At 69.0% G+C, this 53839-nt stretch carries 69 protein-coding genes (2 of these 69 cut by a window edge); 11 read left to right on the top strand and 58 right to left on the bottom strand.

The window, feature by feature from the left end:
• The 5 genes from ACYUED_RS27320 to ACYUED_RS27300 form a co-directional block, all read right to left on the bottom strand.
• Nucleotides 1–409, bottom strand: partial view of an RNA polymerase sigma factor gene (locus ACYUED_RS27320; protein ID WP_491285971.1) — the 5' end (the start) only. It extends 878 nt beyond the left edge of the window; only the first 409 of its 1287 coding nucleotides appear in the window; its start codon is at nt 407–409; the stop codon falls past the left edge of the window.
• A 45-nt stretch (nt 410–454) separates the two neighbouring features.
• Nucleotides 455–811: a YciI family protein gene (locus ACYUED_RS27315; protein WP_491285969.1), complete on the bottom strand. Its 357-nt coding sequence runs from the start codon at nt 809–811 to the stop codon at nt 455–457.
• A gap of 134 nt (nt 812–945) precedes the next feature.
• Entirely contained in the window at nt 946–2337 is a 1392-nt protein-coding gene (locus tag ACYUED_RS27310) for an FG-GAP-like repeat-containing protein (RefSeq protein ID WP_491285967.1), read from the bottom strand.
• A gap of 76 nt (nt 2338–2413) precedes the next feature.
• A complete protein-coding gene (locus ACYUED_RS27305) occupies nt 2414–3475 on the bottom strand; it encodes an LCP family protein (protein WP_491285965.1) in 1062 nt (353 codons plus the stop codon).
• Nucleotides 3476–3748: 273 nt separating this feature from the next.
• Nucleotides 3749–4810 (bottom strand): LacI family DNA-binding transcriptional regulator, encoded by a 1062-nt coding sequence (locus tag ACYUED_RS27300; RefSeq protein ID WP_491285963.1) that lies wholly within the window; start codon nt 4808–4810, stop codon nt 3749–3751.
• Nucleotides 4811–4953: 143 nt separating this feature from the next.
• Between ACYUED_RS27300 and ACYUED_RS27295 the strand changes: the two genes are divergently transcribed.
• Together ACYUED_RS27295 and ACYUED_RS27290 are read left to right on the top strand one after the other, a co-directional pair.
• Entirely contained in the window at nt 4954–7257 is a 2304-nt protein-coding gene (locus ACYUED_RS27295) for a beta-xylosidase/alpha-l-arabinosidase (protein WP_491285961.1), read from the top strand.
• 30 nt (nt 7258–7287) lie between these two features.
• Nucleotides 7288–7803, top strand: coding sequence for a hypothetical protein (locus ACYUED_RS27290; protein WP_491285959.1), 516 nt, complete (start codon nt 7288–7290; stop codon nt 7801–7803).
• Here the strand turns inward: ACYUED_RS27290 and ACYUED_RS27285 are convergent.
• From ACYUED_RS27285 to tsaB, 4 genes are read right to left on the bottom strand one after another with little or no spacing between them, the layout of a single operon-like run.
• Nucleotides 7754–8011, bottom strand: a complete 258-nt coding sequence (locus ACYUED_RS27285) for a hypothetical protein (RefSeq protein WP_491285957.1) — start codon at nt 8009–8011, stop codon at nt 7754–7756. The genes ACYUED_RS27290 and ACYUED_RS27285 overlap by 50 nt on opposite strands.
• Nucleotides 8008–9105: a tRNA (adenosine(37)-N6)-threonylcarbamoyltransferase complex transferase subunit TsaD gene (gene tsaD / locus ACYUED_RS27280; protein ID WP_491285955.1), complete on the bottom strand. Its 1098-nt coding sequence runs from the start codon at nt 9103–9105 to the stop codon at nt 8008–8010. Before tsaD ends, ACYUED_RS27285 begins: the two co-directional genes overlap by 4 nt.
• Nucleotides 9098–9643: a ribosomal protein S18-alanine N-acetyltransferase gene (gene rimI / locus ACYUED_RS27275; protein ID WP_491285953.1), complete on the bottom strand. Its 546-nt coding sequence runs from the start codon at nt 9641–9643 to the stop codon at nt 9098–9100. Before rimI ends, tsaD begins: the two co-directional genes overlap by 8 nt.
• Nucleotides 9640–10296 (bottom strand): tRNA (adenosine(37)-N6)-threonylcarbamoyltransferase complex dimerization subunit type 1 TsaB, encoded by a 657-nt coding sequence (tsaB, locus tag ACYUED_RS27270; RefSeq protein WP_491285952.1) that lies wholly within the window; start codon nt 10294–10296, stop codon nt 9640–9642. Before tsaB ends, rimI begins: the two co-directional genes overlap by 4 nt.
• Before the next feature lie 113 nt (nt 10297–10409).
• On the opposite strand from tsaB, the gene ACYUED_RS27265 reads away from it, so the two are divergent.
• Entirely contained in the window at nt 10410–10964 is a 555-nt protein-coding gene (locus ACYUED_RS27265) for a hypothetical protein (RefSeq protein ID WP_491285951.1), read from the top strand.
• A gap of 38 nt (nt 10965–11002) precedes the next feature.
• Here the strand turns inward: ACYUED_RS27265 and ACYUED_RS27260 are convergent, their stop codons facing one another.
• From ACYUED_RS27260 to ACYUED_RS27240, 5 genes are all read right to left on the bottom strand, one after another.
• Nucleotides 11003–11170 (bottom strand): hypothetical protein, encoded by a 168-nt coding sequence (locus ACYUED_RS27260; RefSeq protein WP_491285949.1) that lies wholly within the window; start codon nt 11168–11170, stop codon nt 11003–11005.
• Nucleotides 11171–11319: 149 nt separating this feature from the next.
• Nucleotides 11320–11832 (bottom strand): tRNA (adenosine(37)-N6)-threonylcarbamoyltransferase complex ATPase subunit type 1 TsaE, encoded by a 513-nt coding sequence (tsaE, locus tag ACYUED_RS27255; protein WP_491285947.1) that lies wholly within the window; start codon nt 11830–11832, stop codon nt 11320–11322.
• Nucleotides 11798–13039 carry an alpha/beta fold hydrolase gene (locus ACYUED_RS27250; protein WP_491285945.1) on the bottom strand — a complete coding sequence of 414 codons (1242 nt, stop codon included), beginning with the start codon at nt 13037–13039 and terminating at the stop codon, nt 11798–11800. Before ACYUED_RS27250 ends, tsaE begins: the two co-directional genes overlap by 35 nt.
• A 184-nt stretch (nt 13040–13223) precedes the next feature.
• Nucleotides 13224–14393 (bottom strand): alanine racemase, encoded by a 1170-nt coding sequence (alr, locus tag ACYUED_RS27245; protein WP_491285943.1) that lies wholly within the window; start codon nt 14391–14393, stop codon nt 13224–13226.
• A 45-nt stretch (nt 14394–14438) separates the two neighbouring features.
• Nucleotides 14439–15332, bottom strand: a complete 894-nt coding sequence (locus ACYUED_RS27240) for a L,D-transpeptidase family protein (RefSeq protein ID WP_491285940.1) — start codon at nt 15330–15332, stop codon at nt 14439–14441.
• A 141-nt stretch (nt 15333–15473) separates the two neighbouring features.
• Between ACYUED_RS27240 and ACYUED_RS27235 the strand changes: the two genes are divergently transcribed.
• Nucleotides 15474–15851 (top strand): VOC family protein, encoded by a 378-nt coding sequence (locus ACYUED_RS27235; protein WP_491285938.1) that lies wholly within the window; start codon nt 15474–15476, stop codon nt 15849–15851.
• 47 nt (nt 15852–15898) lie between these two features.
• On the opposite strand, the gene ACYUED_RS27230 is transcribed toward ACYUED_RS27235, so the two are convergent.
• Nucleotides 15899–17377, bottom strand: a complete 1479-nt coding sequence (locus ACYUED_RS27230; protein ID WP_491285936.1) for an NAD(P)H-hydrate dehydratase — start codon at nt 17375–17377, stop codon at nt 15899–15901.
• A 46-nt stretch (nt 17378–17423) separates the two neighbouring features.
• The gene (locus ACYUED_RS27225) at nt 17424–17795 is read right to left on the bottom strand and encodes a holo-ACP synthase (protein ID WP_491285934.1); all 372 of its coding nucleotides are present in this window, start codon (nt 17793–17795) and stop codon (nt 17424–17426) included.
• A 166-nt stretch (nt 17796–17961) separates the two neighbouring features.
• Here ACYUED_RS27225 and ACYUED_RS27220 point away from each other — a divergent pair, with 166 nt between their 5' ends.
• Complete coding sequence (locus tag ACYUED_RS27220) at nt 17962–18321, top strand: hypothetical protein (protein WP_491285932.1); 360 nt, start codon at nt 17962–17964, stop codon at nt 18319–18321.
• 72 nt (nt 18322–18393) lie between these two features.
• Here the strand turns inward: ACYUED_RS27220 and glmS are convergent, their stop codons facing one another.
• A complete protein-coding gene (glmS, locus tag ACYUED_RS27215) occupies nt 18394–20241 on the bottom strand; it encodes a glutamine--fructose-6-phosphate transaminase (isomerizing) (protein ID WP_491285930.1) in 1848 nt (615 codons plus the stop codon).
• A 142-nt stretch (nt 20242–20383) separates the two neighbouring features.
• Between glmS and coaA the strand changes: the two genes are divergently transcribed.
• Together coaA and ACYUED_RS27205 are read left to right on the top strand one after the other, a co-directional pair.
• The gene (gene coaA, locus ACYUED_RS27210) at nt 20384–21373 is read left to right on the top strand and encodes a type I pantothenate kinase (protein ID WP_266519720.1); all 990 of its coding nucleotides are present in this window, start codon (nt 20384–20386) and stop codon (nt 21371–21373) included.
• A 16-nt stretch (nt 21374–21389) separates the two neighbouring features.
• The gene (locus ACYUED_RS27205) at nt 21390–22337 is read left to right on the top strand and encodes a DUF389 domain-containing protein (RefSeq protein WP_491285928.1); all 948 of its coding nucleotides are present in this window, start codon (nt 21390–21392) and stop codon (nt 22335–22337) included.
• Here ACYUED_RS27205 and ACYUED_RS27200 read toward each other — a convergent pair.
• From ACYUED_RS27200 to rplM, 4 genes are all read right to left on the bottom strand, one after another.
• Nucleotides 22334–22849: a hypothetical protein gene (locus ACYUED_RS27200; protein WP_491285926.1), complete on the bottom strand. Its 516-nt coding sequence runs from the start codon at nt 22847–22849 to the stop codon at nt 22334–22336. The genes ACYUED_RS27205 and ACYUED_RS27200 overlap by 4 nt on opposite strands.
• 132 nt (nt 22850–22981) lie before the next feature.
• Nucleotides 22982–24340, bottom strand: a complete 1359-nt coding sequence (glmM, locus tag ACYUED_RS27195; RefSeq protein WP_491285924.1) for a phosphoglucosamine mutase — start codon at nt 24338–24340, stop codon at nt 22982–22984.
• A gap of 214 nt (nt 24341–24554) precedes the next feature.
• A complete protein-coding gene (gene rpsI / locus ACYUED_RS27190) occupies nt 24555–25082 on the bottom strand; it encodes a 30S ribosomal protein S9 (protein ID WP_491285922.1) in 528 nt (175 codons plus the stop codon).
• Between the two features lie 42 nt (nt 25083–25124).
• On the bottom strand, nt 25125–25568 hold the full coding sequence (rplM, locus tag ACYUED_RS27185) for a 50S ribosomal protein L13 (RefSeq protein ID WP_266683878.1): 444 nt from the start codon (nt 25566–25568) through the stop codon (nt 25125–25127).
• Between the two features lie 321 nt (nt 25569–25889).
• On the opposite strand from rplM, the gene ACYUED_RS27180 reads away from it, so the two are divergent.
• Nucleotides 25890–26774 carry a hypothetical protein gene (locus tag ACYUED_RS27180; protein ID WP_491285920.1) on the top strand — a complete coding sequence of 295 codons (885 nt, stop codon included), beginning with the start codon at nt 25890–25892 and terminating at the stop codon, nt 26772–26774.
• Between the two features lie 104 nt (nt 26775–26878).
• Here ACYUED_RS27180 and truA read toward each other — a convergent pair whose 3' ends face one another.
• The 37 genes from truA to ACYUED_RS26995 all read right to left on the bottom strand — a co-directional run bounded on the left by truA (nt 26879) and on the right by ACYUED_RS26995 (nt 51852).
• On the bottom strand, nt 26879–27742 hold the full coding sequence (truA, locus tag ACYUED_RS27175) for a tRNA pseudouridine(38-40) synthase TruA (protein ID WP_491285918.1): 864 nt from the start codon (nt 27740–27742) through the stop codon (nt 26879–26881).
• 168 nt (nt 27743–27910) lie between these two features.
• The gene (gene rplQ, locus ACYUED_RS27170; protein ID WP_491285916.1) at nt 27911–28420 is read right to left on the bottom strand and encodes a 50S ribosomal protein L17; all 510 of its coding nucleotides are present in this window, start codon (nt 28418–28420) and stop codon (nt 27911–27913) included.
• An 85-nt stretch (nt 28421–28505) separates the two neighbouring features.
• Nucleotides 28506–29528: a DNA-directed RNA polymerase subunit alpha gene (locus tag ACYUED_RS27165; RefSeq protein WP_003966937.1), complete on the bottom strand. Its 1023-nt coding sequence runs from the start codon at nt 29526–29528 to the stop codon at nt 28506–28508.
• A 206-nt stretch (nt 29529–29734) separates the two neighbouring features.
• A complete protein-coding gene (rpsK, locus tag ACYUED_RS27160) occupies nt 29735–30139 on the bottom strand; it encodes a 30S ribosomal protein S11 (RefSeq protein ID WP_003956432.1) in 405 nt (134 codons plus the stop codon).
• Nucleotides 30140–30209: 70 nt separating this feature from the next.
• Nucleotides 30210–30590, bottom strand: a complete 381-nt coding sequence (rpsM, locus tag ACYUED_RS27155; RefSeq protein WP_266519695.1) for a 30S ribosomal protein S13 — start codon at nt 30588–30590, stop codon at nt 30210–30212.
• 197 nt (nt 30591–30787) lie between these two features.
• A complete protein-coding gene (gene rpmJ / locus ACYUED_RS27150) occupies nt 30788–30901 on the bottom strand; it encodes a 50S ribosomal protein L36 (RefSeq protein WP_003974245.1) in 114 nt (37 codons plus the stop codon).
• A gap of 59 nt (nt 30902–30960) precedes the next feature.
• Nucleotides 30961–31182, bottom strand: coding sequence for a translation initiation factor IF-1 (gene infA / locus ACYUED_RS27145; protein ID WP_003948620.1), 222 nt, complete (start codon nt 31180–31182; stop codon nt 30961–30963).
• A 253-nt stretch (nt 31183–31435) separates the two neighbouring features.
• Nucleotides 31436–32272, bottom strand: coding sequence for a type I methionyl aminopeptidase (map, locus tag ACYUED_RS27140; protein WP_491294452.1), 837 nt, complete (start codon nt 32270–32272; stop codon nt 31436–31438).
• Nucleotides 32273–32370: 98 nt separating this feature from the next.
• Nucleotides 32371–33033: an adenylate kinase gene (locus tag ACYUED_RS27135; RefSeq protein ID WP_491285906.1), complete on the bottom strand. Its 663-nt coding sequence runs from the start codon at nt 33031–33033 to the stop codon at nt 32371–32373.
• Complete coding sequence (gene secY / locus ACYUED_RS27130) at nt 33033–34346, bottom strand: preprotein translocase subunit SecY (RefSeq protein WP_491285904.1); 1314 nt, start codon at nt 34344–34346, stop codon at nt 33033–33035. Before secY ends, ACYUED_RS27135 begins: the two co-directional genes overlap by 1 nt.
• Before the next feature lie 187 nt (nt 34347–34533).
• Complete coding sequence (gene rplO / locus ACYUED_RS27125; RefSeq protein WP_266519687.1) at nt 34534–34989, bottom strand: 50S ribosomal protein L15; 456 nt, start codon at nt 34987–34989, stop codon at nt 34534–34536.
• A 2-nt stretch (nt 34990–34991) separates the two neighbouring features.
• Nucleotides 34992–35174: a 50S ribosomal protein L30 gene (rpmD, locus tag ACYUED_RS27120; RefSeq protein ID WP_005481207.1), complete on the bottom strand. Its 183-nt coding sequence runs from the start codon at nt 35172–35174 to the stop codon at nt 34992–34994.
• Nucleotides 35174–35782 carry a 30S ribosomal protein S5 gene (gene rpsE / locus ACYUED_RS27115; RefSeq protein ID WP_010354225.1) on the bottom strand — a complete coding sequence of 203 codons (609 nt, stop codon included), beginning with the start codon at nt 35780–35782 and terminating at the stop codon, nt 35174–35176. Before rpsE ends, rpmD begins: the two co-directional genes overlap by 1 nt.
• 38 nt (nt 35783–35820) lie before the next feature.
• Nucleotides 35821–36204, bottom strand: coding sequence for a 50S ribosomal protein L18 (gene rplR / locus ACYUED_RS27110; RefSeq protein ID WP_266519684.1), 384 nt, complete (start codon nt 36202–36204; stop codon nt 35821–35823).
• A 3-nt stretch (nt 36205–36207) separates the two neighbouring features.
• Complete coding sequence (gene rplF / locus ACYUED_RS27105; protein ID WP_266683869.1) at nt 36208–36747, bottom strand: 50S ribosomal protein L6; 540 nt, start codon at nt 36745–36747, stop codon at nt 36208–36210.
• A gap of 24 nt (nt 36748–36771) precedes the next feature.
• The gene (gene rpsH, locus ACYUED_RS27100; protein WP_010986352.1) at nt 36772–37170 is read right to left on the bottom strand and encodes a 30S ribosomal protein S8; all 399 of its coding nucleotides are present in this window, start codon (nt 37168–37170) and stop codon (nt 36772–36774) included.
• 212 nt (nt 37171–37382) lie between these two features.
• Nucleotides 37383–37568, bottom strand: coding sequence for a type Z 30S ribosomal protein S14 (locus tag ACYUED_RS27095; protein WP_003948630.1), 186 nt, complete (start codon nt 37566–37568; stop codon nt 37383–37385).
• Between the two features lie 5 nt (nt 37569–37573).
• The gene (rplE, locus tag ACYUED_RS27090; protein WP_007494758.1) at nt 37574–38131 is read right to left on the bottom strand and encodes a 50S ribosomal protein L5; all 558 of its coding nucleotides are present in this window, start codon (nt 38129–38131) and stop codon (nt 37574–37576) included.
• Nucleotides 38131–38454 (bottom strand): 50S ribosomal protein L24, encoded by a 324-nt coding sequence (gene rplX, locus ACYUED_RS27085; RefSeq protein WP_266683867.1) that lies wholly within the window; start codon nt 38452–38454, stop codon nt 38131–38133. The genes rplE and rplX overlap by 1 nt, the downstream gene beginning before the upstream one ends.
• Nucleotides 38455–38456: 2 nt before the next feature.
• On the bottom strand, nt 38457–38825 hold the full coding sequence (gene rplN / locus ACYUED_RS27080; RefSeq protein ID WP_003992364.1) for a 50S ribosomal protein L14: 369 nt from the start codon (nt 38823–38825) through the stop codon (nt 38457–38459).
• 133 nt (nt 38826–38958) lie between these two features.
• Nucleotides 38959–39246 (bottom strand): 30S ribosomal protein S17, encoded by a 288-nt coding sequence (gene rpsQ, locus ACYUED_RS27075; RefSeq protein ID WP_266519676.1) that lies wholly within the window; start codon nt 39244–39246, stop codon nt 38959–38961.
• On the bottom strand, nt 39246–39470 hold the full coding sequence (gene rpmC, locus ACYUED_RS27070; protein WP_030831683.1) for a 50S ribosomal protein L29: 225 nt from the start codon (nt 39468–39470) through the stop codon (nt 39246–39248). The genes rpsQ and rpmC overlap by 1 nt, the downstream gene beginning before the upstream one ends.
• On the bottom strand, nt 39470–39889 hold the full coding sequence (rplP, locus tag ACYUED_RS27065; RefSeq protein WP_009327094.1) for a 50S ribosomal protein L16: 420 nt from the start codon (nt 39887–39889) through the stop codon (nt 39470–39472). The genes rpmC and rplP overlap by 1 nt, the downstream gene beginning before the upstream one ends.
• Before the next feature lie 5 nt (nt 39890–39894).
• On the bottom strand, nt 39895–40731 hold the full coding sequence (gene rpsC / locus ACYUED_RS27060; RefSeq protein ID WP_491285890.1) for a 30S ribosomal protein S3: 837 nt from the start codon (nt 40729–40731) through the stop codon (nt 39895–39897).
• Nucleotides 40731–41078: a 50S ribosomal protein L22 gene (rplV, locus tag ACYUED_RS27055; RefSeq protein ID WP_030619142.1), complete on the bottom strand. Its 348-nt coding sequence runs from the start codon at nt 41076–41078 to the stop codon at nt 40731–40733. Before rplV ends, rpsC begins: the two co-directional genes overlap by 1 nt.
• 44 nt (nt 41079–41122) lie before the next feature.
• Complete coding sequence (rpsS, locus tag ACYUED_RS27050) at nt 41123–41404, bottom strand: 30S ribosomal protein S19 (RefSeq protein WP_266519667.1); 282 nt, start codon at nt 41402–41404, stop codon at nt 41123–41125.
• Between the two features lie 12 nt (nt 41405–41416).
• Nucleotides 41417–42253 (bottom strand): 50S ribosomal protein L2, encoded by an 837-nt coding sequence (gene rplB, locus ACYUED_RS27045; RefSeq protein WP_019980874.1) that lies wholly within the window; start codon nt 42251–42253, stop codon nt 41417–41419.
• 38 nt (nt 42254–42291) lie between these two features.
• Nucleotides 42292–42711 carry a 50S ribosomal protein L23 gene (gene rplW, locus ACYUED_RS27040; RefSeq protein ID WP_491285887.1) on the bottom strand — a complete coding sequence of 140 codons (420 nt, stop codon included), beginning with the start codon at nt 42709–42711 and terminating at the stop codon, nt 42292–42294.
• Nucleotides 42711–43367 (bottom strand): 50S ribosomal protein L4, encoded by a 657-nt coding sequence (gene rplD / locus ACYUED_RS27035; protein ID WP_266519660.1) that lies wholly within the window; start codon nt 43365–43367, stop codon nt 42711–42713. The genes rplW and rplD overlap by 1 nt, the downstream gene beginning before the upstream one ends.
• Nucleotides 43368–43374: 7 nt before the next feature.
• Nucleotides 43375–44019 carry a 50S ribosomal protein L3 gene (gene rplC / locus ACYUED_RS27030; RefSeq protein ID WP_030619125.1) on the bottom strand — a complete coding sequence of 215 codons (645 nt, stop codon included), beginning with the start codon at nt 44017–44019 and terminating at the stop codon, nt 43375–43377.
• 17 nt (nt 44020–44036) lie between these two features.
• On the bottom strand, nt 44037–44345 hold the full coding sequence (rpsJ, locus tag ACYUED_RS27025; RefSeq protein ID WP_003948644.1) for a 30S ribosomal protein S10: 309 nt from the start codon (nt 44343–44345) through the stop codon (nt 44037–44039).
• Between the two features lie 749 nt (nt 44346–45094).
• Nucleotides 45095–46240 carry an acyltransferase family protein gene (locus ACYUED_RS27020; protein WP_491285870.1) on the bottom strand — a complete coding sequence of 382 codons (1146 nt, stop codon included), beginning with the start codon at nt 46238–46240 and terminating at the stop codon, nt 45095–45097.
• A gap of 274 nt (nt 46241–46514) precedes the next feature.
• Nucleotides 46515–47708 carry an elongation factor Tu gene (gene tuf / locus ACYUED_RS27015; protein ID WP_266519651.1) on the bottom strand — a complete coding sequence of 398 codons (1194 nt, stop codon included), beginning with the start codon at nt 47706–47708 and terminating at the stop codon, nt 46515–46517.
• A gap of 171 nt (nt 47709–47879) precedes the next feature.
• Nucleotides 47880–50009: an elongation factor G gene (gene fusA / locus ACYUED_RS27010; RefSeq protein WP_266519649.1), complete on the bottom strand. Its 2130-nt coding sequence runs from the start codon at nt 50007–50009 to the stop codon at nt 47880–47882.
• A 39-nt stretch (nt 50010–50048) separates the two neighbouring features.
• Nucleotides 50049–50519 carry a 30S ribosomal protein S7 gene (gene rpsG, locus ACYUED_RS27005; RefSeq protein WP_005481264.1) on the bottom strand — a complete coding sequence of 157 codons (471 nt, stop codon included), beginning with the start codon at nt 50517–50519 and terminating at the stop codon, nt 50049–50051.
• A gap of 3 nt (nt 50520–50522) precedes the next feature.
• The gene (rpsL, locus tag ACYUED_RS27000; RefSeq protein ID WP_003948652.1) at nt 50523–50894 is read right to left on the bottom strand and encodes a 30S ribosomal protein S12; all 372 of its coding nucleotides are present in this window, start codon (nt 50892–50894) and stop codon (nt 50523–50525) included.
• A gap of 412 nt (nt 50895–51306) precedes the next feature.
• Nucleotides 51307–51852 (bottom strand): DUF1707 and DUF4190 domain-containing protein, encoded by a 546-nt coding sequence (locus tag ACYUED_RS26995; RefSeq protein WP_491285835.1) that lies wholly within the window; start codon nt 51850–51852, stop codon nt 51307–51309.
• A 229-nt stretch (nt 51853–52081) separates the two neighbouring features.
• On the opposite strand from ACYUED_RS26995, the gene ACYUED_RS26990 reads away from it, so the two are divergent.
• The 3 genes from ACYUED_RS26990 to ACYUED_RS26980 form a co-directional block, all read left to right on the top strand.
• On the top strand, nt 52082–52834 hold the full coding sequence (locus ACYUED_RS26990; protein ID WP_491285833.1) for a Crp/Fnr family transcriptional regulator: 753 nt from the start codon (nt 52082–52084) through the stop codon (nt 52832–52834).
• Nucleotides 52835–52961: 127 nt separating this feature from the next.
• The gene (locus tag ACYUED_RS26985) at nt 52962–53792 is read left to right on the top strand and encodes a hypothetical protein (RefSeq protein WP_491285832.1); all 831 of its coding nucleotides are present in this window, start codon (nt 52962–52964) and stop codon (nt 53790–53792) included.
• Nucleotides 53789–53839 carry the beginning of a hypothetical protein gene (locus tag ACYUED_RS26980; RefSeq protein WP_491285830.1) on the top strand. 2160 nt of this gene lie beyond the right edge of the window, so 51 of the gene's 2211 nt are visible here — the first part of the coding sequence; the start codon lies at nt 53789–53791; the stop codon falls past the right edge of the window. The genes ACYUED_RS26985 and ACYUED_RS26980 overlap by 4 nt, the downstream gene beginning before the upstream one ends.

Raw genomic sequence — 53839 nt, 5'->3', positions numbered from 1 at the left:
CGGCGGACAGGACCGGGTGGCAGGCGGTGAAGACGAGCCGCAGCAGGTCGTCGTCGATGTCGTCGGCGTCGGCGGGTTCCTCGGGCGGGGCGACGGTCTCCTGGGTGCGGCCGATCTCCGCCAGCTTGCGGGCGTAGTTCTCCCTGCGCCGGATCAGGTCGACGGCGCGGTGCCGGGCGGTGGCCATGAGCCAGGCGCCCGGGTTGTCGGGCACCCCGTCCCGCGGCCACTGTTCCAGGGCGGCCACCAGCGCGTCCTGGGCGAGTTCCTCGGCGATGCCGATGTCGCGGACGACCCGGGCGACGGCGGCGATGATGCGCGGGGACTCGAGGCGGTAGACGGTCTCGATGGCATGGGCGGCGTCCTGGCCGGACGCGGCGGCGGGGGTGGCGATGGGCTGCTGTTCCACAACCCACCATGCAACACCCCCGGGCCGCACCGCGCCCGGGTCTACTCAGCCCTCGGCGATCTCCCGCACCTCGCAGGTCACCGTCCAGTACTCCTCGTGGACCTTCACGAACCGCTTGGTCCACTCCAGGGCCTCGTCCATGTCCTTGCACTGGGTGATGGCGTAACCGCCGATGACCTCCTTGGACTCCGTGAACGGCCCGTCCGTGACACTGAGCTTCCCGCCCTCCCAGTGCACCCGCTTGCCCTGGGTGTGCGGGGTCAGCCCGGCCGTGTCGAGCATGACCCCGGCCTTGGTGATCTCCTCGATCAGCTCGCCCATGCGCTCCATCAGCTCGGGGCTGGGGCCCTCCGGGGGTGCGGTGGTCTCGTCGACGCGGACGATCGACAGGTAACGCGGCATGGTGACTCCTCGGTCGCTGCGGGGCCGGTCCTTCCCGGCCTCTCACCGGTGCGTCGATCGGTAGAGGCCGGGATCGACAGACTCCGCGGATTTCTTCGGAGTTTTTTCCCGGAGCACTGACCTGCCAGGACCTGCTAGGACAGCTCCCAGCCGAACGCCGCCTTCGTGTACGGCGCCCCGACCGTCCGCCCGCCGAAGGTGAATGCCGCGTCCGTCACGATGCCCGTGGGACGCCCCCGCAGGGACCAGACCGCGCCGTCGCCGGCGTTCTCGTGGGGCGCCGCCGCCGCGAGGTCCGCGTAGCCGTTGCCGTTGATGTCGAGGAGGCTGACCGCGCCGCCGAAGTTGTCGCTCGTCTCGACGGCTCCGGGGACGCCCTTGGTGTTCTGGGTGAAGCCCTGGGCGCCCTTGCCGGTCAGACCGCTCCGGCTGCCGTACAGGACGTCGACCATGCCGGCCCCGTCGTCGTAGCCGAGTTCCTCGCCGGGCGCGCCCACGGCCACGTCGTCGTAGCCGTCGCCGTTGACGTCACCGACCGCCACCGCGGCGCCGAACTCGTCCACGGTCTCCTTGCCGCCGGGGACGCCGTCGGTGTTCTGGCTGTACGTCTTCCAGGTGGACTCCGGCTTCAGACCGGAGGCCGAGCCGAGGGCCACGGTGACCGTGGAGTAGTTCTCGGCACCCCGGACGACGTCGCCGTAGCCGTCGTGGTTGATGTCGCCGAAGGCCACCCCACCGTCGCCCTCGGGGGCCTTGGCGGGGGTGAAGGCGTCTCCGGAGGCGTTGGCCAGGTAGAACCGCGAGGTGGAGGCGCCCTCGCCGATGTAGTCGGTCAGCGCGAGGTCGTCGCGTCCGTCGCCGTTGACGTCGCCGGCGGCGGCGTCCAGGACGTCGTCGTACTGGAGGTCGGTCGCGCCGAAGGCCCTGGTGGCGGCCGGCTTGCCGGTGCGGGAGAGCGGGCCGGTCCAGACGGTGGCCGTGGTGCCGTTGGGGTCGTCGTGCCCGGAGCGGCCCCCGCGGAACAGGACGAGGTCCTGCTTGCCGTCACCGTCGAAGTCGCCGGCCTGGGTGACCGCGGCGGGCACGGACACCCCGCCGGACAGACCGCTCTTGCCGCCCCAGACGACGACCGCGTCCCGTACCGAGGAGGTCTCGCCGACGATCAGGTCGGTGCGCCCGTCGCCGTCCAGGTCGCCCTTGGACAGCTGGATGCCGAAGTTGTCGCCCGCCCGGGGGCTGCCCGGAATGCCGCTGGTGGCACGGCTGATGACCGTGCGCCGGTCCTTGGTCAGGCCGTGCGGGCCGCCGTACATGACGACGACGTGGCCCGCCCCCTTCTGGCCGCCGACTGTGGCGGTCGGGGCGCCGATGGCGAGGTCCTTGTAGCCGTCGCCGTTGAAGTCGTCCCGGACGGTCTTCGGGGCGGCGGCCGCGGCACTGCCCGCAAGCGCGGGGATACCGCCGAGCGCCAGCACACCGGCGATCATCGGCACGGACCAAGCTTTGTACGAACGCGAGTTGGACATCTGAAATCCCCCTGGTTACGGCAGTGCAGTCACCGCCTGAGACCCCCGGGGGCGCCCGGTGGTTGTAATCCCCGGCTCACTTTCGGCGCAGGGATTCCCACAGCTCGCTCGCCGCCGGTTCCTGCGCCACCACCCGGTTGTGGTCCGAGGGGGCCGTCACCACCGGCATCATCACCGTCCTCACGTGGTCCGCCGACAGGCCCTTCAGACTCCGGCCCAGCTCCACGAGTTCGCTCAGCGAGTCCAGGCCCGTGTCGGTGGTCAGGCTGCTGGTGACGGATTCGGCGACCGTGTACAGCTGGGCGGGGTCGGTGAACAGGTTCGTCGAGGAGATCTGCTCCAGCAGGGCCTTCACCAGCTTCTGCTGCAGGCCTATGCGGCCGAGGTCACTGCCGTCGCCCAAGCCGTGCCGGGTACGGGCGAGGGCCAGGGCCTGCTTGCCGTCGAGCGGACGCGTGCCCGCCCTGAGGTGCAGATGGCTGTCGTGGTCGTCGATGTCCCGGTCGGTCGTCACGGTGACGCCGCCCAGCGCGTTCACCAGCTTCGCGAAGCCCGAGAAGTCGATCTCGACGTAGTGGTCCATGCGCACGTGCGTGATCGACTCGACCGTCTTGACCGCGCACACCGCCCCGCCCACCGAATAGGCGGTGTTGATCATCGCGTTGTACGCCATCGCCGTGGACCCGCCGGACTTCAGCGGACAGGACGGACGGGTGACGAGGGTGTCGCGCGGAATGCTGACGACGGTGGCCCTCGTGCGGCCCGCGTCGATGTGGACCACCATCGCCGTGTCGGAACGGGCGCCGGAACCGCTGCCCCCGCCGAGCGCCTTGTTCTCCTTGCCGCTGCGCGAGTCCGAGCCCAGGACCAGGATGTTCAGGGAGCCGGCCGGCAGCGGGGCGGCCACGGTGGAGGCCTCGGCGGACGGCGTCGTCACCGCCTTCGGGGGGCGGTCGTCGCCGAGTGCGTTGTCGATGTCGACGCTCTTGATGTTGTTGTTGAGGTGCCAGTACGCCCAGCCCGCCGTACCCGTGCCCAGCGCCAGCAGGCCGGCCAGGGTGAGACCGGCGATCTTCAGCGTGGTCGAGCGCCGGCCCCGTGGTCTGCCCGCGTCACCGTTCTCGTCGTGTCCCGTCACGGGCAGGAACGTAAGTCCGCATTATTAGGGGATTGTTAGCGACAACGGCGCGAGACGGTTTTCTTCGGAAAATCTCACGTTTCCCGGCTCCGGACCTGTTCCGGCGTGGACAGCATGGCGACCCCGGTGGCAACTGCCGCCAGGGACAAGCCTGTTCCGAGGGATCTCGTCGCGAAAGTCTCCGAATGTTTCGGTCGGGAAACCGACTGGCTTCGGAGGAGTGTCGTGCGCGCCCGCACCGCCCGTCGACACATCACCTTCCGGCCACTCACGTCACGCGGGCGGCGGGGCGGTACTGCTGCGCACCACCAGGCTGGTCGCCAGCTCCACCCGTGTCGCCACCGACGCCTCGTCCTCCCGTCCCAGGTCGAGGACCAGCCTGGCGGCCGCCTCGGCCATCTCCGTCAGCGGCTGCCGTACGGAGGTCAGGGGCGGCCCCACCCAGCGCGCGACCGGCAGATCGTCGAAGCCGACCACGCTCAGGTCCTCGGGGATGCGCAGGCCCAGTTCGCGCGCGGCCTCGTACAGGCCGAGCGCCTGCAGGTCGTTGAGGGCGAAGACGGCGGTGGGCCGGTCCGGGCGGCGCAGCAGTTCGAGGCCCTGCCGGTAACCGGCCTCGTGATGGAAGTCGCCGGTGGCGATCAGCGCCGGGTCGACCGGGAGGCCCGCGGTCTCCAGGGCGGCCCGGTAGCCGTCGACGCGGGCGCGGCTGCACATCATGCGGGACGGTCCCGTTATGGCGCCGATGCGGGTGTGGCCGAGTTCGACGAGGTGCCGGGTGGCGGCCAGCCCGCCCTGCCAGTTGGTCGCGCCGATCGACGGGACGTCGACGCCGGGGTCGCCGGCCGGGTCCATCACCACGAACGGGATGGAGCGGCTGGTCAGCAGCGCACGCTGGGACTCGTCGAGACCGGACAGGACCAGGATCACGCCGTGCGGACGGCGGGCGGCGACCTGGTCCGCCCAGGTGCGGCCCGGCGTCAGCCGCCCCGCGCTCTCGCTCAGCACCACGCTCAGCCCGGCGTCCCGGGCCACGTTCTCCACGCCCCGGATGACCTCCATCGCCCACGCGCTCTCCAGCTCGTGGAAGACCAGGTCGATGAGCGGCGAACGGCTGGCCTCGGCCCGTCGGCGCCGGTAGCCGTAGGCGCGCAGCAGGTCCTCCACGCGGCTTCGGGTGGCCGGCGCCACATCGGCACGCCCGTTGAGGACCTTCGAAACAGTCGGCGCGGACACGCCGGCCTCGCGGGCGATCTCGGCGAGCGTCGCGGTTCGCGTCGAGCGGCCTGCCGTCGGGGGTGCCGTCCGGGTTTCCATGGGCTCCGGGGGTGTCATGACGGCGATCGTATCCCTGCACGACCTCTTGACGAACCCTTCCGACCGCCCTAGGTTCCCGGAACATTCGACGTGTACAACGAAACATTCGTGACCAGTGTTCGTGAGAGGGTCCCATCCCACTCGACAAGAGCAGGAGTTTCATGACCATCGCGCCCTGGCGTGACCCCGCCCTGCCGGCCGCCGCCCGCGTCGACGACCTGCTCTCCCGGATGACCCTTCAGGAGAAGACCGCCCAGCTGTACGGCGTGTGGGTGGGCGCCGCCACGGACGGCGACGGAGTCGCCCCCCTGCAGGGCGAGATGACCGCCGACTACGACTGGGACGAGCTGATCACCCACGGCCTGGGCCAGCTCACCCGCTCCTACGGCACATCGCCCGTGGACCCGGCGCTGGGCGCGCAGGCACTGGCCCGCGCCCAGCGCCGTATCACGGCGGCGGGCCGCTTCGGCATCCCGGCCGTCGCCCACGAGGAGTGCCTGGCCGGCTTCACGGCCTGGGGCGCCACCGCCTACCCCGTCCCGCTGGCCTGGGGCGCCACCTTCGACCCGCCCCTCGTCGAGGAGATGGCCCGCAGCATCGGCGAGGACCTGCGCTCGGCCGGCGTGCACCAGGGCCTGGCCCCGGTCCTGGACGTCGTACGGGATCCGCGCTGGGGCCGGGTCGAGGAGACCATCGGCGAGGACCCCTACCTGGTGGGCACGATCGGGACGGCCTATGTGCGCGGCCTGGAGTCCGCCGGGATCGTCTCCACGCTCAAGCACTTCGCCGGGTACGCGTCCTCGGCCGGCGCCCGCAACCTCGCCCCCGTCCGGGCCGGTGTCCGGGAGTTCGCGGACGTGACGCTCCCGCCCTTCGAGATGGCGCTGCGCGAGGGCCGCCCCCGCTCGGTGATGGCCGCGTACACCGACACGGACGGCATCCCGGCGTCGGCGGACCCGGCCCTGCTGACCGAACTCCTGCGGGAGCAGTGGGGGTTCACCGGCACGGTGGTCGCCGACTACTTCGGCATCGGCTTCCTCCAGACGCTGCACCGGGTGGCGGGCTCACCCGCCGAGGCGGCGCACGCGGCGCTGTCGGCCGGCATCGACGTGGAGCTGCCGACGCTCAAGTGCTACGGGAAACCGCTGCTGGAGGCGGTGGCGGCGGGAGCGGTCCCGGAGTCGCTCGTCGACCGCGCGGCCCGCCGCGTCCTGCTCCAGAAGTGCGAACTGGGCCTCCTGGACGAGGGCTGGGACCCCGAGCCCACCGGCACGATCGACCTCGACTCGGCCGCGAACCGGGCCCTGGCCCGCCGCCTCGCCGAGGAGTCGGTGGTCCTTCTGGACAACCCGGACGGAGTCCTCCCGCTCCCGCCCGACACCCGTGTCGCGGTGGTCGGACCGCGGGCGGCCGACGCCCTGGCGATGCTCGGCTGCTACTCCTTCCCGTCCCACGTCCTGGCGCACCACCCCGACGTGCCGATGGGCGTGGAGATCCCGACCGTCCTGGAGGCGCTGCGGGCCGAACTCCCGGACGCGAAGGTGACGTTCGCGCAGGGCTGCGACACGTCGGACCCGGATCCGTCGGGCTTCGAGGAGGCGGTGGCGCGCACCGCCGAGGCGGACGTGTGCGTGGCGGTCCTGGGCGACCGGGCGGGCCTGTTCGGACGGGGCACCTCGGGCGAGGGCTGCGATGTGACGGACCTCCGGCTCCCGGGCGTGCAGGGTGAGTTGCTCGACCGTCTGGTGGCCACGGGCGTCCCGGTGGTCCTCGTCCTGCTCACCGGCCGCCCGTACGCGCTGGGCCGCTGGCAGGGCCGGCTGGCCGCGGTGGTGCAGGCGTTCTTCCCGGGGGAGGAGGGCGGCCCGGCAGTGGCGGGAGTCCTGTCGGGCCGCGTGAACCCCTCGGGCCGGCTGCCGGTGAGCGTCCCGCAGCTCCCGGGAGGCCAGCCGTGGACGTACCTCCAGCCCCCGCTGGGCCTCGCGGGCGAGGTCAGCAACCTCGACCCGACGCCGCTGTACGCCTTCGGGCACGGGCGCTCCTACACGACCTTCGCGTGGGACTCGGACGCGACGGCGGCCCAGATCGGCACGGACGGCTCGTACGACATGACGGTGAACGTCCGCAACACCGGTGACCGCGAGGGCGCCGAGGTCGTCCAGCTGTACCTGCACGACCCGGTGGCCTCGGTGACCCGCCCCGACGTCCGCCTGATCGGCTACCGGCGCGTGGAGCTGGCCCCGGGCGAGACGGCCCGCGTGACCTTCCACTTCGACGCCGATCTCTCCGCGTTCACCGATCGGACTGGTCGGCGGGTGGTCGAACCGGGCATCCTGGAGCTGCGGTTGGCGGCATCCAGCTCGGACGTACGGCACACGGCACGGCTGACCCTCACGGGCCCGCTGCGGGTGCCGGGTCCGGAGCGGAGGCTGCACTGCGAGACGGAGGTGTCGGGACCGGCCTGACCCTCCGCGCCGCGACACGGGGAGGCCGGGATGGACAGGTACGTCCACCATGAACTGCGTTCCGTCTACAGCGCGTTGGTCGCTCTGGCGGTCTGCGTGCCGGCGACGACGGGCGTCCGCGGGGCGCCGCTGACAGCCGGCGGCCTCGGCATGTTCGTCACCTGCGGGCTCGCCTTCACGGTGGTGTCCACCCTGCTCCACGCGAGCCGCGTCAAGTGGTTCGGCGACGTACGGGACTTCGAGGAGGCGGTCCTGCTGGACCAGGCCCCTCCCGCCGTCTCCCTGCGCACCCACCCGCTCAACACCTGGCTCCTCGCCGTGATGCTGGTCCCCACCCTGGCCCTCGCCATCGCCTGGGAACCCTGGGTCGCCCTGCTCCCCCTGTGGGCGGCCCTCCTCTGGCTGGGCCAGGCCTGGCTGGCGGCCGGCTGGGAGCGCAGGAACGGCAAGGTGCTGTGGCGGGGGCACGATCAGGACGCGCCGTGGAAGCTGTCGGTCACCCCTCGGCCACTGCCTCGAACCGCCACCGGTGCACTGCCCGAGTGACCGACTCGCCGCCGGGCTCGGGCAGTTCGGGCAACTCGGCGTCGAGCTCCGCGTCCCACCAGGTGATGACCAGCACGCGGTCCTGCGGACCGCGGAAGGTCTCCCGGCGCAGGGGCCGAGCCGACAGCTCCTGCGCCCGCGCCCAGGCGAGCAGCTCCTCGCCCCGGCCCTCGACCGCCCGCGCCTCCCACATCAGCGCGACCGTCACGAGTAGAGGTTCTCCTTGCCGACCTCGTGCACATGGTCGTGATCGTGCGTGTGCCCGGGGACATGCGGTTCGGTCACCGGCAGCGACGAGTCCGCCGACAGGTCCCAGCTCGACGCGGCCCGGTTGCGGGCCACCATCTCCGCGCCGAGCGCCGCCACCATCGCGCCGTTGTCCGTGCACAGCTTCGGCCGCGGCACCCTGAGCCGGATCCCGGCCGACTCGCACCGCTCCTGGGCCAGCGCCCGCAGCCGCGAGTTGGCGGCCACCCCGCCGCCGATCATCAGGTGGTCGACGCCCTCGTCCTTGCAGGCCCGTACGGCCTTCCGGGTCAGCACGTCGACGACCGCCTCCTGGAAGGAGGCCGACACGTCACGCACCGGCACCTCCTCCCCCGCCGCCCGCTTGGCCTCGATCCAGCGGGCCACGGCCGTCTTCAGGCCGGAGAAGGAGAAGTCGTACGCCGCGTCGCGCGGGCCGGTCAGACCGCGCGGGAACGCGATCGCCCGGGGGTCGCCCTCGCGCGCGTACCGGTCGATGACCGGGCCGCCGGGGAAGCCGAGATTCAGCACGCGCGCGATCTTGTCGAAGGCCTCGCCGGCCGCGTCGTCGATGGTCGCGCCGAGCGGCCGTACGTCCGAGGTGATGTCGGTGGAGAGCAGCAGGGAGCTGTGCCCGCCGGACACCAGCAGGGCCATCGTGGGCTCCGGCAGCGCCCCGTGCTCCAGCTGGTCCACGCAGATGTGGGAGGCGAGGTGGTTGACGCCGTACAGCGGCTTGCCCAGCGCGTACGCGTACGCCTTCGCCGCCGACACACCGACCAGCAGTGCGCCGGCCAGTCCTGGACCTGCGGTGACCGCGATGCCGTCCAGGTCACGCGCGCTCACCCCCGCCTCCTTCAGCGCACGGTCGATCGTCGGCACCATCGCCTCCAGGTGTGCCCGGGAGGCGACCTCGGGCACGACGCCGCCGAAGCGGGCGTGCTCGTCGACGCTGGACGCGATGGCGTCGGCCAGCAGGGTGGTGCCGCGGACGATGCCTACGCCGGTCTCGTCGCAGGAGGTCTCGATTCCCAGGACCAGGGGTCCGTCAGCCATGGATCTCGGTTTCTTGTTCGGAGGTGGGACCCGCGGCGGAACCGCTGTCGGGTCCTGTGGTCAGTCGCATCACCAGGGCGTCCACGTTGCCCGGCTGGTAGTAGCCGCGCCGGAAACCGATGGCCTCGAAGCCGAAGCGCTCGTAGAGCTTCTGGGCGCGGATGTTGTCGACCCGGCACTCCAGCATCACGTGGCCGCACTCGAAGGAGGTGGCGGCCCGCAGCAGTTCGGTCAGCAGCTGCCCGCCCAGGCCCGTGCCCCAGTGGTCGCGGGCGACCGCGATGGTCTGGATGTCGGCGAGACCTCCTGAGGCGGCCAGTCCCGCGTATCCGACCAGCCGCCCCGCACCGTCTTCGGCGCCGTCCTCGGCGACGACGTAGCGGCGCGTCGCCTCCGGCCCGCGCGCATGGGCCAGTTCGGACCAGAACATGCCCCGGGACCAGGTGTCCTCGGGGAAGAGGTTCTTCTCCAGTTCGAGCACGGGATCGATGTCCCACCAGCGCATCTCGCGCAGTCGAGAGATCACGGATTCGGTCACTTGGGGGTGACCACCTTGTAGTTCTTGGGGACCTGGGCGTCCGGGCGGCGCAGGTACAGCGGCCGGGGCGCGGGGAGTTCCTCGCCCTTGTCCAGCCGCTCGGCGGCCAGAGACGCGAGCGCCGCGGCCGACACATGCTCCGGCTCGTGCGCGTTCGGGAAGGTGTCCGGGTACAGGAGCGCGCCCGCGCCGACGGCGGGCAGTGAGGCCACCTGGTCGGCGATGTCCGCGGGTCGGTCCACGGCGGGCTCGGTCGTGCGCGTCCGCGAGTCCGCGTACCGCGCCCAGTAGACCTCCTTGCGGCGGGCGTCGGTCGCCACCACGAAGGGGCCTTTTTCGATGTCGGACGCGTACGCCAGACCGTCGAGCGTGCACACGCCGTGCACGGGGACACCGAGCGCGAGCCCGAAGGTGTCCGCGGTCATCAGTCCGACGCGCAGCCCGGTGTAGGGCCCGGGTCCGATGCCCACGACGATGCCGGTGACGGCGTCGAGCCTGAGGCCGGCCTCGGCGAGCACCCGGTCGACGGCCGGCAGCAGCAGCTCTCCGTGCCGGCGCGCGTCCACCTGGCTCGACGAGGCGATGACGTCCGTGCCGTCGTGCAGGGCGACGGTCACGGCGGGGGTTGCGGTATCCAGAGCGAGCAAGAGCACGCAAACAGCGTACGGCTCCTGCGCCGCGAGCATGGCCGCCCCGGTCAGGCACGTACAGGCTGCTACGGTCGCCGCAAGTACGAGGTACGACGCGATGGGTCAGGTGGGCGACGGTGCCAAGCAGCAGCTCCGGATTCGTGTTCGGGCTCACCGCGGCCGCCCTGGCGGCGGTCGGCTTCCTCGGTCACCAGGCCTCCGCGACCGTCCCGGCCGGCCTCGACACGCCGCACGCGAGCGCCACACCGGCGACGGTCGTCTCGAAGGCCCCCCGCGGCAAGGCGGACCCCGGCGTTCCGCCCACCGGGTCCGGCGTGGGGGAACGGGTCGTCTACTCGGTGGCCTCCGACCGTGTCTGGCTGGTCGGCTCGCGCAACGAGGTCACGCGCAGCTTCAGGGTCACGCCTGGCGACGTCGCCCCGGCCCCCGGCGTCTACCGGGTCACCTCCCGCTCGAACTCCGTGGTCGGCACCGACGGCACCCCGATCGAGCACGTCGTGCGCTTCACCGCCGTGGACGGGGTGACCGTCGGCTTCAGCGCGGCGGTCGACGACACACCGGAGCAGGCCGACCCGGGCGTGCGCACGGGCGGCATCCGCGAGTCCCGCGAGGACGGCGACGCGATGTGGGAGTTCGCGACGATCGGCGCGCAGATCGCCGTGATCCCCTAGCCGGGCGGCTTCCCTTTGGCCAGGCAGCTTCCCTTGGGCTAGGCAGCTTCTCTGTGCCGGGCCGGCGGCGCGGACACCTTGGGGTCCGGCAGCCGCGGCGGGGTCGAGATCGCGTGCGCCGCGGCGCACGACGCCAGCAGATCACGCATGGACACTCCGGCGACGACCGCGTACGGCTGCTGCTCGTTGCTCTCGGTGGCCGGCATGGACGCCTCCTGAGGACCCGGGGGCGGGCGTAGTTAGGTAGACCTAACTACGAAGTGGGTACCATGTGACCACGCTCAGGACACCGAAGGCAATATCTTGCCGACGTCTTGTCGGAACGTTCACGCAATGGTGCGGACCCGGGCCGGTCTCAGGCGCTCAGCACGCTCAGGTCCACCGTCGCCCAGCGCTCCCCGAGCCCGTCCACCGTCACGTGCCGGACCTCGTCCGTGGTGTCTCCGACAGCACGGTGGATGACGACGTTCAGGCGGTCGTCGGTCAGTTCCTCGACCTTGCCCTCGCCCCACTCCACGACGATCACCGAGTCGGACAGCGAGACGTCGAGGTCGAGGTCCTCCATCTCGTCGAGGCCGCCGCCCAGGCGGTACGCGTCGACGTGCACGAGCGGCGGACCGTCGCCCAGCGAAGGATGCACCCGGGCGATCACGAACGTCGGTGACGTGACCGCGCCCCGGACGCCGAGGCCCTCGCCGAGCCCGCGGGTGAGCGTCGTCTTGCCCGCACCCAGCTCGCCGTTGAGCATCACGAGGTCACCGGCGCGCAGCAGTTTGGCGAGGCGGCGGCCCAGGTCCCGCATCTGCTCGGGGGAGGTGACGGTCAGCTCGGTCTCAACCGGGTTGTGCGGTGCTGCTGGTGCTTCCATAGCCACCCACGGTAGCGCCTGCGGGCACGGCACCCGCACGGGTGAGAAGGTCGGCCAGCCGGTCGGTGACCGCTTCCGGGTGTTCCAGCATCACCAGGTGCCCGGCGTCCGGCACCAGCACCAGTTCGGCGTCCGGCAGCAGGTCGGCGATGGCCTCGCTGTGCTCGCTGGGCGTGACGAGGTCGCCGATTCCCGCCAGCACGAGCACCGGCAGTTCCGCGAACCGCGCGAGGGCCGTGGTCTTGTCGTGTTCCGTGAACGCCGGGTAGAACTCGGCCACCACGTCGATCGGCGTGCCCTCGATCATCCGCTCGGCGAACCGCACGATGGCCGGATCGACGTCCCGTGACGCGAACGAGTACCGCTTGATGATCCCGGCGAACAGGTCGGCGGTGGCCCGCCGCCCCTTCTCCACCAGCGCCGCCTGCTGCCCCAGCGCCTTCAGCACTCCCGGCAGGACCCGGCGCACCGCGTTGACGCCGGCCACGGGCAGGCCGAAGTTGACCTCGCCGAGCCGCCCGGCCGACGTACCGACGAGGGCGACCGCGACCACCCGGTCACGGATCAGCTCGGGGTAGTGGTCGGCCAGCGCCATCACGGTCATGCCGCCCATGGAGTGCCCGACGAGCACGATCGGCCCCTGCGGAGCGGCCGCGTCGATGACGGCCTTCAGGTCGCGCCCCAGCTGGTCGATGCTGACCGGCACACCGTCGTGCACCTGCTGCACGCCCCGCCCGGACCGCCCGTGGCTGCGCTGGTCCCAGTGCACGGTCCGCACCACGCCGCGCAGGGCCGCGCGCTGGAAGTGCCAGGAGTCCTGGCTGAGGCAGTAGCCGTGGCTGAAGACGACGGTGACGGGAGCGGGCGCCTTGCGCCCGAACAGCCGTCGCCGGCGCGGGCTGAGCGGGGGCACGGCCTCGGGATCGACGTCGTCGACCTCGTAGTACAGCTCGGTGCCGTCGTCGGCCGTCGCCTTGCCCGGGGTGCCGCGCAGCGAGCCGTACGGTCCCGTGGAGTCGAGGGCCAGCCGGGCCTTCTTGCGCATGCCGCGGCCGACGGTGAGCCGCTCCAGGGCGACGCCCGCCGCCGCACCCGCGGCCACCACGCCTATCGCGGCGCCCGCGATGCCGGTGGCCCTGCGCCAGTTCCCGGCCGCCTCGGTGGCGGTGGCGACGACCAGGGCGGCCTCCGCACTGCTCTCGCTCACGTACCGCTCCTCTTCGCCGGACTGCTGCTGCTGTTCACTGGGTCGAGTGATCTGGATGATGCAGGTGATGCAGGTGATGCAGGTGATGCTCGATTGATACCGGACTTGATCGACTGGCGGGTGTTGCCGGTCTTACGGGTGCTGCACTTCCGTCGGGCTGTGGGGCTGACGCGCCCTTGTGCGGTTACCCGCTTTGTTCCTCATTCACGTAGACGCGCGGAACGCGCTTTCCGATCCGCGTGACGATCTCGTATCCGATGGTTCCCGCGGCCTGCGCCCAGTCCTCGGCGGTGGGCTCGCCGCGGTCGCCGGGCCCGAAGAGCACCGCTTCGGCGCCGGGCGCGGGCTCGTCCCCCCCGAGGTCGACGACGAACTGGTCCATCGCGACCCGTCCCGCGACGGTCCGCCACTTGCCTCCGACCAGCACCGGACCGGTCCCGGAGGCGTGGCGCGGAATGCCGTCCGCGTATCCGACGGGCACGAGTCCGAGGGTCGTCTCGCCGGGGGTGATGTAGTGATGCCCGTAACTGACGCCGTGACCCCCGGGGACGTGCTTCACGAGCGCGAGGGAAGCCGACAGCGTCATCACCGGCCGCAGTCCGAAGTCGGCCGGGCTGCCGATCTCGGGGCTGGGCGAGACTCCGTAGAGAGCGATCCCGGTCCGTACGAGGTCGAAGTGGGTCTCGGGAAGGGTGAGAGTGGCGGGCGAGTTGGCGATGTGCCGCACCTCGGGCCGCACGCCCCGGTCCTCGGCGTGAGCGAGCATCTCCCTGAAGCGGGTGAGCTGGAGGCCGATGGAGGCGTGCCCCGGTTCGTCGGCGCAGGCGAAGTGCGACCAGAGACCGGTGACGCGGATGAGCCCCTCGGCCTCGGCCCTCAGGGCAGCCGCGACCAGTTCGGCCCAGTCCTTCCCCGGCTGACAGCCGTTGCGCCCCAGCCCCGTGTCGGCCTTGAGCTGCACGCGGGCGGGCAGGCCCGCCTCCCGGGCCGCCGCCGCGGCCTCCTCCAGCGCCCACATCCCGCTCACCGAAACGTCGATGTCGGCCTCGATGGCCTCACGCCAGGGCCCGCCCGGTGTCCACAGCCAGCACAGGACGCGTCCTGGCAGGCCGGCGGCCCGCAGCGCGAGCGCCTCCTCGGGCGTGGCGGTCCCCAGCCAGGCGGCGCCCGCCTCCACGGCCGCACGGGCACACGGCACGGCTCCATGGCCGTACGCGTCGGACTTGACGACGGCCATGAGGGCAGCGCCCGGCGCGAGGGCGCGCAGGGTCCGCACATTGGCGCGCAGGGCGGCCAGGTCGATCTCGGCGCGGGCACGCAGGGGTGCGGTCGGGGCAGCTGGTGTCTCAGTCATGGCGCACCCAGTGTCGCAGAGGGGTCTGACACTCCCCGCGAACGGCTAGGCCCCTGGCCTGCGCCCCCACACGTACACCCGGTCGTTCTTCTTCAGGACGCCCCACAGCTTCCGGGCGTCGCCCAGCCGCAGATTGACACAGCCCCATGACCCGACGGTGGTGTAGATGCTGCCGTAGATGGCGTGAAAGGCCTCTCCGCCGTCGAAGAACTGGGCATAGGGCATGGGCGAGTTGTATAGGGTCGACCAGTGGTTCTTGTGCTTCCAGTAGATCCTGTGCCATCCGGTCCGGGTCCGGTGCCCGGCGCGTCCGCTGCGCATGGGGACGGGACCGAACACGACCTTCCTGCCGTTCTGCACCCAGGTCACCTGCCGGTCGAGGTCGACACAGGCGACGCGGTACGTCCGCACCGGGCACTTCTTCCCGGCGTTGGGGTTCTTCCGGGCGGAGACGAGCTGCATGGTGGCCCAGGTGACGGGTCCGGCGAACCCGGTCGTCGGCTTGACCCGGTGCTTCACCTGGAAGTTCCTGATGGCCCGGCAGTCGGCCGCCGACTGCCTGCCGTCCACCTTCAGCTTCAGCCACCGCTCGACCGCCCGCTGGTAGGGCCCGGTCCGCTTGCTGCACGCCACCTTCCCGGCGGCGTCCTCCAGCGGCACGTACTCGACGAGGTCGTACGTCCCCTCCGCCGCGTCCCGGGGCTCGACGGCGTCCTCCTCGGCGGTGGGCGTGTACGCCTTCGGGGCCAGCACCTGGTCGGGCGTGTCGATCTGCCAGGGCTGATACGGCCCCGGCGCGACGCCGGGCACCAGCTCGGCCTCGGGTCCGGCGGCGGGAGCGGGCGGCGCGGGGGCGGCCGAGGCGGCGCCCACGGGGAGGGCGGTGGCCACGGCGAGCAGCACGGCGACACCCCGGTGTGCGATATGTCTGCTGATCATTCAATAAGAGAAGCGCGCAGGGCCGACGGGGCGGGGCTGGCGCGCGGCGGGGTCACCCTTATTGCGGAGCGGTGGTCGTGGTCGAGCAGCGGTCGTCCCGTCCGGTATCCGGTCCTACGCTGGTGACAGGAGGTGGAGGACATGTTGGCCGACACACCGCTCACCGCCGTGATCCCGGCCGGTGACCTCGAAAGGGCCAAGCGTTTCTACGGCGACACGCTCGGCCTCAAGCTCATCGACGACCGGGAGGGAGTCGTGGTCTTCGATTCCGGCGGTACCCGGTTCTCCCTCTACCCGACACCGAGCGGTGGCCGAGCCGCCCACACCCTGGCCGGCTGGACGGTCGACGACCTCGATGCCGAGATGGCCGAACTGCGCGCCCGCGGGGTCGCCTTCGAGGAGTACGACCGGCCCGGCCTGAAGACGGTGGACGGCGTGCTGGAGGCCTCGGGCATGCGCGGCGCCTGGTTCAAGGACAGCGAGGGGAACATTCTCAGCGTGGTGCAGGACCTGCGGTAGCTGCGGTGGCCGCAGTACATCCGGTGGGCGACGCGCGGGTCCGGTGGTCAGTCCCCCACGTCCCGCCAGGCCGCGGGAATCGCCTCCGCCACGTCGTGCGCCCCCGCCGGTGCCCCGTCGGCCGCGTACCGCCCCGCCAGACCGTGCAGGTACGCCGCCACGCTGCCCGCGTCCAGAGCGCAGAGCCCTGACGCCAGCAGTGACCCGGCAAGTCCCGACAGCACGTCCCCGCTCCCGGCGGTGGCCAGCCACGGCGTCCCCGTCGCGTTGACGCGTACGGCACCGCCGCGCGCGTCGGCGACCAGCGTGGTCGACCCCTTGAGCAGCACGGTCGCCCCGTAGCGCGAGGCGAGTTCGCGCACCCACCTCAGGCGCGCCCCCTCGACCGTCTCCCGCGAGACCCCCAGCAGCGCCGCGGCCTCACCGGCGTGCGGGGTCATCAGCGTCGGCGCCGTACGGGCCCGCACGGCGTCGGCGTCGGCGAGCCGCAGCCCGTCGGCGTCGACCAGCACGGGCACGTCGGACGACAGCACCTCCCCCACGGCGGACGCGTCGTCCCCGGCCCCGGGTCCCACGACCCAGGCCTGCACGCGCCCTGCGTGCTTCGGCCCCCGGTCCGACACGAGCGTCTCGGGGAACCGGGAGAGCACGGCGTCCCCGGCGGGCCCGACGTACCGCACGGCCCCCGCCCCACCCCTGAGCGCCCCGGACACGGCGAGCACCGCGGCCCCCGGGTACCGGGCGGATCCGGCGGCGATCCCCACGACCCCCCGCCGGTACTTGTCGCTCTCCCCGCCCGGCATCGGCAGCAGCCGCGCCACATCGGCATGCTGGAGGGCCTCCAGCACGGGCTCCGCGGGCAGTTCGCCCCCGAGCCCGATGTCGACGAGCCGCACGGAACCGGCGTACTCGCGCGCCGGGTCGATCAGCAGCCCCGGCTTGTGCGTGCCGAAGGTGACGGTGAGGTCGGCCCGGACCGCGGCGCCGTGCACCTCGCCCGTGTCGGCGTCGACCCCGCTCGGCAGGTCGACGGCGACGACGGCGGCACGCGACTCGGCGACGCATGCCGCCAACTGTGCGGCCCCGGGCCTGAGTCCGCCCCTGCCACCGATCCCCACGATGCCGTCGACGACGAGATCGGCCCGCAGGACCGCCTCCTCGACGGCATCGACACCGGCGAGGGCAGCGGCACCCTCGGCCTGGCCCGCGACCCCACCGACGACCCGGCCTCCGGCCCGCAGCAGCGCCGCGAGCCCTGCGGCGTGGGCCCGTTCGGGCGTGAGCAGTACGGCGGCGACCCCGGCGCCGCGCCGGGCGAGCCGGGCACCGGCGTACAGGGCGTCGCCGCCGTTGTCCCCGCTGCCGACGAGCAGCACGACCCGGCTGCCGTACACCCGCCCGAGCAGGTCGGCGCAGGCGGCGGCCAGCCCGGCGGCGGCGCGCTGCATCAGCGCCCCGTCGGGAAGCCGCGCCATCAGCGCATCCTCGGCCGTCCTTACCGTCTCCACGCTGTACGCAGTACGCATGGGGTCGAGTCTCCCCCGGAAGCAGGCGCGCCCGCACGTGGGCCGGTCAGCCTTCCGCGACCACCACGGCCGAGGCCACGCCGGCGTCATGGCTGAGCGACACGTGCCAGGACTGCACGCCCAGCTCCGCCGCGCGCGCCGCCACCGTCCCCCTGACCCGCAGCCGGGGCCGCCCGCTGTCCTCGACGAACACCTCGGCATCCGTCCACAGCAGGCCGGGCGGCGCACCGAGCGCCTTGGCCAGTGCCTCCTTGGCGGCGAACCGGGCGGCGAGCGAGGCCACCCCTCGGCGCTCCCCGCTGGGCAGCAGCAACTCGCTCTCCACAAAGAGGCGTTGGGCCAGACCGGGCGTCCGCTTCAGCGACGCCTCGAACCGGTCGATCTCCGCCACGTCGATCCCGACGCCGATGATGCTCATGGCGAGCACCCTACGAGGAGAGCGGGCCACGGCCCCGCCGGACGGGGCCAACCAGCCCTCGCCGCCCCCAAGATCATGACGAGCACCCGCCCCCCGTAGTCTTCGCCCTGACTGGTGATCCGTGAGTCCGCGGACGCCCTTTTGCACGCAACGGGAGGACACAGCCTTGAAGTTCAGGTCCCTGGGCACGGCGCTCGCCACCGCCGCCCTCATCGGTACGGCCCTCACCGGCACCGTCGCCACCGCCGGATCGGCCGCCGCGGCGACGACTCCGGACTGCAGCAGCGCGCTGACCAACGTCAAGCCCAAGGAAACCGTCAATCTCCGCTCCTCGCCCAAGACGAGCGCCACGGCCCTCGGCACCTGGGGCAAGGGCAAGACGGGCGGGATCTGCACGACCGACGGCAAGCCCGTCAAGGGCGGCTCGTACACGGCGTGCGGCAAGACGAGCGACAAGTGGTACTACGGCGGTCCCGACAGCTCCAGCGTGGAGGGTTGGGTCCCGGCGACCTGCCTGCCCATCTGACCGCAGGACGCGTGACCGCGTGACCAAGGGGCGAACGGCACCCAGCCGTTCGCCCCTTTTTCTACGCCCCGCTCACTCCACCGTCACCGACTTCGCCAGGTTCCGGGGCTGGTCCACCTCGTTGCCGCGGGCCGTCGCCAGCTCGCACGCGAACACCTGGAGCGGCACGGTGGCGACGAGCGGCTGCAGCAGGGTGGGTGTGGCCGGAATCCGGACCAGATGATCGGCGTACGGCACGACCGCCTCGTCGCCCTCCTCCGCGATCACGATCGTCCGCGCCCCCCGCGCCCGGATCTCCTGGATGTTGGAGACGATCTTGTCGTGGAGCACGGACCGCCCCCGGGGTGAGGGCACGACCACCACCACCGGCAGATCGGGCTCGATCAACGCGATCGGCCCGTGCTTCAGCTCCCCCGCCGCGAACCCCTCGGCGTGCATGTACGCCAGCTCCTTGAGCTTCAGCGCACCCTCCAGCGCGACCGGATACCCGACGTGCCGCCCCAGGAACAGCACCGTGTTCTTGCCGGCGAGGGAACGCGCCAGCGCCCGTACCGGCTCCATCGTGTCCAGCACCCGCTCCACCGCACCGGAGATCCGCGACAGATCCCGGATGACGGCCCCGATCTCGTCGCCCCACTTGGTGCCCCGCACCTGCCCCAGATACAGCGCCACCAGATAGCAGGCGACCAACTGCGTCAGGAACGCCTTGGTCGAGGCGACGGCCACCTCCGGCCCGGCGTGCGTGTAGAGCACCGCGTCCGACTCCCGCGGGATCGTCGAGCCGTTGGTGTTGCAGATCGCGAGGACATGGGAGCCCTGCTCGCGGGCGTGCCGGACGGCCATCAGCGTGTCCATGGTCTCGCCGGACTGCGAGATCGCGATCACCAGCGATTTCGGTCCCAGGATCGGATCCCGGTAGCGGAACTCGCTCGCCAGCTCCACCTCGCACGGAATCCGCGTCCAGTGCTCGATGGCGTACTTGGCGATCATCCCGGCGTGGAAGGCCGTACCGCACGCGACAACGACGACCTTGTCGACCTCCCGCAGCACCCCCGGCGGGATCCGCACCTCGTCCAGCGTCAGCGAACCGGCCGCGTCGATGCGACCCAGCAGGGTGTCGGCGACCGCCTTGGGCTGCTCGGCGATCTCCTTGAGCATGAAGTAGTCGTAGCCGCCCTTCTCCGCGGCCGACGCGTCCCAGTCGATGTGGAACGACCGGACGTCCGCGGGCCGCCCGTCGAAGCCGGTCACCGTCACGCCGTCCCGCCGCAGCTCGACGACCTGGTCCTGGCCCAGCTCCAGGGCCGAGCGGGTGTGGGCGATGAACGCGGCGACGTCCGAGGCGAGAAAGGCCTCGCCGTCCCCGACACCCACCACCAGTGGGGAGTTCCGCCGCGCCCCCACCACCACGTCCGGCTCGTCCGCGTGCACCGCGACCAGCGTGAACGCCCCCTCCAGCCGCCGGCACACCAGCCTCATCGCCTCCGCGAGATCGGCGGTCAGGGAGTACTCCTCGGCGAGCAGATGCGCGACGGCCTCGGTGTCGGTCTCTGAGGTCAGTTCGTGCCCGCGCTCCTCCAGTTCGGCCCTCAGCGCGGCGAAGTTCTCGATGATCCCGTTGTGCACGACGGCGACCCGACCCGCGTTGTCGAGGTGCGGATGGGCGTTGGCGTCCGTCGGCCCCCCGTGCGTGGCCCACCGCGTGTGCCCGATCCCCGTGCTCCCCGTCGGCAGGGGCCGCTCCACCAGCTCCTTCTCCAGGTTGACGAGCTTCCCGGCCCGCTTCGCGGCGGCGAGCCCACCGCCCGCGAGCACCGCGACGCCCGCCGAGTCGTATCCCCGGTACTCAAGCCGCTTCAGCCCGGTCATGACGACCTCGAGCGCAGACTGCGGCCCCACGTATCCCACGATTCCGCACATGCGCCGCAGCCTACGGTCCAACGACCGCCGAAAAGAGCCTCTTCCTGCCCGAAATCGGAAATTCCCACGGTCGTACGCCACCCCGAGACGGACGTGACGGACCCCACCCGCCGCCCCGTTCAAACTCCGTTAACAATGGACTGTGATCTCTCCGGTCTCCTCGATACCCCGGAGCGCCCACCGGCACAGGCCGGAGGCGACTCCCTACGTCGACCTCACCCGAGCCGAGTGGAGCGCGTTGCGCGAGAAGACGCCGCTGCCGCTCACCGCCGAGGAGGTCGAGAGACTGCGCGGCCTGGGCGATGTCATCGACCTCGACGAGGTGCGGGACATCTACCTCCCGCTCTCCCGCCTCCTCAACCTCTACATCGGCGCCACGGACGGCCTGCGCGGCGCCCTGAACACCTTCCTCGGCGAACAGGGCTCCCAGTCCGGCACCCCGTTCGTGATAGGCGTCGCGGGCTCGGTCGCCGTAGGAAAGTCCACGGTCGCGCGTCTCCTTCAGGCCCTGCTCTCCCGCTGGCCGGAACACCCACGCGTCGAACTCGTCACGACCGACGGATTCCTGCTCCCCACCAGGGAGTTGCAGGCCCGCGGCCTGATGTCGCGGAAGGGTTTCCCCGAGTCCTACGACCGCCGCGCCCTCACCCGCTTCGTCGCCGACATCAAGGCCGGCAAGGACGAGGTGACGGCCCCGGTCTACTCCCACCTCATCTACGACATCGTCCCCGACCAGCGGCTGACGGTCCGCCGCCCCGACATCCTCATCGTCGAGGGCCTGAACGTCCTGCAGCCCGCCCTCCCCGGCAAGGACGGCCGCACCCGCGTCGGTCTCGCCGACTACTTCGACTTCAGTGTGTACGTGGACGCCCGCACCGAGGACATCGAGCGCTGGTACCTCAACCGCTTCCGCAGGCTGCGCGAGACGGCCTTCCAGAACCCGTCCTCGTACTTCCGCAAGTACACCCAGGTCTCCGAGGAGGAGGCCCTGGACTACGCCGGCACGATGTGGCGCACCATCAACAAGCCCAACCTGGTCGAGAACATCGCCCCCACCCGCGGCCGGGCCACCCTGGTCGTCCGCAAGGGCCCGGACCACAAGGTGCAGCGCCTGAGCCTGCGCAAACTGTGACGGCTAGGGTGCGGCCATGCTGCACCTGCGCCTGATCACACCCTCCGACAGGACCGACGACGCGGTCCGCCTGATCGAGAAGACCGTGGGCACCACGCATCTCGTCGTGCTGCCGGGAGCCGCCCGCAACCCCGCGGGGGACGTGGTGATGTGCGACGTCGCGCGCGAGGCCGGCGACGAACTCCTCACCGGACTGCAGCAGTTGGGCATCGAGCAGAGCGGTTCCATCGCCGTCGAGAACATCGACCTGTCGCTGTCCAGGCGCGCGGACAAGGCGGAGGAGGAAGCACCCGGGGAGGGCGCCGACGCGGTCCTGTGGGAGCACCTCACGGACGCGACGCACGAGGAGTCGACGCTCTCCGTCACCTACCTCGCCTTCATCACGCTCGCCACGATGATCGCGGCCTGCGGTGTCGTACTCGACAACGCGATCCTGATCGTGGGCGCGATGGCGGTGGGCCCGGAGTTCGGCCCGCTGGCGGGTTTCTGTACGGCGCTGGTGCAGCGCCGTCCGCGACTTGCCCTGCGCTCCCTGACCGCCCTGCTCGTCGGCTTCGCCGCAGCCATGCTGGTGACGGTCGGCTTCACGTACTTCATGGACGCCGTGGACCTGTTCACCAAGGTCCAGCTGGCGGCCGAACGCCCCAACACACACTTCATCTACCGGCCCGACGCGTTCTCCTTCGTCGTGGCCGTCCTGGCGGGCATCGCCGGCACCCTCTCGCTGACCTCGGCGAAGTCGGGCCTGCTGGTCGGCGTGGCCATCTCGGTCACCACGGTCCCCGCAGCGGCGAACGCCGCGGTGGCCTTCGCCTACAGCGAGTACGAACAGGCCTGGGGCTCCACAGGCCAACTCCTGCTGAACCTGCTGGGCATCGTCCTGGCAGGCGTCCTGACGCTACTGGCCCAGAAGTGGCTCTGGGCCAGACAGCGCGAGCGTACGGCGAAGGCCGACGGCGTCTAGAGCTGCCTCTCGCAGTCTCCGGCGATGGTGTCGCCGGGGTCGGCGAACACCGTGTCGGTGCCGCCGTTGCAGGTCACCGTGTCACCGCCGGCGTTGTCCTCGACGCCGATCGTGTCGTTGCCGCCGTTCGTGGTCACCGAGTCGACGCCCGTGCCGGCGTCAACGGTGACGTTGACCGGAACGTTGGCCACGACGCTGTCATTCTGGTCGCCCAGCGCTATGGCGAGCCGGGTGCCGCTGATGCTGCCGCAGTCGGCGGTCGTGGCGTTCAGCCGGGTGCAGCCCGGGCCGATCGCGATGCCCGTGGTGTCCGAAAGGATCACATGCGTGCCGGAAACCGTGGCCGAGACTTGGTTCTGCACCCCGGCGCGCGCCTGGAGCCCGACGAGGCCACCGAAGATGCGGAACGCCGTGGAGCCCGGTGTCGCGGCGGCGGCCGGGGTGGCGAACGGAACGACGACGAGACCCGCGGCCAGGACCGGACCGGCCGCTCGTCTCAGGGTGCTGCTCACGATCTTCATGCTGGGTTTCTCCCTTGCGTCGAGGCAGGGCGCCACTCATGACGCCCTCGACGCAAGTGAAACAACCAGCGATCGGACATGCGCTCTCTGTTACGTTCATTCGGGTGACGGCGCCCGGCGGAACTAACCCAGCGCGGACTTCACCACATCCGCCAGCCGCCCGGCGACAGACCGGGCCTGATCGATGTCCGCGGCCTCGACCATCACCCGCACCAACGGCTCCGTTCCGGACGGCCGCAGCAACACCCGCCCGGTGGAACCGAGTTCACGCTCCGCGTCGGACACCGCCGCCGCCAGCTCCGCGGACGTCTTCACCCGCGACCTGTCCACGTCCGGCACGTTGATGAGCACCTGCGGCAACCGCTCCATCACGGACGCCAGATCCCGCAGCGTCCGACCGCTCTCGGCGACCCGGGCCGCCAGCATGAGTCCGGTCAGCGTGCCGTCACCGGTGGTCGCGTGGTCGAGGATGATCACGTGCCCGGACTGCTCGCCCCCGAGCGCGTACCCGTGCTCCTTCATCTCCTCCAGAACGTAACGGTCACCGACCGCCGTCTGGACGAGGCTGAGCCCTTCCCTCTCCAGCGCGAGCTTGAAGCCCAGGTTGGACATGACCGTCGCGACGACTGTGTCCTCGCGCAGTACGGAATGCTCACGCATGGCCAGGGCAATGACGGCCAGGATCTGGTCCCCGTCGACCTCCGCACCGGTGTGGTCCACGGCGAGGCACCGGTCTGCGTCACCGTCGTGCGCGATACCGAGCGCGGCCCCGTGCTCGACGACCGCGGCCTTGAGTTTGCCCAGATGGGTCGATCCGCAGCCGTCGTTGATGTTGAGCCCGTCCGGCTCGGCACCGATCGTGATCACTTCGGCGCCGGCGCGCGAGAACACCTCCGGCGAGACCCGGGAGGCAGCTCCGTGCGCCTCGTCGAGGACGATCTTCAGCCCGTCCAGACGGTTCGGAAGCGCGGCAAGGAGGTGGGCGACGTACTGCTCGAGCCCTTCGTCGTACGACCGCACACGCCCGACGCCCGCGCCCGTGGGCCGCTGCCAGGGCTCACCGTGGCGGTGGGAGTCGTAGACGGCCTCGATCCTGTCCTCGAGGTCGTCGGCGAGCTTGTGCCCACCGCGGGCGAAGAACTTGACGCCGTTGTCGGGCATGGCGTTGTGGCTCGCCGAGAGCATGACGCCGAGGTCGGCGCCGAGCGCTCCGGTGAGATACGCCACCGCCGGAGTGGGCAGCACGCCGACGCGCAGAACGTCCACGCCCGCGCTGGCGAGGCCGGCGACCACGGCCGCCTCCAGGAACTCCCCTGAGGCACGCGGGTCCCGTCCGACGACCGCCGTCGCCCGGTGGCCCTGGAAGGAGCCCGCCTCGGCCAGTACGTGCGCCGCGGCAACGGAGAGGCCGAGCGCCATCTCCGCCGTCAGGTCCGCGTTGGCGACACCGCGCACGCCGTCCGTGCCGAAGAGTCGTCCCACTTGTCCTCCTGAGGAAGCGTCAGTTTCGAAAGCCGGTGCTGCTGCAGCTCGCACACGCGACTCCCGCATCCCAGGCATTCCATGCCTGGGCGTCCGATCACACAAGCCTTTGAGCCTCTTGTGCCGTTATACGCCCCAGCCTGTGATAAACGAACGCCCCGACAGCACTGTGGCGTGCCGCCGGGGCGTTCGGAGTGCGTACAGGCAGCTGCGATTAACGCTTGCTGTACTGCGGAGCCTTACGGGCCTTCTTCAGACCGGCCTTCTTGCGCTCGACCGCACGGTCGTCGCGGCGGAGGTAGCCGGCCTTCTTCAGGGCGCCGCGGTTGTTGTCCACGTCGGCCTCGTTCAGGGCGCGGGCCACGCCGAGGCGCAGGGCACCGGCCTGGCCGGACACGCCGCCACCCGAGATGCGGGCGATGACGTCGTAGCGGCCGTCGAGCTCGAGCACCTTGAAGGGCTCGTTGACTTCCTGCTGGTGGACCTTGTTCGGGAAGTAGTCCTCGAGCGTGCGCCCGTTGACCTTCCACTTGCCGGTGCCCGGGACGATCCGGACGCGGGCGATGGCGTTCTTGCGACGGCCCAGGCCGGCGGCCGGCTGCGGGTCGCCGAAGCGGGACGCCAGGGACTCCGAGGTGTACTCGCCCTCGACGGGGACCTCGGACTCGGTGGTGTAGCTCTCGATGTCGGCCAGCTCGGTCTCGGTCTCTTCGACCGGCTGCTCAACGGTGGTCTCGGCCACGATGCTCCTCAGATTCTCTTCAGTCTTAGGGGGTGGCCGGACTTACTGCGCGACCTGGGTGATCTCGAACGGCACCGGCTGCTGTGCAGCGTGCGGGTGCTGGTCGCCCGAGTAGACCTTCAGCTTGGTGAGCATCTGACGGCCCAGGGTGTTCTTGGGGAGCATGCCCTTGACGGCCTTCTCGACGGCCTTCTCGGGGTTCTTGTCCAGCAGCTCGTCGTAACGGACCGAGCGCAGACCGCCCGGGTAACCGGAGTGGCGGTAGGCCATCTTCTGGGTCCGCTTGTTGCCGGAGAGGTGCACCTTGTCGGCGTTGATGATGATGACGAAGTCACCGGTGTCGACGTGAGGGGCGTAGATCGGCTTGTGCTTGCCCCGCAGAAGGGACGCGGCGGTCGTGGCGAGACGACCCAGGACGACGTCCTGAGCGTCGATGACGTGCCACTGGCGCGTCACATCGCCGGGCTTGGGGCTGTACGTACGCACGGTTCGTAGCCTTCGCTTCGAGTGAATGGTCCTGAACAGGTCACCGAAACGATCACGACAGCCTGAGCCACTGCGGCGACGCATACCGCGTACGTGGGGTCGCTGGTCATCGGCCCGGTGGACCGGTGTAAGGGCCCGTCCCGTGAGAATGAGCAAGCCAATACACAACGAAGAAGCAGAATACCTGCCCAGGCCCGAACGGGTCAAAACGAGGTCGCCGCGCACCACGGAGACCGAGATGTGCATCCCTGCCGGAAAGGTCCCCCGTGGCCTTGCCGGAGCCACATCAGCACCCTCCGGCCCCCGTCTAAGATGCGCCCCATGAGCTATGGGCAGCAGGGGGGACCCCCGTCCCAGTGGGACCCCTGGAAACCGAACTCCCAGCAGCCGTGGACCAGCGGCAGCGACGGCCCCACCCCGGACTGGGCGGCGCTCGCCGAGGCGTCAGAGACACGCAACAAGCGGCGCCGGCTGCTGTTCATCGGCGGCGGCGCGGTCGCCACCATCGCGATAGGCACCGCCGTCGCGATGGCCGTCGTGTCGGCGAACGGCGACAACCGGGCCTCGGGCGACCCGACCAACGTACCGGCGAGCGGGTCCATTCCGAGCAGCAGCGCGACGGCCCCCTCCTTCGCGCCGACCAGCGCCCCTCCCCCGCTGGACCCGAAGGACTTCGTCTCCAGCAAGAGCAAGGACACGGCACCCCTCAGCACGGAGACCCTCTTCCCGGGCAAGCAGCTGACCGTCACGGGTTCGAGCGTGTACAAGAAGGGCGCGACGTCCGACACGAAGAAGTGCTCCTCGGCCGTCAAGGGCAGCTACGCCAACCTCCTCACCTCGAACGGCTGCACCCGCCTGCTGCGCGCGACGTACACGAAGGACGGCGTCGCGGTGACGGTCGGCGTGGCCGTCTTCGACACGCAGGCACAGGCGACCAAGGTCAAGACCACCGCGGACAAGCAGGGCTTCATGCAACCGCTGTCCGGCGCCGGCGTGAAGGCGTTCTGCAACGGCGCGAAGTGCCGTATGACGACCAACTCCTACGGCCGCTACGCCTACTTCACGACCACCGGCTTCACCAACGGCAAGGACGTCACGAACGCGAGCACGGCGGCGTTCAAGGCCGGCGACGACCTGGCGCAGTTCGTTTTCAGCCAGATCCGCCGCCGGGGCGAGGCCCAGGCATCGGCCGCGGCGCTCGGGTAGTTGCTTCGCCCCGCCGTCATTGGCGGGGCGACGCTGTCAGGGGGCTGACGCCACGCGTCACCGCCGGGGCCGACGAGCAGTGACCCGCATCCGGCTGCCCGGGGTCAGCAGCAGCCCGCGGACGACCCCGGCAGGCTCCGCCGGTTCCGCGCCTCCTTGTTGCGCGCGGCGAGCAGTTCGTCGGCCGGGTAGCCGACCTCTTCCAGGGTCAGGCCGTGCGGCCTTACGACATGCACGGCCGAGTCGCGTACGCCGGCCGCGAGGAGCTTTCCCGGCCAGTCCGGCTCGCGGTGCCCGTCCCCCACGAACAGCAGCGCCCCGATCAGGGCCCGCACCATGTTGTGGCAGAAGGCGTCGGCCCGCACGGTGGCGGTGACGATCCCGTCGGCCCCTCGCTCCAGGCTCAGCCGCTGCAGCGTACGGATGGTGGTCGCGCCCTCCCGCTTCTTGCAGTAGGCGGCGAAGTCGTGCTCGCCCAGCAGCCGTTGGGCCGCCTCGTTCATGGCGTCGACGTCGAGCGGCCAGTCGTGCCACAGGACGTGATTGCGCAGCAGCGGGTCCACTCCGCCGGGGTTGTCGGTGACCCGGTACGCGTACCGCCGCCAGACGGCCGAGAAACGGGCGTTGAAGCCGCTGGGAGCCTCCCGGAGGGCCCACACCCGCACATCCCTCGGCAGCCGCCCGGCAAGCCGCTTGAGCAGCTTGTCGTGGTGCGCTCCCCAGACCACCCGTGGCAGATCGACGTGGGCCACCTGCCCCCGCGCATGCACCCCGGCATCGGTCCGCCCGGCCACGGTCAGCTCGTACGTCGTCCCCCCGGACCGCGTGACGGTCCGCAGAGCATCCTCGATCTCCCCCTGCACGGTCCGCCTGCCACCGGCCTGCTTCGCCCACCCGGAGAACTCGCTCCCGTCGTACGAGAGATCAAGCCGCACACGCACGAACCCGGGCTCTACTTCGTCACTCACCCACAGATCCTCTCACCCACACAAAAGTGGGCCCGCTCCTGAAAAGGAACGGGCCCACTGAGCGCCCCGCAAGGGGCGCGGGTCTGTATCGATTTGCGGCTCCGCCGCCTGGGCGCGATCAGCCACGACGAACCCGCAGCCGCCAACCGAACAGCACCCAGCAGACGCTTACGCGTCCTTGGCGTCCTCGGCGGGAGCCTCGGCCTCGTCGGCCTCGGTCACGTCGACCTTGGCGTCCTCGGCAACCGGAGCAGCCTCGGCGTCCTTGGCGGCACGCTTCGTCGCGGCCTCCGCCTCACCCGTCGCCTGCTGCGCGACCGTCAGCGCCTCGACCAGCTCGATGACAGCCATGGGCGCGTTGTCGCCACGGCGGTTACCGATCTTGGTGATGCGGGTGTAGCCACCCGGACGGTTCTCGTAGCGCGGGCCGATCTCGGTGAAGAGCGTGTGGACGACGCTCTTGTCCGTGATGACCTGCAGCACCTGGCGGCGGTTGTGAAGGTCGCCCTTCTTCCCCTTGGTGACCAGACGCTCGGCGTACGGACGAAGGCGGCGGGCCTTCGCCTCGGTGGTGGTGATACGACCGTGCTCGAAGAGCGCCTTCGCGAGGTTCGCGAGGAGCAGCTTCTCGTGCGCGGCGCTGCCGCCCAGACGGGCACCCTTGGTGGGCTTCGGCATTGTTCTTCTCCTGTGTGTCTGCCCCGGCCGTATCAGGTACCGGGGTCAGGAACCCGATGAGCGGATGCCCACCGGCAACGACCGATCAGTACTGCTCGGTCTCCACGAAACCCGCGTCCGCGTCGTCGTCGGCGCCGAAGGCGTCGGCGGCGGCCGTGGGGTCGAATCCGGGCGGGCTGTCCTTCAGGGCCAGGCCCATGCCGGCCAGCTTCGCCTTGACCTCGTCGATGGACTTCGCACCGAAGTTGCGGATGTCCAGCAGGTCGGCCTCGGAACGAGCCACGAGCTCACCCACCGAGTGGATGCCCTCGCGCTTGAGGCAGTTGTACGACCGAACGGTGAGCTCCAGCTCCTCGATCGGCAGCGCCAGGTCGGCGGCGAGGGCGGCGTCCGTGGGGGACGGGCCCATGTCGATGCCCTCGGCGTCGATGTTCAGCTCGCGGGCGAGACCGAACAGCTCGACCAGGGTCTTACCCGCCGACGCCATGGCGTCACGCGGACGCATCGCCTGCTTGGTCTCGACGTCGACGATCAGCTTGTCGAAGTCGGTGCGCTGCTCGACACGGGTCGCCTCGACCTTGTACGTGACCTTCAGCACGGGGCTGTAGATGGAGTCGACCGGGATACGGCCGATCTCCTGGCCCACCTGCTTGTTCTGCACGGCGGAGACATAACCGCGGCCACGCTCGACCGTCAGCTCCATCTCCAGCTTGCCCTTGCCGTTGAGCGTGGCGAGGACCAGATCGGGGTTGTGCACCTCGACACCGGCCGGGGGCGCGATGTCGGCGGCGGTGACCAGACCCGGGCCCTGCTTGCGCAGGTACATCACGACCGGCTCGTCGTGCTCCGAGGAGACGACGAGCTGCTTGATGTTGAGGATCAGGTCGGTGACGTCCTCCTTGACGCCCGGCACGGTGGTGAACTCGTGCAGGACACCGTCGATACGGATGGACGTGACCGCCGCACCCGGGATCGAGGAAAGGAGCGTACGGCGCAGGGAGTTGCCGAGGGTGTAGCCGAAGCCCGGCTCCAGCGGCTCGATCACGAACCGGGAGCGGAACTCGTCGACGACCTCTTCGGTCAACGAGGGACGCTGAGCGATCAGCATGTGTGGATCAGATCCTTCTTTCGTGGACGCCCGCTATTTGACGCCCGACGGAAACCGCACCTGGTGAGAAGTGCGGATACTGCAAGGGTACGGGCGATACGGCCCTTTTACGGGGCCGTACCGCCCGGCTGTTACATGTGGGGGACAACCCCCACGCCCCCGGCCGAAAAGCACCGGAGGCGCAGCAAGCCCTTGAAGCGCCGGCGTCAGACGCGGCGACGCTTCGGCGGACGGCAGCCGTTGTGGGGGGTCGGGGTGACGTCCTGGATGGAGCCGACCTCGAGGCCCGTGGCCTGCAGGGAGCGGATCGCGGTCTCACGACCGGAACCCGGGCCCTTCACGAACACGTCGACCTTGCGCATGCCGTGCTCCTGGGCGCGGCGGGCAGCCGACTCGGCGGCCATCTGCGCGGCGAACGGCGTGGACTTCCGGGAGCCCTTGAAGCCGACGTGGCCGGCGGAGGCCCAGGAGATCACGTTGCCCGACGGGTCCGTGATGGAGACGATCGTGTTGTTGAACGTGCTCTTGATGTGCGCGTGACCGTGAGCGACGTTCTTCTTTTCCTTGCGGCGCACCTTCTTGGCAGCGCCCTGACGACCCTTGGGGGGCATCTACAAACTCCTACGGGGAGGTGGTCGGTCCTACAGCGAAGACCGCTGGTGAAGCGTTGTCCGCTGAGGACTACTTCTTGCCCGGCTTCTTCTTGCCGGCGATGGCGCGACGCGGGCCCTTGCGGGTACGGGCGTTCGTGCTGGTGCGCTGACCGCGGACCGGCAGACCGCGACGGTGACGCAGGCCCTGGTAGCAGCCGATCTCGACCTTGCGGCGGATGTCGGCCTGGATCTCGCGACGGAGGTCACCCTCGGTCTTGATGTTGCTGTCGACGAACTCGCGGATCGCGACGAGCTGCTCCTCGGAGAGGTCGCGAACGCGGGTGTTCGGGTCGACGCCGGTCGCTGCCAGCGTCGCCTGCGAGAGGGTCCGGCCGATGCCGAACACATAGGTGAGGGCGACCTCCACACGCTTTTCGCGCGGGATGTCAACACCGGAAACGCGTGCCATTCAATGGCTCCAGTTGATCCTCGGAGGTCTTCCGCAGAACCGGTTCCCGGCCGCCGTACGAGGTACGAACCGGGTCCCCGGCCTCCGAACCGGGGGTGTCAGGCACCTTCGGTGCCCGGGTCCTGCGTATGAACAAATTCAGCTCGCGTCGCGCGAAACTCTGCGATGTCGATGCAGAGGGATCGGTCGATCGTGCGTCAGCCCTGGCGCTGCTTGTGGCGCGGGTTGTCGCAGATGACCATGACCCGACCGTGACGGCGGATCACCCTGCACTTGTCGCAGATCTTCTTGACGCTCGGCTTGACCTTCATGGGATTGAGGTTCTCCGGGTCAGTGCCACCACCCCGCCGAAACGGGATGCGGGCAAGATCTACTTGTAGCGGTAGACGATCCGGCCACGCGTCAGGTCGTACGGAGACAGCTCCACCACGACCCGGTCGTCAGGGAGGATGCGGATGTAGTGCATTCGCATCTTGCCGCTGATGTGTGCCAGGACCTGGTGGCCGTTCTGGAGCTCGACCTTGAACATGGCGTTCGGAAGAGACTCGACGACAGTGCCCTCGATCTCGATGGCACCTTGCTTCTTGGCCACGCTTCGCCCTTCGAATCGACTACCTTGATCGACTCCCGCACTTTTCCCATTCGGGCGCATGCGGACATGCGGGTGCACGAGAGCCGACGAGTCAGTCTACGTCAGCGCACGGGGAAAGACGAATCGAGGAAGGATGCCCGGAAGCGGAGATCGTTAAGCGCCCACTTCTCGGAGCGCCCCGCCACAAACGCCCCTTCAGGGGCGCGGGGAACCGCGCGACAAGCCCTCACGGGGCCGCAGCTTCGAACGGTGCTCAGCCGAGCGGATCCGGCGCAGCCGTGATCCCGAGCTCGGCCAGCTTGGCCCTACCCCCGTCGGGAGACGTCAGCACCAGCGGACCCTCCTCGGTCAGCGCAACACTGTGCTCCCAGTGGGAGGACCAGGTGCCGTCCGTGGTGATGACGGTCCAGTCGTCGGAGAGGACCTCGGTCCTGGGGGTGCCCAGGGACACCATCGGCTCGATGGCGAGACAGAAACCGGGGACCAGCTTGGGTCCCTTGCCGCGGCGCTTCTCCACGTAGTTCAGCAGGTGCGGGTCCATGTGCATCTCGGTGCCGATGCCGTGGCCGCCGTAGTCCTCGATGATCCCGTACTTGCCGCCGCCCGGCTTCGGCTGGCGGCGGATGTAGGTCTCGATGGCGCGGGAGACGTCGACGAGCCGGTTGCCCAGCTTCATCGCCGCGATGCCGGCCCACATCGACTCCTCCGTGACCCGGGAGAGCTCGATCAGCTCCGGGGCGTGACCGGAACCCACGAAGGCCGTGTACGCCGCGTCGCCGTGCCAGCCGTCGATGATCGCGCCGCAGTCGATGGAGATCACGTCGCCGTCCTTCAGGACGACGTCGTCGGAGGGGATGCCATGGACGACGACCTCGTTGACGGAGGTGCAGATCGTGGCCGGGAAGCCGCCGTAGCCAAGGAAGTTCGGCTTCGCGTCGTACTCCGCGAGCACCTTGCGGGCGACCTGGTCCAGGTCCTTGGTGGTGGCCCCGGGCACCGCGGCCTCACGAGTGGCCGCGTGGATGGCGGCGACCACCAGCCCCGCCTCACGCATCTTGGCGATCTGCTCGGGGGTCTTGATCTGCACCATGGGTGGCCTGCGCTCTCCGTCACTCACGTCAATCGTTACCTGCACAACACTACGGCCGTGACTCCCCTGCGGGTGCCACGGCCGTAACTGACTGACGGCTACTTGCCGTCGTCCTCGCGCTTGAGGGCTTCCAGCGCCCGCTCCGTGACCTCGCCCACCGGGCCGAGGGACGAGATCGTGACGACCAGGCCCTGTGCCTTGTAGTAGTCGATGATCGGCTCGGTCTGCGTGTGGTAGACCTCGAGCCGCGTGCGCACGGTCTCCTCGGAGTCGTCGTCACGCTGGTAGAGCTCACCGCCGCAGACGTCGCAGACGCCTTCCTTCTTCGGCGCGCTGTACGTCTCGTGGAACACGTGCGCCGAGTCGTTGCGGCAGATGCGCCGGCCGGCGATCCGCTTGACGACCTCTTCCTCGGGGACTTCGAGGTCGAGTACCGCGTCCAGCTTGATGCCCTCGGTCTTGAGCAGCTCGTCGAGCGCCTCGGCCTGCGAGACGTTGCGCGGGAAACCGTCCAGCAGGAAGCCGCCTTCGGCGTCCGGCTGCTCCATGCGGTCCTTGGCCATCGCGATGGTCACCTCGTCGGGGACGAGATTGCCGGCGTCCATGTAGGACTTCGCGAGTTTCCCGAGCTCTGTCTGCTGGCTGATGTTGGCGCGGAACAGGTCGCCCGTGGAGATGTGCGGGATGCGCAGCTTCTCGGCAAGGCGAGTGGCCTGCGTGCCCTTCCCTGCACCCGGCGGCCCGACGAGGACGATTCGCATCAGCGGAGGAACCCTTCGTAATTGCGCTGCTGGAGCTGGCTCTCGATTTGCTTCACCGTCTCAAGACCCACACCCACGATGATCAGGATGCTCGTCCCGCCGAAGGGGAAGTTACCGGTTGCCCCGAACCCGACCAACGCCATCGTTGGTACGAGAGCGATCAGCCCCAGATACAGCGAACCCGGCCAGGTGATCCGGTTGAGTACATAGCTGAGGTACTCAGCGGTCGGTCGGCCAGCCCGGATGCCCGGGATGAAGCCACCATACTTCTTCATGTTGTCGGCGACTTCTTCGGGGTTGAAGGAGATCGCCACGTAGAAGAACGCGAAGAAAACGATCAGCAAGAAGTAGCTGACCAGGTAAATCGGGTGGTCGCCCTTGGTCAGGTTCTGCTCGACCCAGGTCTTCCAGCCGGCCTTGCTCCCCGAGAACTGAGCGATCAGTGCCGGGATGTAGAGCAGCGACGAGGCGAAGATGACGGGAATCACACCCGCCTGGTTGACCTTCAGCGGGATGTAGGTCGACGTACCACCGTAGGAACGGCGGCCGATCATGCGCTTCGCGTACTGCACGGGGATGCGCCGCTGGGCCTGCTCGACGAAGACCACCAGGCCGACCATGACCAGGCCGACGAGGATGACGGTGCCGAACTCGATCCAGCCGCCGGCCAGCTTGCCCTGCTTCTTGATGGCCCACAGGGCCGAGGGGAAGGTCGCGGCGATCGAGATGAACATCAGGATCGACATGCCGTTGCCGATGCCGCGGTCGGTGATGAGCTCACCCAGCCACATCACGACGGCCGTACCGGCGGTCATGCAGATGACCATGGTGATGGTGGTGAAGATCGCCTGGTCGGGGACGATCTGGCTGGCAGCCGAGCAACTGCCGAACAGGGCGCCGCTGCGGGCGGTGGCCACCAGGCCGGTGCCCTGCAGGATGGCGAGCGCGACCGTCAGATAACGGGTGTACTGCGTGATCTTCGCCGTACCCGCCTGGCCTTCCTTCTTCAGGGCCTCCAGGCGCGGGATCACCACCGTCAGCAGCTGAAGGATGATGCTCGCCGTGATGTAGGGCATGATGCCCAGCGCGAAGATCGTGATCTGCAGCAGCGCGCCGCCGCTGAACATGTTGACCAGACCGAAGAGGCCCTGGTTGCCAGAGGCCTCGTCCACGCATGTCTGGACGGCCGTGTAGTTGACGCCGGGGATCGGGACGTGGGTACCGACCCGGTACACCACGATGATGGCGAGTGTGAAGAGCAGCTTCTTGCGCAGGTCGGGCGTCCTGAACGCCCGGGCGAACGCGGTGAGCACGGTGCCTCCTGCGACCCCCGCGCAACTGCGTCAAGGGTGACGGTCTTGAGGTTCGACGGATACAAAGAAGAACAGTGCAGGCTACCTTACCGGCGGCAAGGCTCCCCATGGAACGACCAACCGGGGATACCCCATTGTGAGGTATCCCCGGTCGGGAGTGCTTACGTCATCGAGACGCCTGAGGAATTCAGACGAGCTCGGTGACGGTGCCGCCTGCGGCGGTGATCTTCTCCTTGGCGGAGCCGGAGACGGCGTCGACCGTCACCTGCAGCGCCACGGAGATCTCGCCCTGGCCGAGGACCTTGACGAGGCTGTTCTTGCGAACGGCACCCTTGGCCACCAGACCCTCGACGGTGACCTCGCCACCCTCGGGGTACAGGGACGCCAGCTTGTCGAGGTTCACGACCTGGAACTCGACCTTGAACGGGTTCTTGAAGCCCTTCAGCTTCGGGAGACGCATGTGGAGGGGCATCTGGCCACCCTCGAAGCGCTCCGGAACCTGGTAACGGGCCTTCGTGCCCTTGGTACCACGACCAGCCGTCTTACCCTTCGACGCCTCACCACGACCCACACGGGTCTTGGCGGTCTTGGCGCCCGGGGCGGGACGGAGGTTGTGGATCTTGAGCGGGTTGTTCTCCGCCATGATCAGTCGACCTCCTCGACCGTCACGAGGTGGCGGACGGTGTGCACCATGCCGCGGAACTCGGGGCGGTCCTCCTTGACGACCTGCGTGTTGATGCCCTTGAGACCAAGGGAACGCAGGGTGTCACGGTGGTTCTGCTTGCTGCCGATGTACGACTTCGTCTGCGTGATCTTGAGCTGAGCCATTACGCAGCACCAGCCCCGGCACGCGCCCGCAGCAGAGCCGCGGGAGCGACGTCCTCGAGGGGCAGACCACGGCGGGCCGCGATCTCCTCGGGACGCTGCAGACCCTTCAGGGCCTCCACGGTCGCGTGCACGATGTTGATCGCGTTCGACGAACCGAGCGACTTCGACAGGATGTCGTGGACGCCGGCGCACTCGAGCACGGCACGCACCGGGCCACCGGCGATAACGCCGGTACCGGGGGACGCGGGCTTGAGCAGCACGACGCCGGCAGCCTTCTCACCCGTGATCGGGTGCGGGATGGTGCCCTGGATACGGGGGACCTTGAAGAAGTGCTTCTTGGCCTCCTCAACACCCTTGGCGATGGCGGCCGGCACCTCCTTGGCCTTGCCGTAACCGACACCCACGGTGCCATCGCCATCGCCCACTACGACGAGCGCAGTGAAGCTGAAGCGACGACCACCCTTCACAACCTTGGCGACGCGGTTGATCGCGACGACGCGCTCAACGTACGCGGTCTTCTCGGCGGCAGCAGCGCCGCCGTCACGGCCCTTCCGGTCCCGCCGCTCGCCGCCACCGGCACCGCTTCCACGGCGCTGGGGTCCAGCCATTGGATTACCTCTCTCTTTCCGCTAGCTACGGAAGCGACTCAGAACTTGAGTCCGGCTTCGCGGGCGGCGTCCGCCAGGGCGGCGATGCGCCCGGCGTACTGGTTGCCACCACGGTCGAATACGACAGCCTCGACGCCGGCGGCCTTGGCGCGCTCAGCGACCAGGGCACCGACCGACTTGGCCTGCGCGGACTTGTCGCCCTCGCCACCGCGGATCGAGGTGTCCAGGGTCGACGCCGACGCAAGGGTGTGACCCTTGATGTCGTCGATGACCTGGGCCACGATGTGGCGGTTCGAGCGGGTAACGACCAGACGCGGACGCTCCGCCGTACCGTTGATGTGCTTACGGATCCGGATGTGGCGGCGCTTGATCGCGGCGCGCTTGTAGGCGTCGCCCTTGAGGATCTTTTGTCCGTATGCCATGGCTTACTTACCCGCCTTTCCGACCTTGCGGCGGATGACTTCGCCCTCGTACTTGACGCCCTTGGCCTTGTACGGGTCGGGCTTGCGCAGCTTGCGGATGTTGGCCGCAACCTCGCCGACCTTCTGCTTGTCGATGCCCTCGACCGAGAAGTGCGTCGGGTTCTCGACCTTGAACGAGATGCCCTCGGGCGCCTCGACGGTGATCGAGTGGCTGTAGCCGAGCGCGAACTCGAGGTTCGAGCCCTTGGCCGCAACGCGGTAACCGACACCGCTGATCTCGAGCTTCTTCACGTAACCCTGGGTCACGCCGGTGATCATGTTCGCCACCAGCGTGCGGGACAGGCCGTGCAGGGCCTTGTTCTGACGCTCGTCGTTGGGGCGGGTGACGTTGAGAACGCCGTCCTCACCCTTGGCGATGTCGATCGGCGCGGCAACAGTGTGAGTCAGCGAGCCCTTGGGGCCCTTGACCGACACCGTACGGCCGTCGATGGTGACGTCCACGCCGGCGGGAACCGTGATGGGGAGCTTGCCAATACGCGACATAGCTGTTTCCTCCGTTCCCTTCCGCTACCAGACGTAGGCGAGGACTTCTCCGCCTACGCCCTTCTTGCCGGCCTGCTTGTCGGTCAGGAGACCGTGCGACGTGGAGATGATCGCCACGCCGAGGCCACCGAGGACCTTGGGCAGGTTGGTGGACTTCGCGTACACCCGGAGACCGGGCTTGGAGATCCGCTTGATGCCCGCGATGGAGCGCTCACGGTTCGGGCCGAACTTCAGCTCGAGGACGAGGTTCTTGCCGACCTCGGCGTCCTCGACCTTCCAGCCCGTGATGAAGCCCTCCTGCTGGAGGATCTCCGCGATGTGCGACTTGATCTTGCTGTGCGGCATACCCACGGTGTCGTGGTATGCCGAGTTCGCGTTACGCAGACGAGTCAGCATGTCCGCGATCGGATCAGTCATGGTCATGAATTGGCCTTCGGCCTCTCTCGCCGGGGTTTCCAGGTGCCCATCCCTCTCCTCGATCCGAGACGAGGCGGGTGCGGTGCGGTGGACCTACGGCGTAGTAAGTCGTACGGGCGACCGTCAGGCGCCCAACCCTCCAAGCCTAAGCCATGGAGAGGAGGGCGCCTGACACGCCCATTGCTTACCGAGAGCCCTAGGAATCCCTAAAAGGGGGATTACCAGGAGCTCTTGGTCACGCCCGGCAGCTCGCCACGGTGAGCCATCTCACGAAGGCACACGCGGCACAGGCCGAACTTGCGGTACACGGAGTGGGGACGGCCGCAGCGCTGGCAGCGCGTGTAACCACGCACGCCGAACTTGGGCTTGCGAGCAGCCTTTGCGATCAGAGCCTTCTTCGCCATCTCGCTCACGCCTCCTTGAAGGGGAAGCCGAGGTGACGAAGGAGCGCACGGCCCTCAGCGTCGTTGGTCGCCGTGGTCACCACGGTGATGTCCATACCCCGGACGCGGTCGATCTTGTCCTGGTCGATCTCGTGGAACATGACCTGCTCCGTGAGACCGAAGGTGTAGTTGCCACGGCCGTCGAACTGCTTGGGGGACAGACCACGGAAGTCGCGGATGCGCGGCAGCGCGAGCGACAGGGTGCGGTCCAGGAACTCCCACATGCGGTCGCCACGAAGCGTGACGTGGGCACCGATCGGCTGACCCTCACGCAGCTTGAACTGCGCGATGGACTTGCGGGCCTTGGTGACGGCCGGCTTCTGACCGGTGATCGTGGTGAGGTCGCGGATGGCGCCCTCGATCAGCTTGGAGTCGCGGGCGGCGTCGCCCACACCCATGTTGACCACGATCTTGACGAGGCCGGGGATCTGCATGACGTTCTCGTACTTGAACTCGTCACGCAGCTTGCCCGCGATCTCCTCGCGGTACTTCGTCTTGAGACGCGGAGTGGTGGTGGTAGCCATCAGATGTCCTCACCCGTCCGCTTGGCAACGCGAACCTTGTTGCCCTCGTCGTCGAAGCGGTAACCGACACGCGTGACGACCTTGTTGCCGTCCTTCTCAACGACCAGCTGGACGTTGGAGACGTGGATCGGCGCCTCGGTCGTGACGATGCCGCCGGCCTGCGAACCGCTGGCGGTCGGGCCGGCCTTGGTGTGCTTCTTGACCCGGTTGACACCCTCGACCAGGACGCGGTCCTCGCGGGGGTAGGCCGCGATGACCTTGCCCTGCTTGCCCTTGTCCTTACCGGTGATGACCTGAACCAGGTCGCCCTTCTTGATCTTCATGCTTACAGCACCTCCGGAGCCAGCGAGATGATCTTCATGAACTTCTTCTCGCGCAGCTCCCGGCCGACCGGGCCGAAGATGCGGGTGCCACGAGGGTCGCCGTCGTTCTTCAGAATGACAGCGGCGTTCTCGTCGAAGCGGATGTACGAGCCGTCCGGACGGCGGCGCTCCTTGACGGTGCGAACGATGACCGCCTTGATGACGTCACCCTTCTTCACGTTGCCGCCGGGGATCGCGTCCTTGACGGTGGCGACGATGACGTCACCGATGCCCGCGTAGCGGCGACCGGAGCCACCGAGCACACGGATGCAAAGGATTTCCTTCGCACCAGTGTTGTCGGCGACACGCAGTCGCGACTCCTGCTGGATCACGTCTATCTCCTGTTTGTCTGCCGGTTCCCGGCAGGGGTCCCTTTACGAACCCCTGCCGAGCCTGGCGGAACTGTCCTGCGAGGCAACTGCCCCGCAGGCCTGCTTTTGGGAATTCCCTTGCGGGAATTACCTGCTACTTGGCCTTCTCGAGGATCTCGACGACGCGCCAGCGCTTCGTCGCGGACAGCGGCCGGGTCTCCGCGAGGAGGACACGGTCGCCGACGCCCGCGGCGTTCTGCTCGTCGTGCGCCTTGAGCTTGTTCGTACGGCGGATGACCTTGCCGTACAGCGCGTGCTTGACGCGGTCCTCGACAGCGACGACGACGGTCTTGTCCATCTTGTCGCTGACGACGAGACCCTCACGGGTCTTGCGTGCGCCGCGCGCCTCGGTCGTCTCTTCAGTCACGTTGTTCTCGCTCATCAGGCGTTCTCCACCGTTTCGATGCCCAGCTCACGCTCGCGCATCAGGGTGTAGATCCGCGCGATGTCCTTGCGGACCGCCTTGAGACGGCCATGGTTCTCGAGCTGCCCAGTCGCCGCCTGGAAGCGGAGGTTGAACAGTTCTTCCTTGGCTTCGCGAAGCTTCGCAAGAAGCTCCTCGTCACCCAGCTCGCGCAGCTCGGACGCCTTGGTACCGGCCGACATCACGCTTCACCTGCCTCGCGCTTGACGATCCGGCACTTCATCGGCAGCTTGTGGGCCGCACGAGTCAGAGCTTCACGCGCAATCTTTTCATTGGGGTACGACAGCTCGAACATCACGCGTCCGGGCTTGACGTTGGCGATCCACCACTCCGGCGAACCCTTACCGGAACCCATGCGGGTCTCGGCAGGCTTCTTGGTGAGGGGACGGTCCGGGTAGATGTTGATCCAGACCTTGCCACCACGCTTGATGTGACGCGTCATGGCAATACGAGCGGCCTCGATCTGGCGGTTCGTCACATAGGCCGGGGTGAGCGCCTGGATGCCGTACTCGCCGAACGCAACCTGCGTGCCGCCCTTGGCAGCGCCGCTGCGCTTCGGGTGGTGCTGCTTGCGGTGCTTGACCCTACGGGGGATCAGCATGTCGGTCAGGCCTCCGTTCCGGTGCTCTCAGCCGGAGCGGCAGCCGCCGGAGCCTCGGCCTTGGGGGCCTCGGCAGCGGGAGCCTGCTGCGGCTTGCGACCGCGACCGCCGCGCTCGCCACCACGGCCACCACGGGCCGGGCGGTCGGCGCCGCCGCCACCGCGAGCCGGGCGGTTACCCGCACGGGCGGCAGCGTTCTCGGCGCGGACCTCGGCGATGTTCTTGACGTCGCCCTTGTAGATCCAGACCTTCACGCCGATGCGGCCGAAGGTCGTCTTGGCCTCGAAGAAGCCGTAGTCCACGTTCGCACGGAGCGTGTGCAGGGGCACACGGCCCTCGCGGTAGAACTCCGAGCGGGACATCTCGGCGCCACCGAGGCGGCCGCCGCACTGGATCTTGATGCCCTTGGCGCCGGCCTTCATCGTGCCCTGCATGCTCTTACGCATGGCGCGACGGAAGGAGACGCGGGAGGAGAGCTGCTCGGCGACGGCCTGAGCAACCAGCTGAGCGTCCGTCTCGGGGTTCTTGACCTCGAGGATGTTCAGCTGGACCTGCTTGCCCGTGAGCTTCTCGAGGTCACCGCGGATGCGGTCGGCCTCGGCGCCACGGCGGCCGATGACGATGCCCGGACGAGCGGTGTGGATGTCCACACGCACGCGGTCACGGGTGCGCTCGATCTCCACCTTCGAGATGCCGGCGCGCTCCATGCCGGACGTCATCATCCGACGGATGGCGACGTCTTCCTTGACGTAGTCCTTGTACAGCTTGTCGGCGTACCACCGGGACTTGAAGTCCGTGGTGATGCCGAGCCGGAACCCATGCGGGTTAACCTTCTGGCCCATTACCGGGTTCCTTCCTTGCTGCTGACGACCACGGTGATGTGGCTGGTCCGCTTGCGGATCCGGTAGGCACGGCCCTGGGCGCGCGGACGGAACCGCTTCAGGGTCGGGCCCTCGTCGACGTACGCCTCGGAGATGACGAGGCTGTCGGCGTCGGTGTGGTCGTAGTTGTGCGCGGCGTTGGCGATGGCGCTGTCGAGCACCTTGCCGACGGGCACTGAGGCTGCCTGCGGAGCGAATCGCAGAACAGCCTGAGCCTCCGTGGCGTCCATGCCACGGATAAGGTCCACCACGCGGCGGGCCTTCATGGGCGTAACGCGGATGTACCGCGCCTGGGCCCTGGCTTCCATGGTTGTCCCTCTCAGTTACTTACGTGTCTGAATGCGATCCGCGTTTAGCGGCGCTTCGACTTCCGGTCGTCCTTGACGTGACCCCGGAAGGTGCGCGTCGGCGAGAACTCGCCGAGCTTGTGGCCGACCATCGCCTCGGTGACGAACACCGGGATGTGGGTCTTGCCGTTGTGCACCGCGATCGTGTGGCCGAGCATGGCCGGGACGATCATCGAGCGACGGGACCAGGTCTTGATGACGTTCTTGGAACCGGCTTCGTTCTGGGCGTCCACCTTCTTTACGAGGTGGTCGTCGACGAAGGGCCCCTTCTTGAGACTGCGCGGCATCTAAACCCGCTCCTAGCGCTTCTTGTTCGTCTTGCGGCGGCGGACGATGTACTTGTTCGAAGCCTTCTTCGGCGAACGAGTACGACCCTCCTTCTGACCCCAGGGGCTGACCGGGTGGCGACCACCGGAGGTCTTGCCCTCACCACCACCGTGGGGGTGGTCAACCGGGTTCATCGCCACACCGCGAACGGTCGGGCGGACGCCCAGCCAGCGCTTGCGGCCGGCCTTGCCCCAGTTGATGTTGCTCTGCTCGGCGTTGCCGACCTCGCCGACCGTGGCGCGGCAGCGCTGGTCGACCAGGCGGATCTCACCGGACGGCATGCGGAGGTGGGCCATCGAGCCCTCCTTCGCGAGCAGCTGCACGGAGGCACCAGCGGAGCGGGCGAACTTGGCGCCGCCACCCGGACGGAGCTCGATCGCGTGGATCGTGGTACCGACCGGGATGTTGCGGATCGCCAGGTTGTTGCCCGGCTTGATGTCGGCCCCGGGACCGTTCTCGACGCGGTCGCCCTGCTGCAGGTTGCGCGGGGCGAGGATGTAGCGCTTCTCGCCGTCCGCGTAGTGCAGCAGCGCGATGCGCGCGGTGCGGTTGGGGTCGTACTCGATGTGCGCGACCTTCGCCGGCACGCCGTCCTTGTCGTGACGACGGAAGTCGATCACTCGGTAGGCGCGCTTGTGTCCGCCACCCTGGTGGCGAACGGTCACACGACCGGCGTTGTTACGGCCGCCCTTGCTGTGCAGGGGGCGGACCAGCGACTTCTCCGGCGTGGACCGCGTGACCTCGACGAAGTCGGCGACGCTCGAGCCACGACGGCCCGGCGTAGTCGGCTTGTACTTGCGGATTCCCATTTCTCAGTCCTCGTCCGATATCGGACGATCCGACCCGCTTACGCGGTCGGACCGCCGAAGATGTCGATACGGTCGCCCTCAGCGAGGGTCACGATCGCGCGCTTGGTGGCCGCACGCTGGCCGAAGCCGGTGCGGGTCCGCTTGCGCTTGCCGATGCGGTTGATCGTGTTGACCCCGGTGACCTTGACCGAGAAGACCGCCTGGACGGCCTGCTTGATCTGGGTCTTGTTGGCGCCCGGGGCGACGATGAACGTGTACTTGTTGTCGTCGAGAAGCGCGTAGCTCTTCTCGGAGACGACCGGCTTCAGCAGCACGTCACGGGGGTCCGTGAACGACTTGCTGATCGGCGTCTCGACAGTGTTCTTGCCCTCGGCCTCGTGGCGACGCGCCTTGGCGACGCGCGCGGCCTTGGCGGCCTTGGCAGCCTTGGAGGCAATGCTCGGGTGACGCGTAGCCATCAGGCTTCGCTCCCTTCGGTGTCAGCGGCCTTGGGGCCAGACACGAAGGACTCGAAAGCGGCCTGGGTGAAGACCACGTCGTCCGAGACGAGAACGTCGTACGTGTTCAGCTGGCCCGGCTCCAGGATGTGGACCTGGGGCAGGTTGCGGGCGGACAGCCACGCGGCCTCGTCGGCGCGGTCGACGACCAGGAGCAGGTTCTTGCGCTCCGAGATCTTGCCGAACAGCGTCCGGGCGGCCTTCGTCGACGGGTTCTCACCCTCGATGACGCCGGAGACGACGTGGATGCGGTTGTGGCGGGCCCGGTCGGTGAGGGCGTGGCGCAGGGCCGCGGCCTTCATCTTCTTCGGGGTCCGCTGCGAGTAGTCACGCGGCTGCGGGCCGTGGACGACGCCACCGCCGGCGAACTGCGGCGCACGGGTCGAGCCCTGACGGGCGCGGCCGGTGCCCTTCTGGCGGTACGGCTTCTTGCCGCCACCACGGACCTCGCCGCGACGCTTGGTCTTGTGCGTGCCCTGGCGGGCAGCGGCGTTCTGCGCGACGACGACCTGGTGGATCAGCGGAATGCTGATCTTCTCCACGCCGAAGATCTCCGCGGGGAGCTCGACGCTACCGGTCTTCTCGCCGGCAGGCGAAAGGATGTCAACAGTGCTCATCGGTACCTCAGGCCCCCTTGGCCGCGGTGCGGACCAGGACGAGGCCGCCGTTCGGACCGGGGACAGCGCCCTTGATGAGCAGCAGACCCTTCTCCGCGTCAACGGCGTGGACGGTCAGGTTCTGGGTGGTGACCCGCTCGTTGCCCATGCGACCCGCCATGCGGAGGCCCTTGAACACGCGGCCCGGGGTGGCGCAGCCACCGATGGAACCGGGCGAGCGGTGCTTGCGCTGGGTGCCGTGTCCGGCGCCGAGGCCCTTGAAGTTGTGACGCTTCATGACACCGGCGAAGCCCTTGCCCTTGCTCTTGCCGGTCACGTCCACCTTGACGCCGGCCTCGAAGACCTCGGCGGAGATCTCCTGGCCCAGCGTGTACTCGGAGGCGTCCGCAGTGCGGATCTCGACGAGGTGGCGGCGGGGCGTGACGTCGGCCTTGGCGAAGTGGCCCTTGAGGGGCTTGTTCACCTTGCGCGGGTCGATCTCGCCGAAGGCGATCTGGACCGACTCGTAGCCGTCACTGTCGTTCGTACGGACCTGGGTCACGACGTTGGGGCCGGCCTTGACGACGGTGACCGGAACAACACGGTTGTTCTCGTCCCACACCTGCGTCATGCCGAGCTTCTCGCCCAGGATGCCCTTGATCTGCTTAGCCATTCTCAGATCACCGGCCTTCAGAGCTTGATCTCGATGTCGACACCGGCCGGGAGGTCGAGTCGCATCAGAGAGTCAACGGTCTTGGGCGTCGGGTCGAGAATGTCGATCAGGCGCTTGTGCGTGCGCATCTCGAAGTGCTCGCGCGAGTCCTTGTACTTGTGCGGCGACTTGATGACGCAGTACACGTTCTTCTCAGTGGGCAGCGGCACCGGGCCCGCGACCGACGCACCAGTACGCGTCACCGTCTCGACGATCTTCTTCGCCGAGGAATCGATGACCTCGTGGTCGTAGGCCTTGAGCCGGATGCGGATCTTCTGTCCCGCCATGGCTACTCAGTAGTCCTGTCTCTTCGTACGCTCCGGAACCCGGTGTTCCGTTTACTTCTCTCCGACCCACGCGGTCGGGTGTGTCGCGCTCTCACCGACACAGATGTCCCTTGTTCGAACATCCCTACTGGGAAAGCACGGCCCTTCCGGAACCGCAAGCCGAGGGCGGAGAAGCCCACCGGGTGCCTGGCCGGTGCCGCACTGACACTTCCCGGAAGATTCCCGTACGTCCGCCCCAGCGCTGCCTTACGGCAGTTAGGGCGACGAGTACTGTGGGACTCGCTTCCGGTCCTCCCGGCGGGAGGCGCACAGCATCAACACTCGACCGAGCAACTCCGACAGTCTGCCATATGGGGCAGGGGCCTGGCCAATCGAGCCGGAGACAATACCCCCAGGGTGACGCACGTCAAACACATCCTCCCGGAGAACGGTCTCCGCACCTCCCCGCAGCTGACGCCGTAACGGGCTCCCGGCCCGCTGTGGCTTACCCCACCACGATCACACCGGCTCGCCCGACGGCCCGGGGGAAGCCGCGTCGGCCACGGTGGTGGCACCGCCACGCATCCACCGGAGGGACCGATCGTCGTGCGCATCGTCACGGCCGACACCGCAGTCCTGACCCCGGCGGCCGGAGCCGCACCGCGCGGTGAACGAACTGCGGCGTCCCGCAGGGGCGCGGAGAACTGCGCGACCGGCCACGACGCTGCCGTGGACGACCGACGACACCCCGCGGCACTCCCGGCGGAGCGTTAGGCGCCGGCGTTCCGCAGCCGCGCGAACGACGTGTCCAGCCCCCGCTTCAGCTCCCGCGCCGCGGGCCGCTCCACGAAGCGGTGCACGAGCCGGCTCAGGACCAGGAAGCCGGCGATCACGAGGACGACCAGGAGCCGGGCGTCCATGGTGTCGCGGAGCCGGTTGATCAGCGCCGTACCGGCCACGTAGTGGATCAGGTACAGCGGATACGTCAGGCTGCCGGCGGTGACCAGCCACTTCCAGCGGATGCGGTCCGTCGCGCCGAGGGCGATCGCGACCAGAGCGAGCAGGAACACGGTGAAGAGCGCCGCACTCCCCCGCCACCCGGAGACGTGCTCGAAGTCGTCGATCCTGAGCCCCAGCTGCCGCTGTCCCATCAGCCACGCCATCGCGAGGATCCCCCACAGGAGCAGGTCCTGCCCGAAGCGGTGCATCAGGTAGAGGGCGAGGCCCGCGATGAAGAACCAGGCTCCGTCCGGGTTGGCGGCCAGCGTCAGGAGGTGGAACTTCGCCACGGGGGCGAACATCGCGGCCGCACCCCACACGCAGCAGAAGATCACGACCTTCCGGTACGTCAGCCCGGTGGCCACCACGATCACGAAGAGCAGGTAGAAGCGCAGCTCCGACCAGAGCGTCCAGTAGACACCGTCGACGCTCGCCACGCCCGAACCCGACTGCAGCATCGTGAGGTTGAGGAGTACGTCGCGCAGCTTCAGCCGGCCCCAGACCCCCGGCACCGCCAGCACGACGGCCGTGGTGAAGGCGATGGCGAACCAGTACGCCGGGTAGAGCCGGATCACCCGGGAGACGAAGAACTGCCGCGGGGTGCGCCCCCAGCAGGACATGCAGATGACGAAGCCGCTGATCACGAAGAAGACCTCGACGCCGATCCAGCCGTAGGTGGCGAAGTGGAACACCGTCGGCATGATCTCGGAGGCCGGCCGGCCCCAGACGGCGTTGTGCGGCTGGTCGACGCGCCGGCTGCCGACGTAGTGGTGCACGGCGACCATCAGCGCGGCGACGAGGCGGAGGCCGTCGACGGCGTACAGCCGCGGGCGTTCACGGTGCGGGAGCGGAGCCGGCGGACGGCGGACCTCCAGGGTCCGCGGTTGTTGCGCCGGCCGGTCGAGCAACGTGGACACCAAGAACCATCCCCTGTCTGCCTGCTCCGGCCCTTCACGCTAGGGCGTCGCGACCGCTCCACACATGACAGAGCAGGGCATTCAGGGCATCGATGGGGCGAATGCCCCAAGTCTCTACGACGAGTCCCGCGACCCGTCCCGCAAGGTTTGCCGAGACTTCACCGTGCAAACGTCCGCCCCGTTCCGCTCAGGACAAGCGAAAGGGCCCGTACGACCGAAGTCGTACGGGCCCTTCTGGAACTCGCGCTGGAGCTACCGGGTCAGATCGACAAGATTACTTGTTGATCTTGGTGACCTGGCCGGCGCCGACCGTCCGGCCACCCTCACGGATGGCGAACTTCAGGCCCTCTTCCATGGCGACGGGCTGGATGAGCTCAACGGTCATCTCAGTGTTGTCGCCCGGCATGACCATCTCGGTGCCCTCGGGGAGGGTCACGACGCCGGTCACGTCCGTGGTACGGAAGTAGAACTGCGGACGGTAGTTGTTGAAGAACGGCGTGTGACGGCCGCCCTCGTCCTTGGACAGGATGTACGCCTGCGCCTCGAACGAGGTGTGCGGGGTGACCGAGCCGGGCTTGATGATGACCTGGCCGCGCTCGACGTCCTCGCGCTTGATGCCACGAAGCAGCAGACCGACGTTCTCACCGGCCTGGCCCTCGTCGAGCAGCTTGCGGAACATCTCGATGCCGGTGACCGTGGTGGTGGTCTTCTCGGTCTTGATGCCGACGATGTCGACGGTCTCGTTGACCTTGAGGACACCACGCTCGATACGGCCGGTGACGACCGTGCCACGACCGGTGATCGTGAAGACGTCCTCGATCGGCATCAGGAACGGCTTGTCGACGTCACGCTCGGGCTGCGGGATGTTCTCGTCGACGGCCTTCATCAGCTCGAGGACGGTCTTGCCCCACTCGGCGTCACCCTCGAGCGCCTTGAGCGCCGAGACCTTGACGACCGGCAGGTCGTCGCCCGGGAACTCGTACTCGGAGAGCAGCTCACGGACCTCGAGCTCGACGAGCTCCAGGATCTCCTCGTCGTCCACCATGTCGGCCTTGTTCAGGGCGACGACGATGTACGGAACGCCGACCTGGCGGGCCAGGAGCACGTGCTCCTTGGTCTGCGGCATCGGGCCGTCGGTGGCGGCGACAACGAGGATGGCGCCGTCCATCTGCGCCGCACCCGTGATCATGTTCTTGATGTAGTCCGCGTGACCGGGGCAGTCGACGTGGGCGTAGTGACGCGTCTCCGTCTGGTACTCGACGTGCGCGATGGAGATGGTGATACCGCGCTGGCGCTCTTCGGGAGCCTTGTCGATCTGGTCGAAGGCCGAGGCCTCGTTCAGGTCCGGGTACGCGTCGTGCAGCACCTTGGTAATGGCGGCCGTGAGGGTCGTCTTACCGTGGTCGATGTGACCGATGGTGCCGATGTTGACGTGCGGCTTAGTCCGCTCGAACTTCGCCTTCGCCACTGGGGTCCTCCTGTGGAGTGGTTCTGGTACGCCTTACTCATCGGCGCCAGGTGATCTTTGCTGGATGGCCCGGATCCCCGGGGCATTTCCTCCGCTGTTGCGGCGGAATGCCCCGCGAGGCTCCGGAGTCAAGCCTAAGGCGTGTGAACGCGGTGCGTTGAACGCGGTGCGTTACTCGCCCTTGGCCTTCGCGATGATCTCCTCGGCGACGTTCCGGGGAACCTCGGCGTAGGAGTCGAACTGCATGGAGTAGCTGGCCCGGCCGGACGTCTTGCTGCGCAGGTCGCCGACGTAACCGAACATCTCCGAGAGGGGCACGAGGCCCTTCACGACGCGGGCACCGGCCCGCTCCTCCATGGCCTGGATCTGGCCACGGCGGGAGTTGATGTCTCCGATGACCTCACCCATGTAGTCCTCGGGCGTGGTGACCTCGACGGCCATCATCGGCTCGAGCAGCACGGGGCTGGCCTTGCGCGCGGCCTCCTTGAAGGCCTGCGAACCGGCGATCTTGAAGGCCAGCTCGGAGGAGTCGACCTCGTGGTAGCCACCGTCGATCAGCGTCACGCGGACGCCGGTCATCTCGTAGCCCGCGAGGATGCCGAACTGCATGGCCTCCTGCGCACCGGCGTCCACCGACGGGATGTACTCCCGCGGGATACGGCCACCGGTGACCTTGTTGACGAACTCGTACGCCGGACCGTCGGCCTCGGTGATGGGCTCGATCGCGATCTGCACCTTGGCGAACTGACCGGTACCACCGGTCTGCTTCTTGTGGGTGTAGTCCACGCGCTCGACGGCCTTGCGGATCGTCTCACGGTACGCGACCTGCGGCTTACCGACGTTGGCCTCGACGCGGAACTCGCGCTTCATACGGTCGACCAGCACCTCGAGGTGCAGCTCGCCCATACCGCCGAGGATGGTCTGGCCCGTCTCCTCGTCCGAGTGGACGTGGAAGGAGGGGTCCTCCTCCGCGAGACGCTGGATGGCGACACCCAGCTTCTCCTGGTCACCCTTGGACTTGGGCTCGATCGCGACCTGGATGACCGGCGCCGGGAAGTCCATGGACTCCAGGATCACCGGCTGCTTGTCGTCGCACAGCGTCTCACCGGTGGTGGTCTGCTTCAGGCCCATGACGGCGACGATGTCGCCGGCGCCCACCGCCTCGATCTCCTCACGCTTGTTCGCGTGCATACGGTAGATCTTGCCGATGCGCTCCTTCTTGCCCTTGACGGAGTTCAGCACCGCGGTGCCAGTCTCCAGGCGGCCCGAGTAGACCCGGACGAAGGTGAGCTTGCCCAGGTGCGGGTCGCTCATGATCTTGAACGCGAGCGCGGACAGCGGCTCGTCCACGGACGGCTTGCGCTTGACGACGACCTCGGGGTCCTTGACGTCGTGGCCCTCGATGGCCTCGACGTCGAGCGGGGTCGGCAGGTAGCGCACGACCGCGTCGAGCAGGGGCTGGACGCCCTTGTTCTTGAACGCGGTGCCGCAGAACACCGGGGTGACGGTGACGCCGTCGGACTTGCCGGACGCGATGGTGATGCGACGGATCGCGGCGTACAGCTGCTCCTCGGTGGGCTCCTGGCCCTCCAGGAACAGCTCCATGATCTCGTCGTCGTTCTCCGCGACGGCCTCGACCAGCTTGCCGCGGTACTCCTCGGCGGCCTCGGCGTGCGTGGCCGGGATGTCGACGACGTCGTACATCTCGCCCTTGGCGGCCTCGGCGGACCACACGAGCGCCTTCATGCGGACCAGGTCCACAACGCCCTTGAAGTCCATCTCGGCGCCGATCGGCAGCTGCATGATGAGCGGCACCGCACCCAGGCGGTCCGAGATCATGTCCACGCAGCGGTGGAACTCGGCGCCGGTACGGTCCAGCTTGTTCACGAAGCAGATGCGCGGCACGCCGTAACGGTCGGCCTGACGCCACACCGTCTCGGACTGCGGCTCCACACCGGCGACACCGTCGAACACCGTGACGGCACCGTCGAGCACGCGGAGCGAACGCTCCACCTCGACCGTGAAGTCGACGTGCCCCGGGGTGTCGATGATGTTGATCGTGTAGTCGTCGTCCTCGAGCGGCCAGTGACAGGTGGTGGCAGCAGAGGTGATCGTGATGCCACGCTCCTGCTCCTGCTCCATCCAGTCCATGGTGGCAGCGCCGTCGTGGACTTCACCGATCTTGTAGCTGACGCCGGTGTAGAAGAGGATCCGCTCGGTGGTGGTCGTCTTGCCCGCGTCGATATGGGCCATGATCCCGATGTTGCGGACCCTGGCCAGGTCAAGTGAAGTGGTAGCCATAAGGCTTCGGTCTTCTCTCGGTCTCGATGGGGGTAGCGACTACCAGCGGTAGTGCGCGAAGGCCTTGTTGGACTCGGCCATCTTGTGGGTGTCCTCGCGCTTCTTGACGGCCGCACCGAGGCCGTTCGAAGCGTCGAGAAGCTCGTTGAGCAGACGCTCGGTCATGGTCTTCTCGCGACGGGCGCGGGAGTAACCGACCAGCCAGCGCAGCGCGAGCGTGTTGGCGCGACCGGGCTTGACCTCGATCGGAACCTGGTACGTCGCACCACCGACACGGCGGGACTTGACCTCGAGGGTCGGCTTGATGTTCTCCAGCGCGCGCTTCAGCGTGATGACCGGGTCGTTGCTGGTCTTCTCGCGCAGGCCCTCCATGGCGCCGTACACGATGCGCTCGGCGGTGGAGCGCTTGCCGTTCAGCAGCACCTTGTTGATCAGGGAGGTGACAAGAGGAGAACCGTAGACCGGGTCGATGATGACCGGGCGCTTCGGGGCGGGGCCCTTACGAGGCATTTTCTACTTCTCCTTCTTGGCGCCGTAGCGGCTGCGGGCCTGCTTGCGGTTCTTGACACCCTGGGTGTCGAGCGAACCGCGGATGATCTTGTAGCGAACACCGGGCAGGTCCTTCACACGACCGCCACGCACGAGCACGATGGAGTGCTCCTGCAGGTTGTGTCCCTCACCCGGAATGTAAGCGGTGACCTCGATCCCGCTGGTCAGACGCACACGCGCGACCTTACGCAGGGCCGAGTTCGGCTTCTTCGGGGTGGTCGTGAACACACGCGTGCAGACGCCACGACGCTGAGGGGAACCCTCGAGTGCGGGCGTCTTGTTCTTCTCGACCTTGTCCTGCCGGCCCTTACGGACCAGCTGCTGGATCGTAGGCACTACTTCTCCGGTTTCTGTGTGCCGATGTGAAGCTAACCTGGAACGTCGCCGACCCACGCGGTCGGGTGTGTCGAATCGGCGGACTCCCGCCGCGAGGCAAAAGAGCACAGATTACGGTGACCAGTGACGGCTCGCTATGCGGTTGAAGGCACGCACGAGAGCCAGGGCACACCCCAGGCACAAGGTCTGAGCGTACCTACCTCATTCGCTGCGGTCAAAACAACTGGGCCGCGCCCACGGGCCTGCGCAAACCACGCCGAAGCAGTATCCGGCCGACGATCTTCCCGGCCCCGCCGAAGAGGCGGGGACGAACAGGTGGAATACCCGTATCAGACCGCATTAATCACGACTGCAACACATTTTCCCCACATGCAGGCCATATGAGTTGGGGCTGCACGGATCATCGTCGATGTCATCCGGAGGCGAGGGCCACCGCGATCAACAGCGTGAGCACGAGTGCCCAGCCGGCCGTCGACAGCCAGCCGAGCACCAGCCCGGTCAAGGCGAGCCCGTCACCGCCCTCCCCGGTCCGCTCCATCTCGTTGCGCGCCGCGTGCCCCAGGATGACCGCCGGAATCCCGGTGAGCCCCATGGTCGGCAGACAGAGCAGCCCGCACACCGCGGCCCCGATCGCCTTGGCGTTGGTCTGCCGCCGCGGCACGGCCACAAAGGTCTGCGGTACGGCCGCGACGGGCCCCGGCTGAGGTACCGGCCCGTGCGGCAGATCGGCCACCAGCAGGGCCAACTCCCCGACCGTACGAGCCGCATAAGCCTGCGCGACCCGCTTCTCGAACTCGGAGTGCTCCATCCGCCCCTCCCCGTACCCCGCTCTGAGCACGTCCACGGCACGCTCGCGGTCCGCGTGCGAGGCGAGCATGGAAGGGGCGGTCTGCCCCTGCCACGGCTGCGGGACACCCTTGCCTGACTGCCACGGCTGCCATGGCGTCGGATCCGACACAGAGCACCTCCCCGAACCCCCGAGTCCTTCCATGATGCGCCGGACCGGCATTTCCGGCACAGAGGGCGTCGGGGGCGGTGTGGGCCGGCGGTCACCCCCGTTCCGCGCCCTGTCCGCACCGGCCGTAGATCCTTTCGCGTCATTGGCCGGTTCGCGCTCTTTCCGGTCGGGCGGTCTTGCGCTTTCAGTACCTTGATCTGTCCGCTGCGAGGGGAATCGGGGGGCGGCCGTGACGTGGACGGCGGTGTACTCAACAGACGACGGGGGCCTGGACGACCGGGTGCCCTTTCTGGCGCGGCTGGAGAGCGTGGACCGTTCTGCGTTGCTGGCGCTCGGCCGGCAGCTGGACTACACGGCGCGCATGGTCCTCATCCACCAGCACGAGCCGTCCTCGCACGTCCTCTTCCTGGTGCACGGCTGGACCAAGGTCACGGCCTCCGCGGCCAACGGCTACGAGGCGCTGCTCGCACTGCGGGGGCCCGGCGACATCGTCGGCGAGTCCGCGGCGCTCACCGGGCGGCCGCGGTCGGCGACCGTGACCGCGCTGGAGCCGGTGCGGTCCGTGGCCGTGGAGCACGAGCGCTTCAAGGACTTCCTGAGCCGGTCCCCCGCGGTGTCCTTCGCTCTTCTCGGTCTCACCGCGGACCGCACGAGGGCGGCCGACCGGCGGAGGCTGGAGTTCGCGTCGATGAGCGTGCGGGAGCGTTTCGCCGTCCTCCTGCTGGACCTGGCCCGCACCCACGGCCGCCGCACGCAGGAGGGCATCGAACTCGCCGTACCCCTGAGCAAGCAGGAGCTGGCGGGCTCGGTCGGTGCGTCCCGGGAGATGGTGCAGCGCCTGCTGCGGGAACTGCGCGACAAGGAGGCGGTGGTCACGGGCCGCCGTGCGCTGCTGATCCGGCGGCCGGACGTGCTGCGGCGGATCGCGGCGGCGGGGCCCGCGTCGGGCATCCCCTCACCGCAGGGGCCGAGCGAGGAGTGACCTCGTCCTTCCCGGAGGCCGCTGTGTAAATACGGTCACACAACGAGTGGGTCATACGTCCTCACCACCCGGGTCACGCGAGCGCCAGGCTGCTGCCCTGCACCGCACACCCCCCGGAGAGGCGACCATGACCAACCCCGTGAGCCGCACGATCCTGTTGCTGGACATCGAGAGGTACAGCGACCGGGACGACGTGGAGCAGGCGTATCTGCGGCGCATGCTCTACGACATCACCGACCGCACGCTTGCGGCCGCCGGCATTGACGAGACGCTGCGGTTGCGGGCCGACCGCGGGGACTCGGTGATGGAGCTCATCGACGCGAGCGCCCCGGTCACGGCCTTGCTGCGCAGCCTGCTCACCCAGGTGCCGGCGCTGCTGCGGGCGGTCAACAGGATGGCCTCCAGCTCCGCGCAGATCCGGCTGCGCGCCGTCGTCGCCACCGGCTGGGTCGCCGTGGACGAGCACGACGGCTGGGTCGGCTCCGACCTCAACCACGCGTGCCGACTGCTGGACGCCCAGATCCTGCGCGCCGCCCTGCGCGAGCGAACCGACGACTTCGCGCTGTGCGTCTCGGACCCCCTGTACGCCGGGGTCGTACGGCACGACCACATGGGGATCCCGAAGGCGGAGTTCCACGCGGTGACGGTGGACAGCAAGAACGGGCCGCTGAAGGCCTGGCTGCACGGCCCGGTGCCGGGTGGTGCGGCACACGAGGACCACGGTGACACGGGGGCAGGGGAGGCGTCGGGCGGTTCGGGGGACCGCCCGACGCCGCGGGTCCCCCAGCAGGGCGGCCCGGCGCCGGACCGGGGAGCCCCGGCGCCGGGCCCCGTCTTCAACGGTGCCGTCACCATCGGCGGCGGCACGGTGAGCGGCGACCAGAACAACGTCACCGGCAACCAGATCGGCGGCGACTTCACCGTCGGTGGCGGCAACAGGCGCGGGGAGGGCTCGTGAGCACACCCGAGCAGCAGTCCGGCGCGGGGGCGGCCGACCCCTCGCCG

Source organism: Streptomyces sp. DF42 (genome assembly GCF_058267695.1).
Note: the sequence above shows the minus strand (reverse complement) of the source record. Positions and strands in the feature narration are given on the sequence as shown.

What these genes read in the sequence shown, in the direction of transcription:
- rpsJ (WP_003948644.1), bottom strand. Translation starts at nt 44,345, where the DNA reads ATGGCGGGACAGAAGATCCGCATCCGGCTCAAGGCCTACGACCACGAG.
- rplF (WP_266683869.1), bottom strand. Translation starts at nt 36,747, where the DNA reads ATGTCGCGTATTGGCAAGCTCCCCATCACGGTTCCCGCCGGCGTGGAC.
- rpmJ (WP_003974245.1), bottom strand. Translation starts at nt 30,901, where the DNA reads ATGAAGGTCAAGCCGAGCGTCAAGAAGATCTGCGACAAGTGCAGGGTG.
- fusA (WP_266519649.1), bottom strand. Translation starts at nt 50,009, where the DNA reads ATGGCTACCACTTCACTTGACCTGGCCAGGGTCCGCAACATCGGGATC.
- rplV (WP_030619142.1), bottom strand. Translation starts at nt 41,078, where the DNA reads ATGGAAGCCAGGGCCCAGGCGCGGTACATCCGCGTTACGCCCATGAAG.
- rpmD (WP_005481207.1), bottom strand. Translation starts at nt 35,174, where the DNA reads ATGGCTCAGCTCAAGATCACGCAGACGAAGTCGTACATCGGCAGCAAG.
- rplW (WP_491285887.1), bottom strand. Translation starts at nt 42,711, where the DNA reads ATGGCTACGCGTCACCCGAGCATTGCCTCCAAGGCTGCCAAGGCCGCC.
- rpsE (WP_010354225.1), bottom strand. Translation starts at nt 35,782, where the DNA reads ATGGCTGGACCCCAGCGCCGTGGAAGCGGTGCCGGTGGCGGCGAGCGG.
- rplC (WP_030619125.1), bottom strand. Translation starts at nt 44,019, where the DNA reads ATGGCTAAGCAGATCAAGGGCATCCTGGGCGAGAAGCTCGGCATGACG.
- ACYUED_RS27300 (WP_491285963.1), bottom strand. Translation starts at nt 4,810, where the DNA reads ATGACACCCCCGGAGCCCATGGAAACCCGGACGGCACCCCCGACGGCA.
- rpsH (WP_010986352.1), bottom strand. Translation starts at nt 37,170, where the DNA reads ATGACCATGACTGATCCGATCGCGGACATGCTGACTCGTCTGCGTAAC.
- map (WP_491294452.1), bottom strand. Translation starts at nt 32,272, where the DNA reads ATGGTGCAGATCAAGACCCCCGAGCAGATCGCCAAGATGCGTGAGGCG.
- ACYUED_RS27225 (WP_491285934.1), bottom strand. Translation starts at nt 17,795, where the DNA reads ATGAGCATCATCGGCGTCGGGATCGACGTGGCGGAGATCGACCGGTTC.
- alr (WP_491285943.1), bottom strand. Translation starts at nt 14,393, where the DNA reads ATGACTGAGACACCAGCTGCCCCGACCGCACCCCTGCGTGCCCGCGCC.
- rpsS (WP_266519667.1), bottom strand. Translation starts at nt 41,404, where the DNA reads ATGCCGCGCAGTCTCAAGAAGGGGCCCTTCGTCGACGACCACCTCGTA.
- rplD (WP_266519660.1), bottom strand. Translation starts at nt 43,367, where the DNA reads ATGAGCACTGTTGACATCCTTTCGCCTGCCGGCGAGAAGACCGGTAGC.
- ACYUED_RS27180 (WP_491285920.1), top strand. Translation starts at nt 25,890, where the DNA reads ATGAGCTATGGGCAGCAGGGGGGACCCCCGTCCCAGTGGGACCCCTGG.
- rpmC (WP_030831683.1), bottom strand. Translation starts at nt 39,470, where the DNA reads ATGTCGGCCGGTACCAAGGCGTCCGAGCTGCGCGAGCTGGGTGACGAG.
- rplQ (WP_491285916.1), bottom strand. Translation starts at nt 28,420, where the DNA reads ATGCCGAAGCCCACCAAGGGTGCCCGTCTGGGCGGCAGCGCCGCGCAC.
- ACYUED_RS27135 (WP_491285906.1), bottom strand. Translation starts at nt 33,033, where the DNA reads ATGCGAATCGTCCTCGTCGGGCCGCCGGGTGCAGGGAAGGGCACGCAG.
- ACYUED_RS27240 (WP_491285940.1), bottom strand. Translation starts at nt 15,332, where the DNA reads ATGATCAGCAGACATATCGCACACCGGGGTGTCGCCGTGCTGCTCGCC.
- rplE (WP_007494758.1), bottom strand. Translation starts at nt 38,131, where the DNA reads ATGGCTACCACCACCACTCCGCGTCTCAAGACGAAGTACCGCGAGGAG.
- ACYUED_RS27230 (WP_491285936.1), bottom strand. Translation starts at nt 17,377, where the DNA reads ATGCGTACTGCGTACAGCGTGGAGACGGTAAGGACGGCCGAGGATGCG.
- ACYUED_RS27260 (WP_491285949.1), bottom strand. Translation starts at nt 11,170, where the DNA reads ATGCCGGCCACCGAGAGCAACGAGCAGCAGCCGTACGCGGTCGTCGCC.
- rpsM (WP_266519695.1), bottom strand. Translation starts at nt 30,590, where the DNA reads ATGGCACGCGTTTCCGGTGTTGACATCCCGCGCGAAAAGCGTGTGGAG.
- rplO (WP_266519687.1), bottom strand. Translation starts at nt 34,989, where the DNA reads ATGGCGGAGAACAACCCGCTCAAGATCCACAACCTCCGTCCCGCCCCG.
- ACYUED_RS27205 (WP_491285928.1), top strand. Translation starts at nt 21,390, where the DNA reads ATGCTGCACCTGCGCCTGATCACACCCTCCGACAGGACCGACGACGCG.
- ACYUED_RS27235 (WP_491285938.1), top strand. Translation starts at nt 15,474, where the DNA reads ATGTTGGCCGACACACCGCTCACCGCCGTGATCCCGGCCGGTGACCTC.
- tsaE (WP_491285947.1), bottom strand. Translation starts at nt 11,832, where the DNA reads ATGGAAGCACCAGCAGCACCGCACAACCCGGTTGAGACCGAGCTGACC.
- rpsC (WP_491285890.1), bottom strand. Translation starts at nt 40,731, where the DNA reads ATGGGCCAGAAGGTTAACCCGCATGGGTTCCGGCTCGGCATCACCACG.
- tsaD (WP_491285955.1), bottom strand. Translation starts at nt 9,105, where the DNA reads ATGGCTGACGGACCCCTGGTCCTGGGAATCGAGACCTCCTGCGACGAG.
- ACYUED_RS26985 (WP_491285832.1), top strand. Translation starts at nt 52,962, where the DNA reads ATGACCAACCCCGTGAGCCGCACGATCCTGTTGCTGGACATCGAGAGG.
- ACYUED_RS27290 (WP_491285959.1), top strand. Translation starts at nt 7,288, where the DNA reads ATGGACAGGTACGTCCACCATGAACTGCGTTCCGTCTACAGCGCGTTG.
- ACYUED_RS27310 (WP_491285967.1), bottom strand. Translation starts at nt 2,337, where the DNA reads ATGTCCAACTCGCGTTCGTACAAAGCTTGGTCCGTGCCGATGATCGCC.
- rplB (WP_019980874.1), bottom strand. Translation starts at nt 42,253, where the DNA reads ATGGGAATCCGCAAGTACAAGCCGACTACGCCGGGCCGTCGTGGCTCG.
- ACYUED_RS27165 (WP_003966937.1), bottom strand. Translation starts at nt 29,528, where the DNA reads ATGCTGATCGCTCAGCGTCCCTCGTTGACCGAAGAGGTCGTCGACGAG.
- rpsK (WP_003956432.1), bottom strand. Translation starts at nt 30,139, where the DNA reads ATGCCCCCCAAGGGTCGTCAGGGCGCTGCCAAGAAGGTGCGCCGCAAG.
- ACYUED_RS27315 (WP_491285969.1), bottom strand. Translation starts at nt 811, where the DNA reads ATGCCGCGTTACCTGTCGATCGTCCGCGTCGACGAGACCACCGCACCC.
- rpsQ (WP_266519676.1), bottom strand. Translation starts at nt 39,246, where the DNA reads ATGAGCGAGAACAACGTGACTGAAGAGACGACCGAGGCGCGCGGCGCA.
- ACYUED_RS27295 (WP_491285961.1), top strand. Translation starts at nt 4,954, where the DNA reads ATGACCATCGCGCCCTGGCGTGACCCCGCCCTGCCGGCCGCCGCCCGC.
- rplP (WP_009327094.1), bottom strand. Translation starts at nt 39,889, where the DNA reads ATGCTGATCCCCCGTAGGGTCAAGCACCGCAAGCAGCACCACCCGAAG.
- ACYUED_RS27095 (WP_003948630.1), bottom strand. Translation starts at nt 37,568, where the DNA reads ATGGCGAAGAAGGCTCTGATCGCAAAGGCTGCTCGCAAGCCCAAGTTC.
- rplX (WP_266683867.1), bottom strand. Translation starts at nt 38,454, where the DNA reads ATGAAGATCAAGAAGGGCGACCTGGTTCAGGTCATCACCGGTAAGGAC.
- glmS (WP_491285930.1), bottom strand. Translation starts at nt 20,241, where the DNA reads ATGTGCGGAATCGTGGGATACGTGGGGCCGCAGTCTGCGCTCGAGGTC.
- rpsG (WP_005481264.1), bottom strand. Translation starts at nt 50,519, where the DNA reads ATGCCTCGTAAGGGCCCCGCCCCGAAGCGCCCGGTCATCATCGACCCG.
- rplR (WP_266519684.1), bottom strand. Translation starts at nt 36,204, where the DNA reads ATGGCATACGGACAAAAGATCCTCAAGGGCGACGCCTACAAGCGCGCC.